This window comes from Micromonospora nigra (assembly GCF_900091585.1).
Taxonomy (GTDB): Bacteria; Actinomycetota; Actinomycetes; order Mycobacteriales; family Micromonosporaceae; genus Micromonospora; species Micromonospora nigra.
The window spans coordinates 3511537-3569207 of the sequence record NZ_FMHT01000003.1; the positions used below are offsets into that span (position 1 = coordinate 3511537).

The window sequence follows — 57671 nt, forward strand, 5'->3', positions numbered from 1 at the left end:
ATGATCCGGACCTGACGGTGACGAACTATTGCGTCCGGGTTTCCGGCGCGCGCAGGGTGGGATAGCGAAGCGATGGGATAGGCGCATAGTTCCATTCAGGAATCTGGATGTCCAGTCGTCTGATTGGTGGATGTTCCACGCTCGACACCTCGCCTAGCGTGAGGATTCGGCCACGTTGGGTCAGTGCTGGGTGTGGGGGTGAGTGTTGCTGGGCTCGTCTGAAGGTCCTGGTCCGGCCGGCGGTGTCGAGCCCGTTCTGATCGCCACCCGAGAAGACGTCGCGCTGCGCCTGTTCGCCTTCCCGCACGCCGGTGGTGGCGGTGGCAGTTTCGAGGACTGGCCGGCCGGGTTGGCCGACGACGTCGAGATCGTCTCCTACTCGCTGCCGGGTCGGGGCCGCCAACGCAAGACCCCGCCCTACTCGAACTGGTCGGCCCTCGTGGCGGACCTGGTGCGCCTCATCGACCGGTACGACGACGGGGCACCCTTCGTCTTCTTCGGCCACAGCTTCGGGGCGCTGGTGGCGTTCGAGGTGTGCCGGACACTCATCGAGGAGAACCGCCGCCCGCCGGCCGCTCTCTTCCTCTCGGCGCACCGGGCACCGCACATCGCGCCGAGCCAGACCGGGCACCTGCTGCCGGACGAGCAGTTCGTGGGCCTGGTCGAGGAGTGGGGACTGGTGCCGGCGGAACTCCTGCGCGACGAGGAGGTGCTGTCCCTCGTCCTTCCTCCGCTGCGGGCCGACCTCGCCCTCGACGAGAGTCACCGCTGCTCCACCGGCGACCGCGCCGGCCGCCGGCTGCCCGTGCCGTGCGTCGTCTACGGCGGCGACGGCGACCGGACGGTGCGTCCCGAGCAGTTGTGGGCGTGGCGCGAACACCTCGGCGAGGAGACCGACTTCCGGGTGGAACTGCTCGACGGCGGGCACTTCTACACCATCGGCTCCCGCGACGATCTGTTGCGCCGCCTCGACGCGGAGTTGGACCGGGTACGGGCGACCGTCGCCCCCTCCGTCGTGATCGCCGGTGACCCCTACCCGGAGCCGGCGCACAGTCTCTGGACGCGGTTCCAGGCCCAGGTGGCCGCGACCCCGGACGCCCTGGCGTTGGTCGACCCACCACGGCGGTGGTCCTACCGCGAACTCGCCGACAGCACCGTGGCGCTCGCCGCGGACCTGGCCGCCCACGGTGTCACCCGGGGCGACGTCGTGGGCGTCCTGCTGCCCCGTTCCGCCGAGTACTGCGTCACCCTGTTGGCCTGCTTCGGGCTCGGCACCCCGGCATGCCTGCTGGAGAAGAACTGGCCCGAGTCGTTGCTCGGCCGGTTCCTCGACAACGCCGAAGTCAGACTCGTCGTCACCCGGCAGGAGTTCGTCGAACGGCTACCCCCCGCCTACCGGGTTCCCGGCCGGGTGCTCGTGCTCGACGACCATCCGCCGGCCCCCGCCGGCGGCGGCCCCACCAGCCCGGTGGTCTTTCCCGAGGTCGAGCCGGACGACATCGCCCTGATCTCGATGACCAGCGGGACCTCGGGAACCCCCAAGGCGGTCCGCAACACCCATCGGGGCTGTCTCTACTGCTTCGACGCGCGCTACCGGCTCTACCCGTACGGGGAGTCGTCGCGGGACGGCCTGAACGTCTTCTTCGGCTGGGAGTGTCTCCGGCCGCTCCTGCGGGGCAGAGCAGCGGTGGTCGTCCCGGACGACCACATCGTCGACCCCGTACGGCTGGTGGAGACGATCGCGGAACTCGGGATCACCCGGATCGTCGTCACCCCGTCCCTGCTGGAGAGCGTTCTCGACCATCCCGTGATCGCGTCCTCGCTGGCGCATCGGCTGGCCCACATGGAGATCGTGTTCCTGATGGGCGAGGTCGTGCCGAACCGGGTGGTCGAGAAGGCCGCCGCCCTGTTCCCCGCCGACCTGCGGCTGGTCAACGCCTACAGCACCTGGGAAAGCCTGGACGTCTCCTTCGCCGACCTTCTCCCGCCGCCGGCCGCCGGAACCGGGCCCACCCGTCTCGTGGCGCCGGTCGGCCGGATCCTGGACGGCAGCGCCGCGGTGCTGCTCGACGACCGGGGTGAGCCGGTTCCCTACGGGGGTGTGGGGGAGCTGTACTTCTCCGGGCCGGGAGTCGCCGACGGCTACCTCAACGACCCGGCGAAGACGGCGGAACGCTTCGTGCCGTGTCCACCCGCGTTGGCCGGCTCGCCCTTCGCCGACCAGACCTTCTACCGCACCGGCGACCGGGCCCGGTTCCTGCCCGGTGGGGGAATCGAGATCCTCGGACGCAGTGGTGACGTCGTCAAGGTCCGTGGGTTCAAGGTGTCGCTGCGCGCGGTCGAGGCCGTCCTGTCCGATCAGGAGGGGGTGTCGCGGGCCATCGTCCGGCCGGTTCTCGACGACCGGACCGGGCAGCCGACGGCACTGCTGGCGTACCTTCTCGGCGACGGGGGGCGCCCCTCCGAGACGGTGCTGGCCCGGTCCCGCCTCAGGGCACGCCGTGAGCTTCCGGAGTACGCCCGCCCGCGCCACGTCATCGGCCTGGACGCGCTGCCGATCAGCCGCAACGACGCCCGCAAACTCGACCTGTCCGCCCTGCCCCCGCCACCCGAGCAGCCGGACGGGACGGCAGCACCCACGCTCACCACCATGGAGCAGCGGCTCGCCGCGGCGTGGCGGGAGGTGCTGGGTGCGCGTGCGGTGGAGCCGGACGACAACTTCTTCGACGTGGGTGGCGACTCGCTCAGCGCGGCCCGCCTCTCCGGGCTCCTGGCCGAGCGGTTCGGCATCACCCTCCCGGTCATCGATGTCTTCCAGTTCAGCACCCTGCGGGCCATGGCCGAGCACTGCTCGACCGGCCGGGCCGGTGGTGAACCGCACCGCGCCGCGCCCCGCCGGGTGCGCCCGTCCGACCGGACGAGGTTGGCGATCGTCGGCATGGCGGGACGCTTTCCCGGGGCCGACACCGTCGAGGAGTTCTGGGAGAACCTGAAGAACGGGGTCGACTCGCTGACCACGTTCCCGGCGGACCGGCTTCGGGCCAAGGGGGTCCCGGAGGCGGCCCTGGCCCACCCGAAGTGGGTCTCCGCCGGTCAACTCGTCGCCGACGCGGACATGTTCGACGCCCAGTTCTGGGGTATCGGTCGGCGTGAGGCGCTCCTGATGGACCCGCAGCACCGGGTCTTCATCGAGACCGCCTGGTCGGCGTTGGAGCAGGCGGGGTACGCCCGGCGGAACAACCCGTACCGGAGCCGGACGGGTGTCTTCGCGGCGTGCGGGATCGACGGCTACCTCATCCACCATCTCCGGGGCGGCGGGCTGACCGACCCGCTGGATCCGGCGGGCCTGTTCCTCACCGAGATCGGCAACGAGAAGGACTACATCGCCACCCGGGTCGCGTACCTGATGGATCTCGGCGGTCCGGCCGTCACCGTCACCTCGGCCTGTAGCAGCGCCCTGGTGGCGGTCGCCCAGGCCGCGCAGTCCATCGTCTCCGGCCAGTGCGACATGGCGATCGCGGGCGCCGCCGCCATCAACTTCCCGAACCTCGGCTACCGCTACGAGGAGGGCCTGGTCGGCAGCGTCGACGGCCGGGTCCGACCCTTCGACGCCGGGGCGAGCGGCACCCTCTTCGGCGACTCGATCGGCGCGGTCGTCCTGAAACGCCTCGACGACGCCATCGCCGACGGCGATCCCGTCTGGGCGGTCCTCACCGGGTTCGGCATCTCCAACGACGGGCAGATGAAGGCCGGCTACACCGCGCCGAGCGCGCGGGCGCAGGCGCAGGCCATCTCCGACGCCATCGCCATGGCCGGCATCGACTCCGAGCAGATCTCGTACGTCGAGTGCCATGCCACCGCCACGCACGTCGGCGACGCCATCGAGATCGCCGGACTGCACGACGCCTTCCGTCGCCACCGGGGCAGCGGCCCCTCACCCGACGCCAGTTGCGCCATCGGCAGCGTCAAGGGAAACATCGGCCACGCGAACTGCGCCGCCGGCATCACCGGCCTCATCAAGACCGTGTTGTGTCTGCACCACCGGGCCCTGGTGCCGACGGTGAACTACCAGACCCTCAACCCGAAGCTGGTCGACCTCGTCGACACCGAGGGTTCCCCGTTCACCGTCCAGGCGACCCACCGCGACTGGCTGGTCGCCGATCCGTCCACCCAACTACCCCGACGGGCCGGGGTGTCGAGCTTCGGCATCGGCGGCACCAACGCCCACGTGATCCTGGAGGAGGCACCGGAGGTCACGCGGGCCGACGTCGGCCGACGCGGCACGCGCTCGGTGCATCTGGTGACGGTCTCGGCGGCGGGCGAGGGGGCCTTCCAGCGCAACGCCGGGGCGGTGGCCCGCTTCCTGGCAGCGCTGCCCGCCGAGGAGGTCGGCTCGGCGTGCCGGGCCCTGCACCTGTCCCGGCAGGCACACGCGCTGCGGGCCAGCACGGTCGTGACCGGGGACCCTGTCACCCGACGGGACGACCTCCGCCGGCTCGGGGCGCGACCGCCCCGGGCAGTGGTGCGTCGCGGTCACGCCGCGACCGTGGCCTTCTGCTTCTCCGGGCAGGGTTCCCAGACCGCCGGCATGGCCCGCGGGCTGTACCAGGGACGGGCGGACGGGGGCCGGTTCCGGCGACACTTCGAGGCCGCCTGCGCCCGGTTGGCGCCCCACCTGGACAGCGACCCGGCCGCGCAGATCCTCACCGCCGACGAGACGAGCCTGCGGCGGCCGACGGTGACCCAGTGTGGCCTGTTCGCCGTGGAGTACGCGCTCGCCCGCGCCCTGATGGAGATCGGCGTGACACCGGTCGCCGTCGCCGGTCACAGCATCGGAGAGTACGCCGCAGCCGCCGTGGCCGGTGTGTTGAGCCTCGACGAGGCAGCCGCGCTCGTGGCCGTCCGGGCACGGGCGACCGAGGAACTGCTTCGCGGGCCGGATCCCGGCGGCATGGTCAGCGTCGTCGGGGACGAGGAGCGGCTCGCCGACTGGCTCGCCGACCGCGACGGCCTCTGGCTCGCCGTCGAGAACGCCCCGGGCCGGGTGGTGCTGTCCGGGACGACCGCCGGTCTGTCCGCGGCCCGGACGGAGTTGCCGGACCTGGGCTTCACCTGCCGGCCGGTTCCGGTCAGTCACCCGTTCCACTCTCCGCTGATGCTGCCGGTCGCGCACCGGCTGGACGCGGTGGCGACCGACCTGGCGGCCCGCACCCCGACGGTGCCGCTGGCCAGCAACCTGACGGGATCGTGGCTCGACCCGCACTACCAGCCGGGCAGCTACTGGGGCCGGCACGTGCACTCCCCGGTGCGGTGGCGGCAGTGCGTCGACACGTTGCTGCGGTGGGAACCCGAGATCGTCCTGGAGATCGGCCCGGACAGCGTCCTGACCGCGCTGACGACGAAGTGCACCGCCCACCGGATCTCGGGCGGCCCCCTCGCCCTGGCCACCATGCCCGAGGCCCGGAACCCGGCCGGGGACGACGAGGTCGCCCTGCTGCGGACGATCGGGGAGTTGTGGTGCCACGGCGTGGAGGTGGACTTCGCCGCGTTCCACGAGGGCGAACCGGCGACGCCCCGACCCGCCGCCACGCACCACCTGCCACCGACCTACAGCTTCGAGCGGACCAGCTACTGGGTCCGGCCGGAGGCGTCCGCGTACGTCGACGGGGACGGCGCAGCCGACCGTACCGACAGCGCGCAGCAGGCGGTCGAGCCGCAGCAGCGTCCGCTCGTACGCTTCGTCGAGAAGCCGGACGCGACGGTGCGCCTCTACTGCCTTCCCTTCGCGGGCGGAGGCACCACGGCGTTCCGTGGCTGGGCACACTCCGCCCCGCCGTGGCTGGACGTGGTGGCGGTGAACCCGCCGGGACGCACCAGCCCGGACGGGAGGGTGACGCCGGCGACCGCTGACGACGCGAGCGTCCTGGCCGACCTGGCTGCCGCCGTGCGAGCGGATGCCGGCACCGCCGCCGTGGCCTTCTGTGGCCTGAGCTTCGGCGCGTCTCTGCTGCTGGACCTGCTGATCGGCCCGCTGGCCGACTGGGCCGGCGGAGGACGGATCAAGGCCGTCTGCGTCGCCGGCCGAGCCGCGGTCCTGCCCGGATCCGCCGCGCCGGAGCTGGCCCTGGACTCGTACCTGATGGCTCCGGACGAGTTGCGCCAGGACGAGCGGTGGCGGCGGGAGACCCTTCCCCTGCTCGATGCCGACCTCGCCTTCGACGCCCGGGCCGAGGAACGCGTCGTCCGGTGGCAGGAACAGCGGGGCACCGAGGTTCTCGACAGCCCGGTGCAGGTGCACTGCGGTGCCACCGACGCCTCGGCGCCGCCCGGTTCGGCAGGCAGATGGGCCGCCCTGACCACGAGTCCGATCGTGGACACCGTCGTCCATCCGGGAGCGCACGACTTCCTGGTGCGTCAGCGGGAGGGCGTCCTCGACCGGATCGTGGCCTTTCTGGAGCGCCTCGATCCTCGGGTGACGTCCCGCGCGGCCGGTCGGTCCCGCCTGACGTACGAGCTGCGCTGGGTGCCGGCGGGATCCGTCGCCGGACATCCGGGTGGCGAGGCGGTGCCCTGGCTCGACGTCGACGCCGTGCAACCGGCGGCGTGCCTGCGGTTCCTGCGGGAGAAGCTGACCGGCCCGGAGGCCACGGCCGCCCTGCTCTGCCGACTGGGTCCGGACCGGACGCCGAGCCAACACTGCGAACTTCTGTTCGACCTGCTCAGGTCCGTCGCGGCGGCTGAGGTGCGGGGACGTCTCATCGTCGTCCTGCCGGCCCGTGACGACGCCGGCCTCGTCGCGGGCATGACCCGCTCGCTCGCGCACGAGGAGCCGGGACTGCGCCTGCACCGGGTCCACCTCGCGGAGCTGCCCCCGGCGTACGACGACGACCTGTCCGACCGGGTCGACCAACTGCTCCGGGGTGTCGTCGCGTACCCGTGGGAGGTCGACCTGCTCTGCCGGGGCGGCATGCTGCTCGCCCAGCGGCTTCTCCCGGTCGCCCTGCCGGACCTTCCGCCCGGGATCCTCGGCGGTGGCGCGGGAAGCTACCTGGTGACCGGCGGCACCGGCGGCATCGGCCGGGTCGTGACGGACTGGTTGATCCACGACCAGGGGGTGGCCCCTGCCCGCCTCGTCGTGGCCGGCCGGCGCGACCCCGGCGATCTGCGTCGGGGCGTGCGGTTCCTGGAGCTGGACCTGGCGTACCCGCCGAACGTGGAACGCCTCGCCGCCGACACCGGTGCCCTCGCCGGCATCATCCACCTCGCCGGCGCGCTGGACGACGGCATGCTGCGCAACCTCGACGCCTCCCGGTTCCCGGCGGTCCTGGCCCCCAAGTTGGCACTGGCGCACCTGGCCGAGTGGGGTCGTCTGGCCGGGGCGCCGTGGATCGTCGCCTTCTCCTCCACGAGTTCCCTGTTCGGTGCCGCCGGCCAGGCGAACTACGCCGCCGCCAACGGGTGGGTCGACGCCCGCGCGATGTGGCCGGCGGGGGGTGGAGGTCCGGACGTCGTCTCGATCAACTGGGGAACCTGGGGCGACGCGGGGATGGCTGCGCGCAGCAGCAGGGCGCTGGCGACGGCGCGGAGCAACGGGGAGACGCCGCTGGGGTCCGGGGCGGCGCTGCGCGCGTTCGGCGGCGTGGTCGCGGCGCTGATGCCGGGGACCACCGGAGGTCGGAACTTCGCCGTCTGCGACGTGGACTGGGGCCGGTTCCCGTGGACCGAGCTGCCGCTGGTGTCCGACCTGCCGGCCGTGGCGTCGGCACCGGGGACGCCGGCCGGCAGGGGTGTCGATCCGCTGGGGCGACCGGACCCGGCCGATCCGCTGGCGCGACCGGGTGGGCCCGACCCGGCCGGGACGGACGGCGACGAGATCCGTTCCTTCCTCAGCTCCTACGTCCATCGCTGGGACACCTCCCAGCGGCTGGCGGACCTCGGACTCGACTCGCTGGATTTCGCCCGGATAAGGAGTGACTTCGCCCGATCGTTCGGCCGGGACGTCGCGCTGGCCGCCATCGCGCGACCGGACCAGTCCCTCGGCGACCTGCACTCGCTGCTGTCGGAGCACTAGATGCGAACAACCCCTGCGCCCGGAGGTGCGACCTTGCCCCGGAACGACCTGATATCACCCCGGGTGGACCCCATCAGCGACGCCGCGACGGTCGCCGACGTCCGGCGACACCTGGTCCCGATCCTGTCGAAGATCGTCGACAGTCGACCGGTCAGTCGGGCCGAGTTGCGTACGCTCGCGGCGGCGACCCGGGACGACCCCCTGCCGGCGGCGTTCGACCACACCGACGACTCCGCGGACTCGATCCTGCGGGACCGGATCGGCCTGCTCCGGACCGTCGGGCGACCGTTCGCCCGGTGGTGGGCGTCGTACTTTCCCGACGGCAGCGCCACCGTGCCGGTGGACGAGCTGTGGCGGCTGTACCTTCCGTTCAGCCAGTGGATCCTCGCGGAGAAGCGGAGGCGGCGGCCGGACGGACTCTTCCTGGTCGGCTTCAACGGAAGCCCGGGGGCGGGCAAGACGGTGCTGACCAACGCGCTCGCCGTCGTGCTGAACCACCTGCTCGACCCGGTCGGGGACGGGCAGGCGGTGGCCCGCAGCGGGGACGACTGGTATCTCGGCCGGGGCGAGCGGGAACGCCTGATCCCGCAGGGGTACGACCCGGGCGTGCCCGGGGTGTCGAACCGCTCGGCTCCCGGGACCCACGACCTCGACTGGCTCAAGCGCAACCTCCGGGAGATGGAGAACAGCACTCCGGGCAGCGTCATCAGGATGGGCAACTTCGACAAGCTGACGGACGACCATCCCGCCGGGGAGAACCGGCACTTCGTGGTGCGGGGGAAGGTCGGCGTCTTCCTGTTCGACCTGTGGTTCGCCGGTGCCCGGACGGACGTGGACCCGGGGCGGGTGCCGGACGGACTGCGGCGCCGGGTCGCGGAGCACCTCCGGAGCTGGGGCGACGTCTTCGACCGGATGGACGCGCTGTGGAGTTTCGCCTGGCCACCCTTCGAACAGATGGTGGCCGACCGCGAGGCGCAACAGCGTCTGATGGAGATGCGCCGGGGCCCCGGCGGCATGGGCCGGAACCAGATCCGCGCCTTCATGACCTACATGATCGAGCGGAGCTGGGACTGGCGGACCACCTCGCCCGTCCCCCGGACGACTCGATCACCTTCCGCGCGTGGCGGGATTCGAACCACTCCGTGACGACCGTACGACGAGGAGGTCGAGCAGCATGACGCAGACCGGCAGTTCAGCGGACCCCCAGCCGGTCACCCGGACGTTCGCCATGTCCGACGTGGGCCGTCAGTTCCGCGAGGTCGCCGAGGAAGCCGAATCCGGCGACACGTTCTACGACACCCTGATCATCGGGGGAGGTGCGGCCGGCGCGGGGGTGCTGCGGGACCTGGCCTCGCGCGGGAACGCCAGCGCGATCCTGGTCGACCGTGGCCCGTTCGGCGGCGAGACGTCGAGCAAGACCGGCAAGGCCATCCACCCGGGGATCCGGTACCTGCGCATGGCGTTCCACCGGCTGCTCCTGGCGTTCCGGCTGCGCAGCGACCCGAAGATCAAGCAGACGTTCGCGCAGAACCTGCGGGGCGCGTGGCTGGATCTGAAGCTGGTCTGGTGCGGGACCCGGGAGCGGAAGATCCTGATCGAGACGACGAGGGACACGGTGGAGGAGATCCCCAACATCGTCTTCGTCCTGCCGGACAGCCCCGAGAAGAAGTGGGCCGTCTTCTTCGGCATCTCGTTGTACGACCTGTTCACCACCGTGTGGGCCTGGGGCAGCCTCGCCCCCCGGTTCAGCCGGGTCAAGCTCTTCTTCAACCGCAGGGCACTGGACAGGGAACTGCCGCATCTCGCGGAGGGCGACCTGCTGGGCGGTATCCGCTACTGGGACGGCAAGGCGAACAACGACAAGATCCTCGTCGTCAAGGCGATCCGCGACGCCTACCACCGGGGGACCCGTGCGCATCCGATCCGGGCGATGAGCCACGTCGAGGTCGAAGGGTACGAGTGGCGGCCCGACCAGGGCGGCTACTTCCTGGTGACGCTGGTGCGGCGCTTCCCCGACGACACGCTGCCGGAGCGGGTGTCGGTGCGGGCCCGCACCATCACCAACGCCGCCGGTCCGTGGGTCGACCAGGCGAGGAACCGGACCGCGCAGCCGGACGGCAAACAGTCGGTGGTGTACTCCCGGGGCTCGCACCTGGAGGCGACGAACCAGTTCATCCACCAGAGCCTGTCCGAGAACCCGAGCCTCCAGGTGGGCCTGGTGCCGCTCAACGCCGAACGCCAGCACTACCTGCGGCCCTTCCAGCAGCACGGCATGTGGTACATCCAGTGCACCACCACCGACCGCGCCCACACGGATCCCGATCGAGTCGTTCCGACGGAAGACGAGATCGAGGAGTTGCTGCACTCGTACAACCACCTGGTCGACAGCCGGTGGCGGATCGATCGGCGGGACATCTTCAACGTCTTCTGCGGCATCCGACCACTCGCCTCCACCGACGGTGGCCAGATCGCGGTCCAGGACATCTCCCGGATGTTCCGGATCAACACCCGGCCCTGCGGCGGCGTCGTCTACGACCTGATCAACGTCAAGCTCACCGAGTTCAGGTGGGCCGGACGGGAGGTGGGCAACCTGATCGCCGGCGAGTTGCGCCGGCGGGGCCTCGCCCGGCTCAACCGGTCGACCACCCACCGACTGCCGTTCCTGGCGGTCACCGGGGAGGAGCGCTTCGCGGTCGGCCGGGCCGATCACCAGCGGGGCGACCGGGACTTCGTCCGCGCCAAGGTGGCGCACCACGTGGCCCACCAGGCGGCCAGCGACTACCAGGACTACCTGTTGAACACGGGGGCCGTCCGGGACGCCGTGGTGTTCGACATGGACGGCCTGTGCCAACTCGATCTCGACGTCCTGGACCTGATCCTGGACGAGATGGCCCGCCTGCTGCGGTGGACCGATCACGAACGCCGGCGGCAGTGGGAGGCGTTCCGGGAGGTCTACACCCGCAACATGACGTACACGGTGCTCGGGCAGCGGGTTCGGGAGCACGAACCGGCGACCCTCCGGCTACGCCCGGCGGCTGCGGCCGGAATGGAGTGACAAGCCGCCGCTGACAGGTACCTCCGCCGGGCCACGGCGGGCGTGCCGCTCGGTACCTGCGCCACCCGACTGGAAGAGGTCATCCATGTACTTCGACAGGGACGCCAACCCGCAGGACATCGAGGGCGAGCGCGTCGCGGTGATCGGCTACGGGATCCAGGGCAAGGCGTTCGCCGTCAACCTGCGCGACAGCGGGGTTGCGGTGCTCGTGGGCAACCGCGACGACGAGTACCGCAAGGCCGCGATCGAGGACGGGTTCGACACCAGGACGATCGCGGACGCCGTCGCGGACGCCTCGATCATCCTGCTCCTCGTTCCCGACGAGGCCCACCAGGAGGTCTACCACTCGCAGATCTCGCCGCATCTCGACGACGGTGACCTGCTCGTCTTCGCGCACGGCTTCTCCGTACGGTTCGCGCGGATCGCCCTTCCCCCGAACGTCGACGTGGCGCTGCTCGCCCCGAAGATGTTCGGCAAGCCGATCCGGCAGCGGTATCTCGACGGCAGCGGGGTGCTCGCCTTCCTCGACGTCATCGCGGACCCGTCGGGGCGTACGTTGCGCCGATCACTCGCGATCGCGCAGGCGGTCGGCTTCACCCGGTACGGCGTGCTCCCCGTGTCGCACGCCGTGGAGACGGAACTCGACCTCTTCCAGGAGCAGTTCCTGACCCCGATGCTGATCGACGCGATCAGGATCTCCTTCGAGGTGCTCACCGAGTCCGGTTACGACCCGATCCCCGTGCTGCTCGACATGCACGCCTCCGGGGAGATGGCGGAGATGCTCATCGAGGCCGCGTCGACCGGGCTGTTCGAGGTGATCGAGCAGCAGGGCTCACCCACCTGCCGGTTCGGCGTGCAGCGGTACCTGGGGACGCTGCTCGGCGAGGAGGTGCGGGACAAGGGACGCCGGATCCTCGCCGACATCCGCGACGGCGGTTTCGTCGAGGCCCTCTCGGCGGAGGCCGCCGCCGGTTACCCGAGCCTCGCGGAATACCAGCGGGAGTACCGGGCGAGCGGGATCACGAAGGCACACGACCGCTACCGGTCGATGCTCGACGAGCGCGGTGCGGCGACCGGTGTCGCCGACGCCGGAGAGAAGGGTGCGAAGAATGCTGCCTGACGTCACCGGGAACCGGAGCGACGGACGGAAGGGCGATCTCGTCGCAACCGACGCTCGTCACGTCCTGCACCCCTGGGCGGATCTGTCGGCGCTTGGCAGGCCGGAATCGCTCATCGTGTGCGAGGCCGACGGCGTCGAGGTGGTCGACAGCAGCGGCCGGAGGTATCTCGACGCGATCGGCGGCATGTGGTGCGTCACGGTGGGGTACGGGCGACGCGAACTCGTGGACGCGATGCGAGCCCAGGCCCAGAAGATGCCCTACTTCACGCCGTTCGGTGACATCTCGAACGCACCGGCCACGGAACTGGCCGCGACGCTCGCCGCCCTGGCACCCGGTGACCTGAACCGCGTCCACTTCACCACGTGCGGCTCGACGGCGGTGGAGTCGGCCGTGCGGATCGCGCATCTCTACTTCGCCAGTCGCGGGATGCCGGAGAAACGCCATGTCCTGTCCCGCGTGGACGCCTACCACGGGAGCACGTTCCTGGCGGCTTCGCTCTCCGGCAAGGAGGCGGACCGGACCCGGTTCCAGTACGAGAGCCGCTGGGTGCACCACCTGGCGAGCCCCGGGTACGACCCGGACACCTCGTCGGTGTCAGCGGACCAGCGGCTGCGGGAACTCGTCGAGGGGATGAAGCGCACCATCACCGAGATCGGCCCGGAGAAGGTCGCCTGCTTCATCGCCGAGCCGATTCTCGCCTCCGGAGGGGTGCTGGTCCCGCCGCCGGGCTACCACGAGGCGACGCGGGAACTGTGCCGGCGGTACGACATCCTGTACATCTCCGACGAGGTGGTCTCGGGTTTCGGCCGGCTGGGTCACTTCTTCGCGTCCGAGGTCCGGTTCGGCATCGTGCCGGACCTGCTGGTGACGGCGAAGGGACTGACCTCGGGGTACCAGCCGCTCGGCGCGGTGCTGATCTCCGATCGGATCGCCGACTCGCTGGTGGCGGGCGCCGACCCGGCGAAGCCGGTCTTCTCCAACGGTTTCACCTACTCGGGTCACCCGGTCGCGTGCGCGACCGCCCTCGCCAACATCGACGTGATGGAGCGCGACGACATCTGCGGGCACGTACGCGACGTCGGCCCGTACTTCATCGACCGGCTGCGGGAACTGCGCACGTCTCCGATCGTGTACGCGGTGCGGGGCGATCACCTGATGGCCTGTGTCGAGTGCCAGGTGCCCGGGGAGGTGGGCCCGACCCCTCGCAACCAGGCACTCGCCCAGCGGGTGGATGCCTACTGCGAGGAGGCGGGGCTGCTCGTCCGGCCCTACGAGAACCTCTGCATCCTGTCGCCTCCGCTGGTCATCACGAGAGCGGACATCGATCGGATCGTCAACATCCTCGCCGACGCGCTCGCGCGAGCGGAACAGGACCTGCGGGCGGGCCGAGGATGCTGACGGTGACCGCCCGGCAGCGGTGCGACCGGCACCGGGGCACGTCGAACCCCCTCGACCTGACTCGCCCGACCGGGCGGAGGTGAACCCCGTGGAGACGGCCGTTCCCGCAACCACGACCGCGCTCGACTGCCACGGGCTGACGCCGGCACTGACGATCCTGCGGATCAAGCAGGCCGTCAGCTCGCAACTGACGGACGACGGTCCGGTACGCGTGATCCTCGGTGCGGAGTGCACCCGCGACCAGGTCACGGCCTCGCTCGGGGCGCTGGCCGACCGGGTCCGGTACGTGGCCCCGGACACCCCCGCGACACCCCCGGCTCCGCTCTGGTGGCAGCGCGGCGACCTGCGGTACCACGACGGCCGGCTCCATCTCGGTGGGGTCGAACTGGAGGAACTGGCCGCGCAGGTGGGCACGCCGACCTACGTCTGTCGGGCCGGGCGGGTGGAGGACAACATCGACCGGCTGTCGGGCGCGTTGGCAGCCGCGGGCGTCGACCACCGGATCTACTACGCGATCAAGGCCAACCGGTCACCGGCGCTCCTGTCCTACCTGCGCACCCGGGGCCGGTGCGGCGTCGACGTCTGCTCCTCGGGGGAGCTGATGCACGCACTCGGGTGCGGGTACGCGCCGGAGGAGATCTCCTTCACCGGCACCTCGCTGTCCGCCCGGGAGATCGACATCCTCGCGCGCTTCCGGCGGCTACGGATCAACGTCGACTCGGTCTCGGCACTGGAGAGCCTCGGCCGAGCCTGCCCGGGGCGGGAGATCGGCCTGCGGATCAACCCGGCGGTGGGGGTCGGCTACCGCAACGACGAGCGGTTGTCGTACAGCGGTGTGCCGACGACCAAGTTCGGCATCTACCTCGACCACCTGGCGGAGGCGAAGGCCGTAGCCGATCGGTGGGGGATGCGCGTGGTCCGACTGCACCTGCACGTCGGCTGCGGCTACCTGGATTCGCAACTGGACCAGTTCGCCGAGGCACTCGACGTCGCCGACAGGTTCACCAGACACATCCCCGACCTGGTCGAGGTCAATCTGGGCGGTGGGCTGGGCGTACCGCACACCCCCGCCGACCGGCCGCTCGACCTGGACCGCTGGGCGCGGCTGGTGGGACAACGGTTCGCGGGCAGGTTCCTCGTCGCGGTGGAGCCCGGGGACTACCTCGTCAAGGACGCCGGGCTGCTGCTGACCACCGTGACGTACGTCGAGCGGCGCCGGGACGTCCTCTTCGCCGGTCTCGATGCCGGGTTCAACCTGGCGATGGAGCCGGCGTTCTACGGCCTGCCCTGTGAACCCGTGGCGGTCGCGCCGCGCTGGAACGAGGGTACCGAGCGCTACACCGTCGTCGGGAACGTCAACGAGGCCCTCGACGTGTGGGCGGTGGACCACCACCTTCACCGGCTGCATCCCGGCGACCGGGTGGCACTGCTCAACTCCGGCGGCTACGCGGCCTCCATGCGCTCCGACCACTGCCTTCGGGGACAGGCGGGGACGTACTACTCATCGACTAGGGGCCGGGGGCCGCACCCGGAAGGGGCGGCCCCGGCCTGATCTGGAGGTTGGTCACTGTGTCGGACAGCATGCTGTCAACGCGGCCACCCGCTCGGGCGGGCTTTCGGGAATCGCTTCCCAGCTTCGCCTTCGACCCGACCGATCCGTGGACGCTGACGTTCCAGGCCGGACTCGAGCGGGCGGACCTACAGGGCAAGCGCGTCTACGAGGTGGGGGTGGGCACCGGCACGAACGTCGCCTTCATGTTGCGGCACTGCGCCGCCGCGCTGGTTCTCGGCAGCGACCTGGATCCCCGCCTGCCAGCGCTGGCGCAGAGGTTCGTCGCCGAGGTGGAGCCCGATCTGGCGGACCGGTTCAGGCCGATTCCCGGTTCGGTCAGTCTCCTCGACCTGCCCGCCGCGGTGGCCGGGGTGGCCACCGCCGATGTCGTCGTCGGTTGCCTGCCCCAGGTGCCGAACCCGCAGGATGCGCGGTACGCCCGGTTCCGCCTCGCCCAGCTGCGGGTTCAGGCCGGCAATGAGCAGCCGGCCGCCGACCACCTGGCCCACTACTATCCGTGGGAGGCCTTCGACGACTATCCGTTCAACTGCCTCGGGCTGGGGTTGATCGAGGCGCTGCTCCGCCGGGTCCGGGGTCACGCGCCGCAGGCGCAGGTCGTCCTCAACCTCGGCTGCCGTGTCGGCAGGGAATCCCTGCTCAGACTGTTTCGGGTGAACGGGTACCGGCCCGAGGTGCTCGCCTCGTGCATCGTGCGGCAGAGCGACCGGACCGAGATCTCGTTCTTCGTGGCGCTGGAGGCCGCGATGCGGGGCACCGGTTTCGAGGACGTCGTCCCGTGCGAGTTCTACGCCGACCCGGAGGGTCATCGGCCGATCTCGGCGACGACCGCGCAGGAACTGCTGACCGCCGACCCGGCCACACCGGTGTTCCACGAGATCTGCGTCCTGCGCGGGCACCCCGAACAGTAGGACCGCCAGCGGCCCGTGGTGATTCCCCCCGTTCACCGGACATTTCGACGACGCGAGGTATGACAGTGAACCCTAGGCCAGGCACGGTCGCTCCGACCTTCACCCGGACGGAGCCCGAAGCATCCTTCAGTGTCCCGGTCCGCAACCGCCCCTACCTGGCCGGGTCGGACCACGACAGTTTCCCGGAGAGCGTGCCCGACGCCGGCGAGATGATCCCGGTGCTCGCGGTGCGGGACGGTGGCGGTGCGCAGCGGGTCCTCGCCGCCGCGGTCCGAGAGGTGGTGGACGAGCTGTTGCCCCGGTACGGCGGGGTGCGCCTCACCGGCCTGCCGCTCGCCGACCGGGCCGCCTTCGAGCAGTTGGTGACGGGGATGGGGTACGACCGCCTCGCCTACCACGGTGGAATAGCGGTCCGCAGGGTCGATTCGGAGGTGGCGCTCGCCGCCAGCGAGGAGGACCACCGGATAACGCTGTCTCCCCACAACGAGATGGCCTACCTCGCCACCTATCCCCGGCGGGCGATCTTCTTCTGCGAGAGCCCGGCGACGGTGGGGGGAGAGGTGCCGGTCAACGACATCCGGGAAACGTTGACGCTCATCCCCGAGCAGGTGCGGGAGCTGTTCCAGGAGAAGGGCATCAGGTATCACCGCAACCTGCCGCGCCAGTCGTCCGCCGGGGAGATGGGCTGGGTCGACACGTTCGGCACCGACGACAGGCAGGCGGTGGAGGGCCACCTGGCCGCGTCGAACTACGACTTCTGGTGGGGCGAGGGCGACCGGTTGCACTACAACTACCGGCGGGCCGCCTTCGCCACCCATCCCGAGACGGGCGAGACGTTGTGGTTCAACCAGGTGACGGAGCTGCACAGCTCCTACTGGCGATCGCATCCGGGCTTCCCGAGTGACCTGTCGGACGACGACTACCCGGCGACGACCACCTTCGGTGACGGCACCCCGCTGACCGGGGAGCAGGTGGCGTTCCTGCGGGGAACGCTGTGGCGGACCACCCGAGCGGTGCGCATGCGGGCCGGTGACGTCCTGGTCCTCGACAACCAGGTCGTGCAGCACGGCCGGTTCGCCTACGAGGGGCCCCGGCGGCACTTCGTCAGCCTCACCCGGTAGCCCTGGTGATGACACCTGACAAGCCCGAGCGCCGGCCCGCCCGGCCGTGGTTCTCGTCCGGACCCTGCGCCAAGAAGCCGGGATGGCACCCGGACGAACTCGGCGACGCCTTCGTCGGTCGCTCCTTCCGGCACCCCGGCGGCCGGGAGAAGCTCCGCGAGGTCATCGAGGAGTCGACCCGGATCCTCGGTCTGCCGGCGGGCTACCGGGTCGCCGTCGTTCCCGGCTCGGACACCGGGGCGATCGAGTCGGCGCTGTGGAACCTGGTGGGCCACCGCGGGGTGGCGGTCTGCTGTTGGGAGAACTTCGGCTTCACCTGGTTGCACGACATCGTGGCGCAGCTGCGGATCCCGGACGTGACCGTCCACCGGGCCGACCGGTACGGTCTCCTGCCCGACCTGAGCACCGTCGACTTCGACCGTGACGTCGTCTTCACCTGGAACGGCACGACCTCGGGGGTCTGCGTCCCGGGAGGAGACTGGATCCCGGCGGACCGGCGGGGCCTGACCATCTGTGATGCGACGTCGGCGGTCTTCGGTATGGAGGTCGACTACACCAAGCTGGACGTCATCACCTGGTCGTGGCAGAAGGCGCTGGGCGGGGAGGGCGGGCACGGGATGATCGCTCTTTCCCCCGCCGCAGTCGAACGCCTCGCGGTGTACCGGCCGGACCGGCCCCTACCGAAGATCTTCCGGCTCAGTCGGGACGGCCAACTCCTGGACGAGGTCTTCGACGGCTTCACCATCAACTCGCCGTCCATGCTGGCGGTGGAGGACGCGCTCGTCGCACTGCGGTGGTGCCGCCAGAACGGCGGGCTCCCCGGGATGATCGCCCGGTCCCGGCGGAACCTCGACGTGGTCGCTGGCTGGGTCCGGTCCGGTTCACACGTGGCCTTCCTCGCCGAGGACCCGGAAACGATCTCGTCGACCAGCATCTGCGTGAAGTTCTGCCATCCCGCCTTCGACGAACTGACCGGTGCCCAGCGGGCGGACTTCGTCAACCGGGTGTGCGCGAAGGTCGAGCAGGAGGGTGCCGGGTACGACATCGGTTCGTACCGGGAAGCACCCCCCGGAATCCGGATCTGGGGAGGCCCGACCGTGGACACGGCCGACATCGAACTCCTGCTGCCCTGGATCGACTGGGCCTTCTGGTCGACCCTGGCGGAGGTGGGGTGACGCCGCCCGACGCGCGTCTGGTCGCGAGGTGGTCCGCTGGGAGGAATCGGGCGAAGGGTCACTCCGCCCAGGGCAGCGGCACCCTGGTGTCGCTGTTCGGCAGTACGGCCCTACCGCCCACCCGCATGGCGACGAGAGCCTGGGCCGGGCCGCCGACGGTCTTGAGCTGACGGGTGACGCCGCCCGGCAGGACGAGCGCCTGACCAGCCTCCACGAGCTTCGACTCGTCGCCCACGGTGACCTCGAAGGTGCCGGCGAGGGGCAGCCACACCTGTTCGAAGTCGATGCTGTGGACCGGAGTGGCGGCGTCTTCGCCCAGTTCCACCCGCCAGGTGCTCACCTCTGTGCTGCCCTGGCTCGGCCCGGCGAGACCGAACATCCGGCCGGCGGGGGTGACCGTGGTACGAGCTTCGGTCTCGCTGATGACGAACATCGAGAACCTCCGAGTAAAGTGGCTTTACTTCCAGCCGGGTCAGTAAAGGTCCTGCTTGCTCGCTGTGTCAAGCTGCTTTGCATGACCGGCCCCGACCCGCTCGAGCGAACGCCGTTGACCTTCCTGCTGGGCATGGCGTTCCAACTGGTCCTCACCGAGTTCGTCGCCGAACTCGACGCGATCGGCTACCACGACCTGCGCCCCATCCACGGGCTCGTCTTTCAGCTGTTGCAGGGTTCGGGCGCCACCAGCACCGAGCTGGCCAGACAACTCGGCGTGACCAAGCAGGCGGCCGGCCAGATCGTCGACCACCTCGAACGGGCAGGCTACGTCGAGCGGCGGCCGTACCCGCTGGGTGGGCGCCGCAAGCTCGTCGTCCTCACGGACAAAGGCCGGGAGCACATGCGGACGGCGGGTCGCGTCCTGTCCGAGATCGAGTCCCGGTTGGCCGCCGGTTCGGAGGACGAGGGACTGGGCGTACTGCGTGAGGAACTCGCACGGATGATCCGCAGCCTCGCGGGCGACGACGTGCCCCCGCTGCGGCCCTTCTGGTAGGGGCACGGGCGAACCGGACCGGACCGGTCGCGGTCGCGGTCGGCGACGGATCAGGCGAGTTCCTCGCTGACGACGTCGGTGGCCCGCCCGCGCGAGTTGGTGGCGATCACCGCGATCGCGTCGAAGCCGGCCGCCGCCGCGTCGGCGTAGGGCATGCGGCGACCGCCGGACAGTGCCGCCAGCTCCGGGTCGTCGGGGTCGACGAGGTGCCGCCGCTCGTCCTCGTCGCCGTAGTCGACCTGATAGCCGACCCAGACGACCAGTTCGAAGGTGTCCTCTTCGTCGGCGTCGACGTACCACTCGTCGGCGTCGCGGCCGGCGAGCTCCGCAGGGTCCCAGGTGTCGCAGAACAGCGCGTTGTAGCCGTGTGCCGCTGCGTCGAACAGCAGGATCGGCCCACCCTGCTCGGGCACCGCGTACACCATTGCCGGTCGCCCCTGGTCGTCTTCGGTGACCGTCTCCCCGACCCGGTCGCCGTGGTAGCGCAGCCGGAAGCGGGTCTGCCCGTCCGGGGTGCGCAGTCGACCCGCCCAGCCGCACTCCAGCAGTCCGTTCCAGTGTCGTTCGGAGATGTTGGCCGGCCGGGGGGCCGGCTCGGTGAGGCCGGCCAGGTGCGGCGGACCCGAACGGGCCAACTCGTCCGTCACGGTCAACGCTCCGTCTCTCGGGTCGTCCACGATGTGGTGGTGGGCCACGACGGTAGCCGACACCGGTCGTCCGGCAGGGCTGGCTTCGACACCGTCGACCCCGAAACCTACGTGGACCGGTCAAGCATGCGTCGTCCCCGCTCGGAGAGCGCGAGACAGGCGGCGGACGGCATCGTCCATCAGGTCGGGTGGGGCTGCGGCGTAGGTCAGGCGCAGGTGCGGTGCCGGGGGCTCGGCCGCATACCACGGGCGGCCGGGGAAGACGATGACGCCTTCGGTGGCGGCTGCGGCAGCCAGCGCGACGTCGTCGGTGCTGTCGGGCAGGCGGGCCCACAGGTGCAGGCCGCCCCGGGGGATCGCCGGTGGGGCGAGTTCCGGCAGGTGCCGGCGCAGTGCGGTCAGCAGCGCCTCGCGCCGTGCCCGCAGCGCGGCGCGCAGGCCACGGCGGTGTCGGCTCCAGGCCGGGGCGGTGACGAACTCCAGAGTGGCCTGCTGTAGCGGGCCGGCGACGAAGAAGTCGTCGAGCAGCCTGCCGGCGCGCAGTCGGGCACCCGCTGGACCGCGGGCACCGATCGCGGCGATACGTAGGCCGGGAGCGGCGGACTTGGTCAGCGAGCGCAGGTAGATCACGTGCCCGTCGCGGTCGTCGGCGGCCAGCGGGGGCGGGGCCTCCCCGTCGATGGTGAGGTCGCGGGCGTAGTCGTCCTCGATCAGGAACGCTCTGGCGTCGCGTACGGCCTCGGTGACCTCGGCTCGGCGGTGACCTGCCAGTGTCGCGCCGGTCGGGTTGGCGTAGAGCGGTTGGCAGTAGAACAGACGCGCACCGGTGCGGGCGAACGCGGCGGCGAGTTGGTCGGGGAGCACGCCCTCGGCATCGGCGGGCACCGGTACCACCCGCAGCCCCGCCGCCCGGGCCGCCGCCAGCGCACCCAGGTAGGTCGGGGACTCGACGAGGAGGGTGTCGCCGGGTGCGGCGAGCGCGCGTAACGCGGACGACAGCGCTGCCTGCCCACCAGGGCAGATCACCATGTCGTCGGCGCGCAGCCGCGCCCCGGCCTCCCGGGCGAACCAGGCACGCAGATCCGCACGCCCCTCGGCCGGCCCGCGCAGCCAGGCCGCCGGCTGCCGGGCGGCGCGGGCCAGCGCGGCACCGAGCGCCGCGACCGGTTGCAACTCCGGGTCCAGGTAGCCGCCGGAGAGCGGAATCGCTCCTGGTGGCGGTAGTGCCAGTAACGCCTGCATCTCGTCCTCGCCCGCTCTGCGGGCACCGAGCGCCACCGTCTGCCACGACAGGTCGGGTGCGCGCGGCTCGGCCCGTGGAGCGGCCACGAAGGTGCCCTTCCCGGGCCGGGTCTCGATGAGCCCCTGTGCCACCAACTGCCGGACCGCTTCGGCGACGGTCACCGGAGAGGCCCGGTGCCGGGCGGTCAACTCGCGCACCGGGGGCAGTCGGGTTCCGGGGTCCGCGGCGGCCACGAGGCCGCGTAGGTGGTCGATAACGCGGGACGTTGCGCTATCGTTCTCCATGAGAGACAAGAGTAGCGCTACTGTCGCCGCGCCGGTAACGGCGGATCGGATCGTCGGCCTCTGCCTCGGCGCGCTGGGCGTGCTCGCCTTCAGCATGTCGTTGCCGGCCACCCGCGTCGCGGTGCAGCAACTCGACCCGTGGTTCGTGGCCTTCGGCCGGGCCGTCGGTGCGGCGCTACTGGCCTGGGCCTATCTGCGTGTCACCGGCGCGCCGCGACCCACCCGGCGGCAGTGGTGGCGGCTGTCGATCGTCGCCCTCGGCGTCGTCGTCGGCTTCCCGTTGTTCACCTCGCTGGCACTGACCACCCAGACCTCCGCGCACGGCGCGGTCGTCATCACCGTGCTGCCCGCCATGACCGCCGTGTTCGCGGTGCTGCGGGCCGGCGAACGCCCGCCGCCGCTGTTCTGGGTCGCCAGCGGCGGCGGGCTGGTGGCGGTTCTCGCCTTCCTGGCCACCAGTGGCACACTGCGCGGCGCACTGTCGGCCGCCGATCTGTTCCTCCTTGCCGCGGTGGTCCTGTGTGGACTCGGCTACGCCGAGGGCGGCGCGCTCGCCCGGGAACTGGGCGGGGCCCGGACGATCTGCTGGGCGCTGCTGCTCGCCCTGCCCGTCACCCTGCCCGTCACCATCGTCACCGCCTCGGCGCACCCGCCGCGCGCCGACGTCCCCGCCTGGTCGGCGTTCGGCTACCTCACCGCGATCTCCATGTTCCTGGGCTTCTTCGCCTGGTACGCAGGTCTGGCCCGAGGTGGCGTCGCCCGGGTCGGCCAGATCCAGCTCACCCAGCCGGTCCTCACCCTGCTCTGGTCCGCGCTGCTGCTCGCGGAGACCGTCACCCCTGCCTCGATCGGGGCGGCGCTGGTCGTGCTGGCCTGCGTCGTGCTGATCCAACGCACCCGGACCGCACCGGCGCAGGCTCAGGACCTGACCGACGGTGACCTGACCCGCGAGGTCGGACGTGCCGCCGACGCGACGGGTCGTACCCCTCCACCCCGGCGCGGGCGCATCCCTCCGGTGTCCGGCAGGCCCGTGGAGGGCCGTCCGCCCGCCGGTGGGTCAGGGCGATGACGGGGGCGCGGGCCGGCCTCCGGGCGCGTTGGTCCGTGCCGGCGATCGACGGTGTTCAACTCCGAAGAGTCGGCTGGCGGGCCCGGTCGGGAGGCGCGCGGGCACGCCTGGGGCTGCAACAAACCTGCACAACTCAGCTCTTGCATCCTGGGCAAGCGCTTTCCTAGTCTGATGTTTCATCGATGTTTCGATCCTTGACCGACTAGGGACGCAGACACGAAGCCATGTGCGGTTCTGGGCTGTAGGGCAGCACCCGCGCCGCGCCCACTCCTGAGGAGTCGAGAGTGAAGACCAAAGTGAGACCCAAGCTGCTTGCCGGTGGTGCCGCCGTGGTCGCGGTGGCCGCGGCCGTCGCGGCCCTGCCGATGACGCAGGCGTCGGCGGCGACCGGCGGGGTCACCGGCTATGCGACGCAGAACGGTGGGACGACCGGTGGTGCGGGTGGGCAGACGGTGCGCGCCACCTCGGGGACCGCCATCCACGCGGCGTTGTGCAACCGGGCCAGCAGCAGCACCCCGATCATCATCCAGGTGGAGGGGACGATCAACCACGGCAACACCAGCAAGGTGTCGGGTGGCAGTTGTAACACCGCCGATGGTGTGATCGAGCTGAAGCAGATCAGCAACGTGACGATCGTCGGGGTCGGTAGCGGAGCGGTGTTCGACCAGGTGGGCATCCACATCCGCGAGGCCAGCAACATCGTCATCCAGAACGTGACGGTCCGGAACGTCAAGAAGTCCGGCTCGCCGACGTCAAACGGTGGTGACGCCATCGGCATGGAAAGCGACGTGCGCAACGTCTGGGTCGACCACGTCACCCTGGAAGCCTCGGGTGGGGAGTCGGAAGGCTTCGACGGCCTGTTCGACATGAAGAACAACGTCCAGTACGTGACCCTGTCCTACAGCATCCTGCGCAACTCCGGCCGGGGTGGGCTCGTCGGGTCCAGTGAGAGCGACCGGTCGAACGGGTTCATCACCTACCACCACAACCTGTACGAGAACATCGACTCCCGTACTCCGCTACTGCGCGGCGGCATCGCCCACATCTACAACAACCACTACGTCAACCTGCGGGAGTCCGGCATCAACTCCCGCGCCGGGGCCCGGGCGAAGGTGGAGCACAACTACTTCAAGGACTCCAAGGACGTCCTGGGCACCTTCTACACCAGTGAGGCCGGCTACTGGCAGGTCGCCGGGAACACCTTCGACAACGTGACCTGGTCGAGCCGCAGCAGCGAACACAACCCGGCCGGCCCGAACCCGCAGTCCAACACCACCGTCGGCATCCCGTACTCCTACGACCCCGACGGTGCCAACTGCGTGCCGGACATCGTCCGCCAGACCGCCGGGGCCAACAAGGGACTCCGCGTCTCCGACGGCAACTGCACCCCGCAGACCCCGAACCCCACCACGGCCCCGCCGACCACGGCCCCGCCGACCACCGCTCCGCCGACCACGGCTCCGCCGACCACCCCACCGCCCACCGGGAACCCGCCGGGCGGCACCAACCTCAGCATCGGAGCCGGCTCCGACGGTTCCAGCAAGGCCAGCGGCACCAGCTACGGCAACGTCCGTGACGGTGACATGAGCACCTACTGGTCACCGAGTGGGTCGACCGGCCGTATCTCGATCAAGTGGGGCTCCGCCACCACCGTCGCCACGATCAACATCCGTGAGGCAGCCGGGGCTGTCGGCAACATCCGGGCCTGGCGCGTGGTCAACAACGACAACGGAGCCGTCCTGGCCACCGGCAGTGGAGCCGGAGTCATCACCTTCACCCCCACCTCGCTCGACAAGATCAACTTCGAGATCACCAGCTCAACCGGTACACCGCGAGTCGCCGAGTTCGAGACCTACAGCTCGACGACCACCACCCCGCCGACGACCACCCCACCGACCACGCCGCCGCCGACCACGACCCCGCCGACGACCCCCCCGCCGTCGGGCAACGCCCTGTACGTGGCGCCGAACGGCACCGACAACGCGGCCGGAACTGTGTCGAGCCCGACGACGCTCACCTCCGCGATCACCCGGATCCCTGCCGGCGGCACGATCTACCTGCGTGGCGGCACCTACCGCTACTCGCAGACCATCACCATCGGCCAGGGCAACAACGGCACGTCGAGCGCGCGTAAGAACATCTTCGCCTACCCGGGCGAGACCCCGGTGTTGAACTTCTCGGCCCAGAGTGAGGATCCGGCGAACCGCGGGCTCGAGATCGGCGGCTCGTTCTGGCACATCCGCGGCATCATCGTCGAGCGTGCCGGGGACAACGGGATCCTCCTCGCCGGCAACAGCAACGTCATCGAGCGTACGGTGACCCGCCACAACCGCGACTCGGGTCTTCAGCTGTCGCGCCTGGTCGCCGGTGCGCCCAGCAGCCAGTGGCCGTCGAACAACCTAGTGGTGAGCACGGTGTCCCACGACAACGTCGACTCCGACGGTGAGGACGCGGACGGCTTCGCCCCGAAGCTGACCGTCGGCCCCGGCAACGTCTTCCGCTACACCGTGGCTCACAACAACATCGACGACGGGTACGACCTCTACACCAAGAGCGACACCGGCCCGATCGGCGCGCTGACCATCGAGTCGTCCCTCGCCTACGACAACGGCACCCTCAGCAACGGTGGCCAGGCCGGCAACGGCGACCGCAACGGCTTCAAGCTCGGCGGCGAGGACATCCCGGTGAACCACGTCATCCGGGGCAACATCGCCTACGAGAACGGCAAGCACGGGTTCACCTACAACCGCAACACCGGCTCGATGACGGTGTCGAACAACGCCAACATCGGCAACGCCGAACGGAACTTCAACTTCGACGGCGGCTCCTCGGTGTTCCGGAACAACACCTCGTGCGACAGCGGATCGAACGACCGGATCGTCGGCAACTCCGACAGCTCCAACCAGTTCTGGTCGGGCTCCAACGGATCCCGGTGCTCCCAGTACTCCGGCGCTCTGGGCTGGTCCTTCGCGTCGGATGGCCGGCTCGTCGTGACCTTCGGTGGTCGGCCGGTCACCCCGTAGCCAGCAACTGCTCGGCAGCGGGCGGGACGGTGCGGGCATCACTGGTCACGTGATGCCCGCACCGTTCTGCTCGGTTCCTCGAAGGGTTCTGCTCAGTGCCCCGAGGGTGGTGGGTCGGGATGGTGTTCGCCCCGGTAGTCGGTCGGGCGGTCCCGGCCAGCGATGCCGGGACGTGTCCCGCACGCCCTCGACCGGGTGCGAGTGCGACTCCCGCACCCGGGCCGTGCTGACCCCGGCGGCCGGTCACCGGCCGCCGGGGTCAGTCCGGGTCAGGAGCGTGACGTCCTGCGGCGGTGGTGGAGCAGCAGTGCCGCGCCGACGGCGACGGCCATGCTGCCGAGGCCCGTCAGGAGGGGAACCGGGTTACTGCCGCCGCTGCCCCCGGTCACTGGCAGTTCCGTAGGGGTGGAGGTGGGCCCGGTGGGTGTTCCGGTGGGCTGACCGGTCGGCGTCCCGGTCGGAGTGGTGGTGGGGGTGATCGTCGGGGTCACCGTGGGCGTCACGGTCGGCGTGGCGGTCGGAGTTGCCGTGGGGGTGGCGGTGGGCGTCGCCGTGGGGGTGCCGGTTGGTTGGATGCAGAGGGGGGTGGTGATGGTGTTGGTGTCGAGGGTGACGGCGCCGGTTCGGGCCAGGGCGCGGCCTTGCAGGGTGGCGCCGGTGTTCATGGTGATCGAGGTCTGCGCCAGGATGTTGCCGACGAACTGGGTGCCGGTGCCGATCGTGGCCGAGCTGCCGATCTGCCAGTAGACGTTGCAGGCGGAGACGCCGTTGATGAACACCACGCTGCTGTTCGAGGCGGTGGTGAGCGTGGAGTCGATCTGGAAGATGAACACCGCCGCCGGGTTGTTCTGGCTGTCGAGGGTCAGCGTGCCGGTCAGTTGCGCGGCACCGATCCGGTAGACGCCGGGTGTCAGCGTCAGACCACCGAGTTCCGCGGGAAGGTTGGTGAAGGGGGTACGCCCGGCGGCGTCGTTGTAGGCGGTGGTGAGGTCGTTCTGGGCCTGCAGGGCGACGGCGTCGCCGAGGTGGATCTCGCCGGCGACGATGCCGGGTGGGAAGCCGGTCGCGGTGTTGCCCGGGTGGACGCCGAGGTCCTGGGCCAGGAAGCTCGGGCCGGTGTTGGTGACCGTGGAGCCGGCGAGCACGGAGAAGTTCGCGGCTGTTCCCAGGCCGACCGGCGCCGGCTGGGCGCTCGCGCCAGTGCCGCTGATGACCAGCAGGACGATGGCAGCGACGGCCGCGGTGGCGGCGGCGAGGGCCGACAGCGCGGCGCGCCGACGATGACGGATGGAAGTGGCTGTCACGATCGTGGCCCTCTCATGGTGTGTCTCCGGTAGGCGCTGCCGCGACAGCAGCCGAAACACTCGGCTGCAACGCGACCAATCGGACTTTTACACACTTAGACCCATGATCATGACAAAACCGTTCAAAGCGCCTGGTGCTGCACCTGCCCGGAAGGTCAGGCGGCTGATTCCGGCTTGTACGCGGTGACCAGTTCCCAGCCCCCCGGCAGGATCGCGATCCGTTCGAAGCCGACCTCGGCGAGCAGCCCCGTGTAGTAGGTCACTTCCCGCAGTCGACTGACGCAGTTGTCCACACCGATCAGGAAGTAGCTCCAGAAGAACTGCATGGCCAGGCGGTCCGGAGTGCGGAACTCCTCGCAGATCACCACCAGCCCGCCCGGCTCCAGCGCCGTGTAGGCCTGTTCCACCAGGTGGCGGGCAACCTCGTCGGGCCAGTCGTGCAGCACCCGGACGAAGGACAGCGCGTCGTACCCTCGCGGTAGCGGCTCTTCGAGGAAGTTGCCGCCGACGAACCCCAGCCGGTCCGGGTGGCCCCGGGCGGCCTGAGTCGCCGCCACGAGCGGCGCCACCGCCGGCAGGTTGTACACGTCGGCTCTCAGGTCCGGTGCGGAGTCCAGGATGTGCGCGGCGAGGGTCGCGTCGCCGCCGCCGACGTCCAGCAGGCGACGCCGGTCCGGCCAGAGCAGATGGGCGTGCTGCCGCATCGTCTCGATCACCGGCCCCAGCCCGACCGCCATGCTGCGTTCGAAGTCGGCGGTCTGCGCGTCCGTCTTCGGCGGCCACGCGAAGTCGTCAGCAGAGATGCTGATCTCGCCCTGCAGGGCCTCGACCATTCGGCCGTGCAGCTGCCGCCACGGGTATCGGTCCCGGTCCCGTTCCACCGCGCCGGGCCCGACCACCGCGGCGACGGCGTCACGCAGCCCCGGTACGGCCCGATAGGTGGTCGAGCCGATGTCGTCGGCCGGATCGTCGCGGATCAGGAAGCCGAGACTCTCCAGGCAGTCGAGGAACTTGTACAGCCGCAGCGGCAGCACGCCGAACCGCACTGCGAGCAGGTCGAGTCGCACCGGCCCGGGCTCCAGGGCGTCGAGCAGACCCATCCGGAAGGCCGTGTCCATCACGTCCATGGCCTTGGGACCGTTGGCGAGCAGGCTCATCAGCGCCCGCGGCGACAGGGTGATGGTCACCGGGGCAGTACCTCCACCAACGCGTCCATGAACGCATCGACCTCGTCGATGGTGTTGTAGACGTGCGGGCCGACCCGCAGGTAGCCGCGCCAGCTGCAGATCACCCCGCGGGCGGCCAGCCGCCGCTTCACCGCTTCGCCGTCGGGGACGTCCAGGCACACCACACCGCCGCGGCGGTGGGGGGCGGTGGGGCTGACCACCTTGACCCCGGCCTCGTCAGCGCGCTCCAGCACCCGCTGGGTGAGGGCCAGCGAGTGGTGCCGGATGGCCTCGATACCGATCCCGGCCAGCAGGTCCAGGCCGACCTGTGAGATCAACGAGGTCACGGGGTAGGGCGTGCCGCCGGCGAACCGCCGGGCGGCGGGTGCCCAGTCGGTGGACGGCTGGAAGGTCAGCGCCCGGTCGCCGGCCTGCCAGCCGGTGGCCGCCGGTTCCAGCTTCGGCACCAGGTCCGGGCGGACGTAGAGGAAGGCGGTGCTGACGCCGCAGAGCCACTTGTGTGCGCCGCCGAGAACGACATCGACGCCGAGGGCGGTGACGTCCAGAGGCATCACCCCCACGGTCTGGAAGGCGTCCAGCACCACCAACGCGCCGACGTCGTGGGCGCGGGCGACCAGCCGGGGAAGGTCGACGGTGGCCCCGGAGATGAAGCTGGAATGCGAGACGCACACCAGCAGCGTCCGCTCGTCGAGTCGAGCCTCCAGGGCATCCTGGTCGAGGTGGGGGCCTCCGTCACCGACCACGTCGAGGCGGGCACCGTACCGGCCGAACGCCCGGAACACGAACGGCACGGTCGGGTACTCCAGGTCGGTGGTGACGACGCGGTCACGCGGCGGGCGGTAGTCGAAGCAGGACGCCACCCGGGCGAGCAGGGTACTGAGATTCGCATCGGTGACCACGCTGCCCGCCGGGGCGCCGAGCAGGGCGGCGATCGAGTCCGCGTAGCGGTCGAGGCCGTCGTGCCAACCCATCCACACGTCGTCGCGCCACGTGCGCAGCGTCTCCCAGTACTCGTGCAGCACCCGCTCGACACCCCTGGGCGCCGCGCCGGTGGAGTTGTTGTTCAGGTAGACGCAGGTCGCCAGCAGGGGGAACTCGGCGCGCAGCGCGGCGTGCGCGGCGGCGTCGAGAGGCCCCGGGGCGACGGTCTGCGGGCTGGGGCAGGTCTGGCTCACGCGGGACAGCCTTCCGTCGAGTCGGTCGGTGGCGGGACGGGGGCGACAGCGGTGAAGACCGGCAGCTCGCGGACGGCCGCCAGGTAAGGGGTGCCCTCGGTGTATCCGGTGCCGGGACGAGAGCCGAGCATCCGGACCGCGAGCCGGAGGTGGGTGCGTCGCCACTGGAGCAGGGCCTCGGCGAACGCGTCCATCGCCCGCGCCACCAGGTCGCGGTCCGGGCCGCGGAGCCGGCCGGTACGGACGGCCGACCGGTAGGCCTCGTCGACGGTCGGTTGGCCGGACCGCACAAGGGCCCGCACCTCCGGAACGGACCGGTAGGCCGCCGAGTCGAGCCGGTCCTCCCCGGGCGCGCGGCACAGCGATTCCACCAGCTTGTAGGAGCGGGACTGGATGGCGCTGGCTCCCTCGGTGTACTGCCGGAACGTTCGGAACGACTCCGGTTGCATGGTGGCCAGCAACGAGAAGATCGGGCTGGCACCGCCGAGGAGCTCCCGGGCGTGTCCGAGTCGTTCCGCTGCCGAACAGGGCGCGTCACCGGTCAGCGCCAGGGCGGCCGCCCGCAGTTCGTCGGCCAACCCGGCGAAGAGACACTCGTACGCCTGGAGCACCCGGATGAACAGGTACTCGTCGTGGGTCACGTGGACCGGCAACATGCTCAACCGCAGGCGCAGGTCCCCGGCGGCGTCGAGGTCGGTGGCGACGGTGCGCAGCGCGGTGGCGCTCACCGGTTCGCCGTCGCCGGCCACTGCGGCGATGCCGAGGCGATTCAGCGCGGGGGTGACGGCCCGGATGCCGAGGCGGCACCGCTTGGCCACCACCGCCGGCGGTGGGCGGCCCTGTGGGAGCAGGTCGGTGGCGCGTTCGGCGGCGGACATCTCGAAGGCCAAAGCGTCCGCGATCAGACGGACCAGGAGCCGATCGCGGCTTCGGCGCCCGGTCGCGTCGTCCACGGCCGGTCGTTGTTCATCCGTTCCGCAGGGCATTCGGAGCAGCCGCAGAGCCAGGTAGCTGCGATAGTCGTAACGGCCGTCCCACTTGTCGAGCGCGACGTCGAGAAAGTCGCTCAGAAGCGAGCGACGGTCGTCGTCCGCGGTCGGCCGTGGGCCGGGCAGCCGCCGCCGGGCCTCGTCGAGCAGGGCGAGCATCTCTCCTGCCACGAAGTGCTTTCCAGTGCGGTGAAATGTATCCAGCACCGCCGTAAAGGGAAAGGTGTGGGGAGTGGCTGCACCAGCCAACCAGCTCGTCAGTTCGTGCACGAGACGTCCCTCAACATTGCGGGTGTCATCCATGGTCGGAGTCGCCGTTCTTGTCGGAACCTGCGGATCCTCAGGACTGGACGGCGTCGGAACCGTCACCGGCGAGGCCGGTTCGGGCCTGCCACAGTTCCGGGAAGAAGCGGTGCCCGGCGAGTTTGGCGAGCATGTTCGTCGGACTGTCGGCCGTACCGGCCGGGGCGTGACCGCCGACCCGCAAGGCCACCTGGTAGTGCCGCACCCGCCACAGCGACACCCGTTCGTCCCACTCCACCATGGCCTCGGCCAGCCGGTGCACCGGGTTCGCCGGGTCTGCCGGACATAGTTGCGCCGGTGTGGTCGCCTGACCGGCGAGCAGGTCGGCGAACGCTCGCCCGAGTTGTCGGCTGGCGGTCTGCAACCGCCGCCAACCTGGTGACTCCGCCCCGGAACCGCTGCCCAGCGCGGGTTGCATCGCCTGAAAGTCCACGGGGGACAGGTGGCGGAACATCTCCAACTGGTCGGTGATCAGCCGCACCGCGAGCGTCGCCCGAGCCAGGAGCGCCTCAGCCACCGGCAGGTCCCCGGCTGCCACCCGGGCGACCGCCTCGGTCAACTCTGTCGCCGCCAGTTTCAACCACAGCTCCGCCGACTGATGCACAACCTGAAAGAGCAATTCGTCACGGTGGATGACCTCGTCCGGCGACCGTTGCAGGTCGAGCAGGATGTCCGTACGCATGTAACGCGCGTAATCCGTAGCTCCCGGACCCGGCAACACAGGCGAATGGTCACGCTTCACGGAGTGGCCCTTCGGTCGGCGTCGGCACGGCGTCGACCGCGCGTCGGCGGCAATCATCCAACGACCTACAACGATGCGCTACCCCTTGGCGCAATCCTTTTTCGGATTGCACCCGGGAAGGGTGGAACCCGGAGCTCCGCGGGGGGCCGCGATAGCACTGAACCTGCGCTATGCGAGGGTCGGGGAGATTCGGACGGCAATCGTCACCTCTGGCTGAGTTGACCGTGAACGCGAGGCGGCAGCGTAGCCGCCCGCCGGAGTTGAAGTCAGGCTTTCTGGTCGCCAAAGAATTCCTTGATGACGATGTGTTTCGCGGGCTGGTGGGGCTCGACCTGGGTCGCGGGGTGGTCAGGCGGCAGGCGATGGGTGGGACGGTGGACGGAGAGTCGGCGGGCGTAGCCGGGCGGCCCGCCGCACGGGTGCCGGATCCGTGTGCCGGACCGACCTGAGTGCCTGCCGGCTGCCGTGCCATGACATTCCGTGGATCGCGCAACTGCCGGAGCGGACGGCCGCGTCGAGCAGGAGGGACCGCTTTCGCAGGGTGGCGATGACGGCGCGTACCCGCCTGTCTCCGCTGCCGCAGGGTAGCCGGCAGGCGTCGTGGCCGAGGACGACCACCAGGGGTAGGTGCAGGTGCGCGACCGCGTACTCGAGGCTGCCGAGTACGGCGGGGCCGACGGCGAGGCCGGCCGTGCGCACCGTGAACACATCACTGCCACCGAACAGGATCGCGGGCTCGGGTTGCGGGTCGGTGCAGGCGAAGACCGCCGCGAGCGGTCCCGGCCGCGTCGGCGCGGCAGCGGCGCCGGTACGGAAGCGGTCGTGGCCCGCCCGTAGTGCGGCGAGGGCGGCGACCGGCCCCGGTCGCTGCGCCCGGTGGGTGGGATCGGGAGTGTCCATCGCCGCTCCTCCACTTCGGACCACCTGTTGTGCGTCTCACGATACACGAATCGTGAATCGTGCTCTAGAGTGCGTATGTCTGAGGAGGTGGCGATGTCCGTCGCACTGGTCACAGGAGTCCTTGCCGCGACCGCGTCCGCAGCGATGTGCGCGCTGGTCGTGCCAGATCCACGGCGCGCTGCCCGCGCCGCCGGGGTGCTGCTCGCGCTCGCCGCCGCGGCGGCCACCGGGCTGCTCGCGAGCGTCGCCACCGGAGCGCCCGCGGTCGGTGTGCTGGCTCGCCCGGAGGTCGCCGGGATACCGTTCGACCTCGGGGTACGGGTCGACCGCTTCGGTGCGGTCTTCGTACTGCTGGTCAGCGGGATCGCCGCCGTGGTCGCCGGCTACGCGCGGCGCTACCTCGACGGTGAGCCGGGAATGGCCGGCTTCCAGTCTCGGGTCGCGGGTGCCGCTGTGGCGACGCTGGTGATGGCCACCGCTCCCAGCCTGGTGCAGTTCGCCGCCGGTTGGGTCGGTGCGGGCTGGATCCTCGTCGGTCTGATCGGTTACCACCATGACCAGCAACGCGTGCGGACCGCGGTCCGGCGCATCCGGCGGCTGTTCCTCCTCGCTGACGTCGCGCTGGTGGCCGGATTCGCCCTGCTGGCGACCGCTACCGGCAGCGCCGACCTGGTCGCCGTGCGGGTCGCCGCCGCCGATGCTCCCGCCTGGATGCTGGCCACCGCCGGCGGACTGCTGCTGGTGGCCGGTATGGTGCGCTCCGCCCAGGTGCCGGTGCACGGCTGGCTGCCGAGCACCCTGGACGCCCCCACGCCGGTCTCGGCCTTCCTGCACGCCGGGATGGTCAACGTGGCGGGTTTCCTGATGATCACGTTCGCGCCGGTGGTCGTGGCCGCGCCGGTGGTGATGACGGCCATGCTGGTGGTGGGGCTGACCACCGCCGCCGCAGGTGCCCTGTTCGCCGCGGTGCGTACCGACGTCAAGGGCATCCTGGCCCGGTCCACCGTGGCCCAGATGGGATTCATGCTCGCCCAGTGCGGGCTGGGCGCCTTCGGGCTGGCCGCCGTGCACCTGGTCGGGCACGGTGTCTACAAGGCCTACGCGTTCCTGTCCGCCGGTGGCGCCGTGCAGGCTCAGGCGCGGGCCGCCGAGGCACCCCGGCCGGTCGGGCCCGCCCCGGTCCAGCGCCTCGTCGTGGCGACCGCCGTCCTGATCTCCGTCGTCGTACTGACCGAGCTGCTGCTCGGCGTCACCGCGCCCGGACTGCTCAGCGCCGCCCTCGCCGGCGTCGCCGGGTTCGCCGCGCTGCGGGCCGCCCTGACCGACCGGCGGCTGCCGGCGGCGACCGCGACGGCGATCACCGGCGCGGTGCTCGCCCTGGTCGCCGGTTACCTGGTCGCGGGCCGGGCAGCCACCGACTGGATGGGCCTGCCCTCGGCGGTGCCGCCGGTGGCGGTCGCCGCCGCGGCGGCGGTCCTGGCGGTCGTCGTGCTGCTGTCCGCGCCCGCCCTGCGCCGCCGGACCGTCGGGCTGTGGTGGTGGGCCTGGCGGGACGGCCGGCTGCCGCACCGCCGGACCGCTGTCGGCAGGGTGAAGCGCCCGGTGCTGAGGGTCGCCGCCCGACCCGCGAGCGGCCGTCCGGTCCTGGTCCGAGGTGACAGCACCGCGGCGGCCCGCGCCGCCGCCGCGGTGACCATCGCCGCCGACCAGGTGGCCGCGACCTGGCCGCTGGACAGCTTCGTGGCGGTCAACCCGTTGGCTGGCCTGGAACGGACGCCGTTCCGGCGGGCCACCGCCCGGCTGCGCGACCTCGGTGGGGTGCGGACCCACCTACCCGCGGCGCGGTGGCGGCAACGACTCCGTGCAGGCGGGATCAGCGAGACGGACCTGGTCGCCGCCCTGGCCCCGGCGGTCGCGGGAATCGAACCCGTGTCCCTCGGCAACCGGTCGATCGACGCCATCGACCTGCGGATACTGGTGCTACGCCACTCGGTGCACGACGGGCCGCAGCCGTCGTCCGACCTTCTCGCAGCGGTGCAGCGTCGCCTCGCCGCCCGGCCCGTCTCCCGGTCCCCGGAAGCCCGGACCACCGCAGGGGAGCGCACGCTGACCGACGTCCTCGACGACACTCTGGGCACCCGCCTCGGCGAGACCGTCGACGACCTGGTGACCGCCTGGTGCGCCGCACACTGCGGTCGCCCGGCCGCCCACTGGCCGGTGCCGGGAACCGAGGAGCAGGGCTGCTGGTCGCGGTGGCGGCAGGTCGCCGCCGCAGACCCGGCCCCGGCGCTGCTCGGCGCCGTCGGCTTCGCCGAACTCGTCGAGGCCCTGCCGGTTGCGCCCGAGCAGGCCCTCGCCGCCCTGCTGCGTACCCTCGGCGTGCCACCCGACCGGTGGGCGGCGTACCTGTCCCGGTCGCTGCTGCGTCTGCCCGGCTGGGCCGGCTATGCCCGCTGGTCACAGGACCACCCGGGACAGCGGCCGGCACTGGCGGTGGCCGATCTGCTCGCGGTGCGCCTCACCTACGAACTCGCCCTCGGCGCGTCCACCGCCCAGCGCCACCTTCAGGTCGGTCCGGCCGTCGCCCTGATCTCGGCGATGCTCACCACATCGGCGTCCGAACCGGTCGGCGAGGACGCCGCCGCCCTCGCCCGGCTGGCGACGGTCCTCGGTGTCGATGCCGCCACCGTGGACGCCCTCCCGGCGGATGCCCTGACGGCACTCCACGACGCGGTGACCGACCTGTCCCCGCAGCGGCAGGCGGAGGTGTGGTTGACGGCTGCGGAGCACGCCTACCGGCGGCGGCTGCGGGACCGCCTCGACCACGCCCGACCGCGCCCGGTCCCGCAGGGGGCTCCGCTGGCTCAGGCGGTCTTCTGCATCGACGTGCGCAGCGAGGGTCTACGCCGCCAGTTGGAGGCGACCGGGCCGGTGGCTACCTACGGCTTCGCCGGCTTCTTCGGCCTGCCGGTACGCACCATGGCCGCCGGTGCGCGCCGGGGTCGGGACCGCTGCCCGGTCCTGATGCGACCCGTCGCCACCGTCGATGAGCCACCGGCCCGTACGGAACCCCGACGCGTGCAGCAGGCCTGGCGAAGGGCGTTCGCCGGGGCGAAGGCGAGTCCGGTCGGTGCGTTCGCCTTCGTGGAGGTCGCCGGCCTGCTCGCCACGACCGCCCTGCTGCTGCGCGCGGCGATGCCCCGCCGGCTCACCCCCCGCGCCGAGCAGGCGGTGACCACGGTGACCGGTCTCGACGCCGCGCTGACCCTCGACGAGCAGGTCTACTACGCCGAGGCGACCCTGCGTACGATCGGTCTCACCACGGACTTCGCACCGCTGGTGCTGCTCTGCGGCCACGGCGCGACCAGCACCAACAACCCGTACGCCGCCGCACTCGACTGCGGCGCGTGCGGCGGCAACCGGGGCGGCGTGAGCGCCCAGCTCGCCGCCACCATGCTCAACAACCCACGGGTACGCGTCGCACTCGCCGCGCGCGGCATCGAGATTCCCGACCACACCCTGGTTCTGGCCGCCGAGCACGACACCGTCACCGACGAGGTGCGCCTGCTCGACACCGCCGGGATCCCGGCCACGCACCAACCGGTTGTCGACGCTCTGGCCGACCACCTCTCGGAGGCGGGCGCCCGGCTGCGCGCCGAGCGTGCCGCCCGGCTGCCCGGCCGCCCCGCCGCCGCCCGGCTGTCCGCCCGCGCTGTCGACTGGGCGCAGGTCCGACCGGAATGGGCGCTCGTCGGCAACGCCGCGTTCATCGCTGCGCCCCGCGAGCTCACCGCCGGCCACGATCTCGGCTGCCGTACGTTCCTGCACTCGTACGACTGGTCGACCGACCCGGACGCCGCCGCTCTGGAGGCGATCATGACCGGGCCGCTGGTGGTCGCCGTATGGATCAACCTGCAGTACTACTTCTCCACGGTCGACCCGCGACGCCTCGGTGCCGGCACCAAGACGGTGCACTCCGTACTCGGCGACGGGCTCGGCGTCCTGCCCGGCACCGGGGGGGACCTGTGCACCGGCCTGCCCTGGCAGTCCGTCGGCGTCGGCGGCGAGCTGACCCACGAGCCACTGCGACTGCTCGCGGTGGTGCAGGCCCCACGGTCCCTGGTGGTCACCGTGTTGGACCGCAACCCCGCCCTGCGTCAACTGGCCGGTGGTGGCTGGTTCTCCCTGGCCGTCCGCGACCCGCGCAGCGGAGAGTGGTCGGAACTGGACCAGGACGACACCTGGCGGGTCACCTCAGCACCGACCCGCTCCGTCCACAGCCACCCGAACCAGCCCCAGCGTCCGCAGACCGGCGGGCCGGCGCACGCCCGATCCACCCCCACCATCGCAGCGAAGGAGCCGACGGCATGAAAGAGCTGGGACTGACCCGGATGGTCAAGGTCGAGGTCGTGACCCGCGGTGCCGACTCGGATGCCGTCCGCACCCTGCTGCACGCCTCCGGGGTGAGCGGCTGGACCAGTTTGACCGGCGTCTCCGGCTTCGGTCACCACGGCACCCACGCGGGCCGGCTGCTCTTCAACGACCGGGCCGGACTCGTCATGGTCATCGTCGTCCTGCCGTACGACCGGGCTGCCGCGGTGGTCACCGGCCTGCGCGACATCCTCGCCGACCGGCCGGGGGTCATGTTCGTCAGCGACGCGTGGGTCAGCCGACCCGACTACTTCGACACCGACACCGACGGGCAACCCGGTACGACGAACTGAACACCTCCGGCTCAACGCCTGGACTGCCGTCGACGCAGGCCGGCCCGTGGCGACGCAGGCCGGCCCGTGGCGACGCAGGCCGGCCCCGGCCCGTGGCGACCTGCGCCGCCGCTGGCGGCACCGGTTCCTCGATCCCGGTGCCGTCAGCGAACGGTCACCGGCACCCCGGACTCCGGCCGCACACCTGGGGACCGGGCCACGGGGCGTCGCCGGTAGGGGCTGACGACGCGCCGCCCAGCGGTTAGCGTCAGGCGGGAGTGACGGACGGTATCAGGCGAGCGCTGGGCAATTCGACCACATTTGTTGACATTGGTCTGATCGGGTAGGAGACTCGCACGATCGTTCGCTTTGCCGGGAAGAATCCAGGGGGGACCATGTCCAGCACCAGATTCCGGGTAGCCGGCGCCGCGCTCGTCCTGACGCTTGGTGTGCTGACCGGATGCACCGCGGGTGAGAGTGTCGACGTCGATGACAGCGGGCAGTCCGGCGCTTCGACCGGAGGTGTCCTCACCGCCGCCATCAGCGGGGAACCGGACCAGCTCGACCCGCACCGGACCTCCGCCTACCACAGCTTCCAGGTGCTCGAGAACGTCTACGACACCCTCGTCGAGCCGGACGCGAACCTGGAGATGAAGCCGTCGCTGGCGACGAAGTGGACCACCAGCGACGACCAGCTGACGTGGACATTCACCCTCCGCGAGGGGGTCACCTTCTCCGACGGGTCGCCGCTCACCGCCGAGGACGTGGTGTATTCGTACAACCGGATCATCACGGAGAAGCTGAACGCGTCGTACCGGTTCGCCACCGTCAAGTCGGTGACCGCCCCCGACCCCACCACCGTCGTCGTCACGTTGACCGCGCCCACCCCGAACCTGCTCGCCAACCTCGGCGGCTTCAAGGGGGTCGCGATCGTCGAGAAGTCCAACGTGGAGTCGGGCGCGGCGAAGACCCAGCCGGTCGGCAGCGGCCCGTTCACGGTGGCCTCCTACACCTCCGGTGACAGCATCAAACTGGTGCGCAACGACAGCTACTGGGGCACCAGGGCCAAGCTGGACGGGGTGACCTTCAGGTTCGTCAAGGACCCGACGGTGGCGTTGCAGAACCTGCGCGCGGACGAGGCGCAGTGGACCGACAACCTGCCGCCGCAGCAGGTGTCGGCGCTACGGGAGGACGACGGTCTCACCGTCCGCTCGGTGCCGTCGAGCGACTACTGGTATCTCGCACTGAACCAGGCCCGGAAGCCGTACGACGACGTGAACGTGCGCCGGGCGATCGCGTTCGCGCTCGACCGCGAGGCGATCACCAAGGCCGCCAAGTTCGGGCTGGCCACCGTCAACCAGACGGCCATTCCGGAGGACAGCGCCTACCACTACGACTACGCGCCGTACCGTCGGGACCCGGCCCAGGCCACGCAACTGCTCAACCGGGCCGGGGTGAGTGACCTGACCATGGACCTGATGGTCACCAGCGAGTACCCGGAGACGGTCACCGCCGCGCAGGTCATCGCGGCGCAGCTCAAGGACGTCGGCATCACCGTCAAGATCCGTACCCTCGACTTCGCGCAGTGGCTCGACGAGCAGGGCAAGGGGAACTTCGACTCGTTCATGCTCGGCTGGCTGGGCAACATCGACCCCGACGAGTTCTACTACGCCCAGCACCACAGCTCGGGCACGTTCAACTTCCACGGGTACGACAACCCCGCCGTGGACACGCTGCTCGACCGGGCCCGCACCGAGACCGACCAGGCCGCGCGCAAGCAGCAGTACGAGCAGGTGGCCAAGCAGATCGTTGACGACGCCAGCTACATCTACCTGTACAACCCGGACGTGGTCCAGGGCTGGTCGAAGCAGGTCACCGGCTACGAGGTACGCACCGATCGCGCGATCCGCTTCCGCGACGTCGCCCTCGACCGGTGAGCCGGCGCGGGATCTCTGGTGACACGCTTCGTCCTGCGGCGGCTGCTCCAGTCCGGCGTCGTGCTGCTCGGCGTGACGCTGGTGGTGTTCCTGCTCCTGCAACTGGTGCCCGGCGACCCGGTACGGGTGGCGCTTGGCACCCGCTTCGACCCGGAGACGTACGAGGCACTGCGGAGCCGGGCCGGGCTGGACCGGCCGCTGCCGGTGCAGTACGTCAGCTACGTCGGGCACGCCCTGACCGGTGACCTCGGGGTGAGCTTCCGCAGCGGCCAGCCGGTCACCGCGATCGTGCTGCAACGGCTGCCCGCGACGCTGTCCCTGGCCGTCACCGCGGTCGTCTTCGCGCTGCTGGTCGCCTTCCCGCTCGGGGTGTTGTCGGCCCTGCGCAGCGGCTCGTTGTTCGACCATGCGGCCCGGCTGTTCAGTCAGTTCGGGGTCTCGGTGCCGGACTTCTGGATGGGCATCATGGGCATCCTGCTCTTCGCGGGGGTGCTCGGCTGGCTGCCGCCGTCGGGCTACGTCGCCCTCACCGAGGATCCCGCCGGCTGGGCCTCCCACGTGGTGCTGCCGGCGGTGACGGTCGGCCTGGTGACCGCCTCGATTCTCACCCGGTTCATCCGTTCCTCCGTGCTGGAGGTGCTCTCCGAGGACTACGTCCGCACCGCCGAGGCGAAGGGCCTGCGGGCCCGGGTGGTGGTGCTGCGGCACGTCCTGCGCAACGCGCTGATCCCGGTGGTCACCGTCGTGGCGGTGCAACTGGCCAGCCTGCTCGGCGGCGTGATCGTGATCGAGGTGCTGTTCGCCTGGCCCGGCGTGGGCCGGCTCACCTACGACGCGGTGCAGGCCCGGGACTATCCGGTGCTGCAGGGCGCGATCCTGTTCGTGGCCGCCCTGTTCCTGCTGGTCAATCTCCTGGTGGACGTCCTCTACGCCCGCCTCGACCCGAGGATCCGGGTTCGATGAGCGGGTCCGGCGGAGCCACCTCGCGGCGGGCGCTGGCGGCGCTGGGCCGCGACCCGCTGGCCGTGACCGGCAGCGCTGTCCTCGCGTTGCTGGTCGTGGTCGGGGTGGCGGGGGCCTGGCTGGCGCCGTCGGGCGTCAACGAGGTGAACGTCGACCAGATGCTCCAGCCGCCCGGCTGGTCCCATCCCTTCGGCACCGACGAACTCGGCCGGGACGTGCTCAGCAGGGTGCTGGTCGCCGCTCGCGTCTCGCTCCAGGTCGGCGCGGTCAGTGTGGGGATCGCCCTGGCCGTGGGGGTGCCCCTGGGCCTGTTCGCCGGCTACTACCGGGGATGGCTCGACAGCGTGCTCATGCGCTGCATGGACGTGCTGTTCGCATTCCCGGTCCTGCTGCTCGCCGTGGCCATCGTCGCGGTCCTGGGGCCGGGCCTGACCACCGCCATGATCGCGATCGGCGTGGTCTACACCCCGATCTTCGCCCGCGTCACGCGAGCCGGTGTGCTCTCCGTCCGCGAGCAGGTCTTCGTCCGTGCGGCGGTCGCCACGGGCGCGTCCGACCTGCGCATCATGCGCCGGCACGTGCTGCCCAACATCGCGGCGCCGCTGATCGTGCAGACGTCGCTGTCGCTGGCGTTCGCGATCCTGTCCGAGGCCGCGCTGTCGTTCCTCGGCCTCGGGGTCCAGCCTCCGGCGCCGGCGTGGGGCCGGATGCTCTACGACGGGCGTGGATTCGTCACCGAGGCCTGGTGGCTGGGCTTCTTCCCCGGCCTCGCGATCTTCCTCACCGTCCTCGCGTTCAACCTGGTCGGGGACGCGTTGCGGGACGTGCTCGACCCCCGCCAGCTCACCGTCAGCGAGGCGAGGAGGAACGCCGGATGAGCGACGAACCCGTCCTGTCCGTCGAGGACCTGACCGTGACGATCGGCACCCGGCGCGGACCGGCCCGTGCGGTCGCCGGCGTCGACTGGTCGGTCCGGGCGGGACAGACCCTCGCCCTGGTCGGCGAGTCGGGCAGCGGCAAGAGCATGAGTGTGCTCGCCGCGACCGGCCTCGCGCCCCGATCCGCCCGGGTCACCGGGCAGGTCCGGCTGCTCGGCACGGACCTCGTCGCGCTGCCGCGCCAGCGGCGTCGGCGGATGCGCGGACGGCACGTCGGGTTCGTCTTCCAGGACCCGATGACCTCGCTGAACCCGGTGCTGACCGTGGGCCGCCAGATCGGCGAGGCCGGCGAGGAGCACCTCGGGCTGACCCGCCGGGCCGCCCGGTCCCGCGCCGTCGAACTGCTCGAACTCGTCGGCATCCCGTCCGCCGCCGAGCGGGTGGACTCCTACCCGCACGAGCTCTCCGGTGGCATGCGCCAGCGGGTGGTGATCGCGATGGCCCTGGTGTGCGAGCCGGACCTGCTGATCGCCGACGAGCCGACGACCGCCCTCGACGTGACCACGCAGGCCCAGATCGTCGAGCTGGTCGCCGACCTGCAACGGCGGCTGGGAACGGCCGTCGTCTGGATCACCCACGATCTCGGCGTCGTCGCCGGCACCGCCGACACGGTGGCGGTCATGTACGGCGGTCGCATCGTCGAACAGGGGCCGGTCGACGCCGTCTTCGCCGCCCCGTCGCACCCGTACACCGCCGCGCTGCTGGCGGCGCGGCCCGACCCGGACGCCGGGGTCTCCGAACTGGTCACGATTCCGGGGGCGCCACCCAGCCCGCTGGACCTGCCCGCCGGCTGCGCCTTCTGGCCCCGCTGTCCCGTTCGCGGCGACGCCCGGTGCGAACACGAGCTGCCGCCGCTGGTCGCGGTCTCCACGGACCACCACGTCCGGACCTTCTACCCACACGGATCCGCCCGGGAGGACGGATGACCACGGACAGCGCCGCCACCGAGCCGGTGGCAGAACTGGACGACCTGGCGGTGTGGTTCCCGACGCCGGCCGGCGTGGTACGGGCCGTGGACGGCGTGTCCCTCCAGGTGCGCCGCGGCGAGACCCTGGGTCTGGTCGGCGAGTCCGGCAGCGGTAAGTCCACCACCGGCCTGGCGCTGCTGCGGCTGGTCGACCCCACCTCCGGCCGGGTCCGGGTGGCCGGGCAGGACGTGACCGGCTGGTCCCGCCGACGGCTGCGCCGGCTCCGCCGCCGCGTCGCCATGGTGTTCCAGGATCCCCAGGCGTCCCTCGACCCGCGGCACACCGTCGCAGCCAGCATCGCCGAGCCGCTCGTCGTGCACCGGCTCGTCGGGGGGCGGGCCGCCCGCCGCGACCGGGTGGCCGAACTGCTCGAGTTGGTGGGTCTGCGCCGGGATCTCGCCGACCGGCACCCGCACGAACTGTCCGGCGGCCAGCGGCAGCGGGTGGGCATCGCCCGGGCCCTGGCCGGGGAGCCGGACCTGATCGTCCTCGACGAACCGATCGCCTCCCTGGACCTGAGCGTGCAGGCGCAGATCATGAACCTGCTCCGGAGCCTGCAGCGGGACCTCGGGCTCACCTACCTGTTCATCGCCCACGACCTGGCCGCGGTCGAGCACATGAGTGACCAGGTGGCCGTGATGTATCTGGGCCGGATCGTGGAGAGCGGCACACCGGCGCAGATCTGGCGAGAGCCCGCCCACCCCTACACCGCCGCTCTCCTGTCGGCCGTGCCGGTGGCCGATCCGCGGGTCGAGCGGAGCCGCCGGAGGATCATTCTCGCCGGCGACATCCCCAGCCCGATCGATCCGCCTGCTGGCTGCCGGTTCCGGACCCGGTGCCCCCAGGCCCGGCCCGACTGCGCCCGGACCGACCCGGTGCTCGCCGAGGTCGACCCCGGACACCGGGCGGCCTGCCTGTTCGCCGGGGAGGCCGTACGCGCGATGCGGGCAGAGGCCGCCGGATAGCGGACGAGCCGGTTCGAAGGCCCTGCTCGGCGGGTTATTCCACCATTTTCTGATGCCCGCCCGCCTGTCGCCCGAGCCGGCGTTCGGGCGCATGCTTATTGCTGCCAGGTGATCCTTGTCACACCGAATCGAGGTTCACATCGACCCCGTTGTGTTGAGAGTCTGCGAATAGACCGCAGCCACTCGCGAAAGGACAAGGCGCGTGCACGTGACGACACGGTTGGCAGCCATTTTCACGGTGACGGTAATGGTCTTGACGGGGACAGCCAACGCGGCGCAGGCTGCGGAACAGGACGAGTCGGCTCCCATCGCCGCGCGAGGTGACGCCTCGTACCGACCGGAGCCCTCGCTCATGGCCAGCGGCAGTTGCGGGGTGCGAGTCGACCTTCCGCACCCGTCCTACACGACCGCGAACCAGATCCACACCCGGGTCGAATCCTTCTGTCAGGGCAGCACAATCGTCAACAACACCATCACCGGGAAAAGCTACCGATCGCGGTGGTACGGGTGGGAGCACATGAAGACGAAGACCACCGGCCCGAAAACCGCGTGGCGCGTCCGGGTGACGGTCGACGTGAACTGTGACAACGGTTCCTGGCACCGTTGGCGCACCGAGGGCTACGGCAGCGGAATCCTCGACGGCCAGCCGGTGAGCGCCGCCGCCTACGAAGAGAACGACGACGAGATTCAATGCGGTGCGAATAACTGATTCGTGCTCTAACCCGCACCTGTGGCGGCCGGCCGCCACCGCGTGGACCCGCGCGGTGGCGGCCGCCGTCATGGCGCTCGCCGTGACGGCAGGATGCGGCTCGACGCCGGAGGGCAGGGACCAGCCGACAACCGGTGAAGCCCGACAGGACCTCGCTCCGTACCTGCCCGACGCGCTGCTCACCGCGCCGCTGACGCCGCCCCGACTGACCATGGTCGCTCCCACACACCGGACGCCTCTGCGTCGGATCGCAGTTGACTGGTCCGCGCGTGGAGGGCCGGTGGCAGGGCCCGCCGACCACGTCGACTGGCCGACGGTCCGGCTGACCGGACCGGACCGTCGGGCTACTCTGGAGTTCGACACGAACCAGTTGCCGTCCCGGGTCGTCGTCTATCGCTATCCGCGGGTGGGCGTCGACGGCGTTCCTGACGAGACCACCGGCACCGAGACGATCTGCGGCTTCTCCCGCCCCACCGCAACGTGCTCGCGCACCGGTGACGGCACCGCGCCGGCACGGGTCAGCGTGGCGATCGAGGCGGACGACCTCCCCTACTTGGTTGTCCACGCTGCGTGGCCGCTGCTCACGGGGCGGCGCCCCGGCGCCGACGTGTCCGTCGTGTCGGCATCATGGGTGATCAGAGTCGACAAGGTGAGGGAATGACGTGCAACTGGACATGCCCGGGTGGCTCTCACTCGTGACCCGCGCGGCGGTGACCTCGGCGGTCGCCACCGTCGAGACGGCCGACCCCTCCGGTGTCGTGCGGGTGGTCTCCGAGCACCACCTGCGCGCCGAGAGTCTGCTGCGTTGGTCGTACGCCGTGAAGGACGACCACGGTGAATCCCACAGCTCGTGCGACGGTCGGGAGTTGGTGCAGGTGAGTGGCACCCGTAAGCCCGTCCGCTCCCGGGTGCCGGACGAGTCGGCGGTCGACGACCCGTGGTACTTCTACTCGTGGCCGGCCGCCGTGGACGCCTGGTTCGTGGAGATGCTGCGGCCGGTGGACCTCCTCGCCCGGGTCGTGGTGTCCACGGTCGAACAGGATGCTGCCGGTGCCGTCCACATCGGGGCCGGTCCGATGGGTAACGAGCCAGCACCGTACAACGGGTTCTCCCTGCCCGACGGGCGCGCTCTGCGGATCACCCTCGACACCGCGCGGGGCTGCCTGTCCGAGGTGCTCGTGTCGACCGCAGGTCGACCAGCCCGGACGTACCGCCTGACGCACCTGCGCTGAGGGGCAGCCAGCCGCCGGTTCCCCACCAGTCGGTACCGCCCGCCGACCAGGTGCCGCCCGCGCGGCTGCGGCAGGCCCCGAGCGACCGCCGTCGCAGACGCGTTCCACACCGGGTTGCCGATTGACTACGCTGCATCCGCGCGGTGTGGCAAGGCCCGCCGAGGGTGCTCCGAGGGGAACGGCTGGTGCGTTGGTCATCCGGTATCTGACCATTTCGACAATGGCCGCGGTTCTGGTGATGGTGCTGCTCGGCGTGGCCGAACTGGCCCGATGGCTCGCCCGGCTCCCCGTTCTGGTGCGCCTGGAGCGTCGGTGGCACGGGATTCCGCAGGACCGTTGGGTGTCGGCAGCGGCGATTCCCCTGGCCACTGTCGTCGCTCAGATTCCCGTCTCGTACGGGATCAACCTGGTCAGCGACGCCGGCGGAGAGCGTGGCGCGCAGGGCGTGTTCTGGATACTGGTGGGAGTGGGGCTGGCCGGCTGGTACCTCTCGCGATACGCCGCTGGCAGCTACCACCGGCTGACCCCGAAGGCCCGCTATCGGACGGTGGTGGCTCGGGCCGAGGCCATCCTCACCGACTCGAAGCAGCCTGACCTGCGTTCCCGTGCGGCGGTGCGTACCGAGCTGTTGCGGGTGAACCGCGTCGGCTGTCGGCTCGCCACCTTCGACGACGGCGGCTGGCGGGCCGCACTCGGCCGGGAGCGGCGGTGGCTGGTCATGGTCACCGCCCTGGCCCTTGTGCCGCCGGTGTCGCTGGTGGCGTTCTGCTTCCACCAGATGGCGACGGGTGTTCCGGCCGGACGGCTGGCTCCGGGCCTCGTGATCGGGGGCGGCACGGCCGCTTGCCTGCTGCTCGCCACGGCAAGCCGCCGGTACCGGATCCGCACCGAACGTCAGGAGCTCGGTCGGGAACTCACGAGAGGCACGGGCGACCTGCTCCGTGTCCTCGTCGACCCGGCGACGAGGACGCCGGTACCGGCAGAGGTGCTCGACGAGATCGGTGCCGCACTGCGCCGTACCTTCGGCTGGCATCCTCGTCCGGTCGCCCGCAGGCCGCGGGTGGAAGGAACGGCGATGCAGATCCGTGACCACCGAGGACACCAGCGCCCGCAAGCTGCGCGTTGTGGCAGGCGACATTTGGTTTGAATGGGATGAAAAGGCATCGGTCGTCGTACGGTGTTACGGCGGGACTTCCCCCGCAGCGTTCCGGGTGGTGGTCGTGAGGGGGTCTCGCGGATGGATGCGGTCGAGCTGGCTCGGTTCCAGTTCGCGTCCACCAACATCTTCCACTTCTTCTTCGTCTCCCTGACGGTCGGTCTGGCGTTCTTCATCGCCGTGCTGGAGACGATCGCCTACCGCCGCCACGGGGCCCGGGAGACGTACGCCCGGATGACGAACTTCTTCGGTCACCTGTTTCTGATCAACTTCGCGGTCGGGGTGGTCACCGGCATCGTGCAGGAGTTCCAGTTCGGCATGAACTGGAGCGAGTACGCCCGTTTCGTCGGCAACATCTTCGGGGTTCCGCTGGCCCTGGAGGTGCTGATGGCGTTCTTCATCGAAAGCACCTTCATCGGCCTGTGGTGGTTCGGCAAGGACAAGCTGTCTCCGCTGTTGCGGCTGGGCTGCATCTGGCTGGTGGCGATCGCCACCCAGATCAGTGCCTTCTGGGTGGTGCTGGCCAACGCCTGGATGCAGCGCCCGGTGGGCTACCGCATCGACGATGAACGGGCCGTCCTCACCAGCTTCAGCGAGGTCGTCTTCAACTACAAGGCATGGCTGTACTTCGCCCACGTGCAGGGCAGCGCGTGGACGGTCGCCGGGTTCTTCGCGCTGGCCATCAGCGCGTTCCACCTGCTCCGCCGGCGGGATGTCGAGGTGTTCTCCCGGGCGTTGCGGGTGGCGTTGGTGTTCGCCGCGGTGGGGACGACGTTCTCGGCGACCAGCGGGCACTTCGAGGCGCAGGTCGCCCGCGCCGACCAGCCGATGAAGTTCGCCGCGATGGAGGCACAGTGGGAGACCTCCGACTCGCCCGCGCCCTGGTCGGTGATCGCCGGGATCGACCAGGACGCGCGAAGCAACAGCTTCAACGTCGAGATCCCGTACGTGGGCTCGGTGCTTGCCTTCAACCGGCTGGAGGGCCGGTACGAGGGGATGCGCGAACTGAACGAGGAGTACCAGCGGCTGTACGGGCCGGGGGAGTACATCCCGCCGGTCGCCCCGGTGTACTGGTCGTTCCGGCTGATGGTCGCCATCGGGGTCCTGCTGCTGCTGACCGCCTTCACCGGGCTGTTCCTGTGGTGGCGAAGACGCGCCGGCCTGGACCAGACCCGCTGGTACCTGCGGCTGCTCGTCCTGCTGGTGCCACTGCCGTGGGTGGCGAACTTCCTCGGGTGGATCGTCACCGAACTGGGCCGGCAACCGTTCCTCGTCTACGGCCTGCTCACCGTTCCCGAGGGGGTCAGCGCCAACACCTTCCGGGAGGTGCTCGTCGGCCTGGTCGGTCTGTGGGTGGTCTACCTCGGCCTCATCGGCTTGGACATCTTCCTGCTGACCAGCACCGCCCGCGCCGGAATCAGCCACAAGCCCGAGGCCCAGATCGCCTCCGCGCCACCGCCGAGCTACTTCGGTGAAGGCCTCCAGGACTACGACCGAAGGGCCTGAGCGTGGACCTGGTGACCCTGTGGTTCTGGCTGGTGGCCCTCACCTTCACCCTCTACTTCTTCCTGGAGGGCTTCGACTTCGGCGTCGACATCCTGCGACCGCTGCTGGCCCGCAACGAAGCCGAGGAGCGCGCGCTGACCGGCACCATCGGGCCGTTCTGGGACGGCAACGAGGTGTGGGTGATCGCCGCCGCCGGCCTGATGTTCTCCACGTTCCCCGGCTGGTACGGGGCGGTGTTCAGCGGCCTGTACCCGGTGTTCATCCTGATCCTGCTCGCCCTCCTGCTGCGGGGGGTCTCCTTCGAGTACCGCAACCAGGTCAGCCACCAGCGGTGGCGCGACGTCTGGGACTGGATGTCCTTCGGCGGCAGCCTCCTTCCGGCGTTCCTCTGGGGCGTGGTGATGGCGAAGATGATCGAAGGGCTGCCGGTGAACCAGGACGAGCGGGTCGTCGGTGGCCTGGAGACGGTGTTCACGCCCTTCTCCCTGGTCGGCGGATCGGCCACCCTGCTGCTGTTCATGCTGCACGGCGCGAACTTCCTGCTGCTGCGGCTACCCGTCGACTCGACCCTGCACCAGCGGGCCCGCACCGCCGCGCTGCGCTGGGGTTCCCTCGCCACCGTCGCCACCGTCGGCTTCGTCGTCATGGGGTACGTCACCGAGGGCCTGTTCGCGAACTTCGGCATCCTGCCGTGGCTGTTCCCCATCGCCGCGTTCGCCACCCTCGCCACCATCTGGCTGGCTCTGTCCCTGCGCCGCGACGTGCTTGCCTTCACCATGAGCGGCCTGACGATCGTCTTCGCCACCGTCACGGTGTTCCTGGCCCTCTACACGCGGGGCAACGTGCTGCCCTCCACCCTCGACCCCGCATGGAGCCTGACCCTGGGTGACACCGCTGCGGAGAACTACACCCTCGTGCTGATGACCTGGGTCGGCGCGGTCTTCCTGCCCCTGATCATCGGCTACCAGGTGTGGAACTACCACGTCTTCCGCGAACGGGTGCGCCCCCACGAAGGCGGCCTCGACCAGGGGTACTGACTCCACGCCGGCCAGGAAGACGTTCGGGGCTTCAGCCTGGTCACGCCACGCGCAGGCCAGCCGGCCCGGGAGGCGCTCACGCCACGACGGACCGGCGGCTCCGAACGGCTGGGCACACGGTCTCCGACCGGCCAGCGTCCGCTGCGCTCGCGGTGACCGGCGCGTACATCTCGATCTTCCGGTCGACGACCGCGAGATCCGCCTGCAACTGATCAAGGCGGCTGAGCACCTGCTCGCGGTGCTCGAGCAGCAGCGCCCGGCGGTCGGCCTCGTTGCCGGGGCCCTGCCGGCAGAGCGCCGAGTAGCGGCGCATTCCCTCGATCGGCATCCCTGTCGCCCGCAGCTTCGTCAAGATGGTGATCATCCCCAGGTCGGCCGCGGTGTAGCGGCGGTGCCCGTTCCGCTCCCGCGGTGGCGGTTCGATCAATCCGGCCCGCTCGTAGTAGCGCAGCGTGTGAGCGGTGAGGCCGGTTCGGGCCACCATCTCGGCGATGGAGTAGCTCTCGGTCATGGCCGAATCCTAGGGTTGACTTAGAGCGCGCTCGAAGATGAAGGCTCATCGGCATGGAACAACGGAACCTCGGACAGGGACTGACCACCTCCGCACTCGGCCTCGGCTGCATGGGCATGAGCGACTTCTACGGGCCGCGCGACGACACCGAGTCCATCGCCACCATCCACCGTGCCCTCGACCTCGGCGTCACCATGCTCGACACCGCCGACATGTACGGACCGTTCCACAACGAACAGCTCGTCGGCACCGCGATCGCCGGGCGCCGCGACGACGTCATCGTCGCCACCAAGTTCGGCAACGAACGCAGACCCGACGGCAGCTTCGTCGGTGTCAACGGTCGCCCCGAGTACGTCCGCGCCGCCTGCGACGCGTCCCTCCGCCGGCTCGGCGTCGACCACATCGACCTCTACTACCAGCACCGTGTCGACCCGGCCGTGCCCGTCGAGGAGACCTGGGGCGCGATGGCCGAGCTGGTGGCAGCCGGGAAGGTCCGCCACCTCGGCATCTCCGAGGCCGCGCCGTCGACCGTACGGCGGGCGCACGCCGTACACCCCGTCACCGCCGGCCAGTACGAGTACTCGCTGTGGACCCGCGAGCTCGAGGGGGAGTTGTTCGGGACGCTGCGCGAGCTGGGCATCGGGTTCGTGGCGTACAGCCCGCTCGGGCGCGGCTTCCTCACCGGCGCGATCACCAACCCGGACGAGCTCGCCGACGACGACTGGCGCCGCCAGAACCCGCGTTTCCAGGGCGACAACCTCAAGACCAACCTCCGGCTCGTCGAGACGGTGCGCAGGCTGGCCGCCGAGAAGAGCGTCACGCCCGCGCAGCTCGCCCTCGCCTGGGTGCTCAGCCAGGGCGACGACGTCGTGCCGATTCCCGGCACCAGGCGGATCGGCTACCTCGAGCAGAACCTCGCTGCCCTCCAGGTGCAGCTCACCCCGGACGACCGGACGGCCCTCGACCACATCGGTGCCGACGTGGCGGGCACGCGCTACTCGGCGGACTCCATGAGAGGGCTCAACCGCTGACGCCGGCCGGACCAGCGGCCCGGCACCCGGGCCCGGCCGCGATGAGCGCCTGGCAATGTCCGTGAGCCGAACCTCATCGGACACCTCTGAGCACCGGTCGACAACCACGGCACTGCTCGTCCGGTGACCCTGCGGCCCCCACTTCGCGTTCCACGCCAGGTGGGGGCCGCGCCGTGCCCCCGTATGTTCGCCGGAACCTGGATCACTGTCGGCGTCCTCATGCTCTGGTGGGGCACCAGCGGCGTGGTGACCTGGCTGCTCGGCTGGCCGTGGACCCGGCTACTCATCGCCACCGACCGTTTCGGAACCCAGCCTGCCATGTGCAGCCGCCCCTGGGTCCCGTCGAATCCCACGGTCGACTGCTTCACTCAGTATCGCGGGCATCTGTACGCCGTACCGGAAGGAGGGGACCGGGAGGCGTACCCGTGGGTGGCGGTGGTCGGTCTGCTTCTGCTGGCGGCGTGGCTGCTCCTCCGGCGCTTCACCGTTCTCGGCACGACGGCATGGACGCCGTCACCGGTCACGCTCGGGCTCGGGCTCGCGGCCCCGTTCGGTCTCGCCGCGCCGGTACTGATGATCTACGGCATCACCGGACTCTACTGGCAGGCCCAGAACTGGGCCCCGAGCTACCTCATCGCCGGACTCCTCGCGGCAGGTATCAGCGTCGCGGCGGTCCGTCGCGTCCGGGCATCCTCAACCGCCGCGCCAGCAGCGGCTCCCGGCATGCCCGCGACGGACAAGTCCTGGGACTGATGTGCGCGGTCGGTGCTCCGGCCCATGCGGAGGGGTGGACCCGAACGCGGGGCGGCGGCCGGAAACGCGGTTGCCGGGCGGCTCCCCGCCCAGCCTGGACTGGAGACGACGTCGGGTCGGCGAATGGAGGAAGGGTCGATCGCACCTGGCAGTAGGGCGTGGTGGACCCCGCACCGGCAGTAGCGGGACGTGCGGCGGATCCGGTCGATCTGGCGTCAGCCGAGGGCGCGGAGGCGGTCGGCGAGGGTGTCGCGGTAGAAGTCGAGGAAGCCGTCGGGGTCGGGGCCGGCGTTCTGCAGGACCAGGTGGTCGAAGCCCGCGTCGGCGTACTTGCGTACCGCCGCGACGTGGACGTCGGGGTCGGGGCCGACGGCGAACTGTTGCCGGATGTCGTCCTGGGTGACCGTGCGGGAGGCGGCGTCGAAGTTGACCGGGTTGGGTAGCTCGCTCATCACCTTCCAACCGGTGACCGCCCACCGGCTGGTCTGCCAGGCCGCCTCCACCGCCTGCTGCTCGTCGGGCGCCCAGGCCATCGGCACCTCCGCGTAGCGGGGGCCACTGCCCCCGCCACGTTGGTAGGTCTGCACCAGGTCGGGTTCCGGCTCGGTGGCGAACAGTCCGTCGCCGAGTTCGGTGGCGATCGCCACCGACGCCGGCCCGCTCGCCGCCACCGCGATCACCGGTGGTTGGTCGGGGAGGTCGAACACCTGGGCGTCCTCAAGATGGAGATGCTTGCCCTCGTACGACTGGTAGCCGCCCTGCCAGAGCAGCCGGATGATCTCCAGTGCCTCCCGGAGCCGTTCGTGCCGGCCCCGCACGCTCGGGAAGCCCTGACCGACGACGTGCTCGTTGAGCCTTTCCCCGGCACCTACGCCGAGGGTGAACCGACCGTCGGAGATGATCGCGAGGGTGGCGGCGGCCTGCGCGATGATCGCCGGGTGGTAGCGCACCGTCGGGCAGGTCACCCCGGTGACCAGGCCGACCCGGTCGGTCCGGGCGGCGATGGCGCCGAAGACCGTCCAGGTGAACGACGAGTGGCCCTGCACGTCGAGCCAGGGATGGAAGTGGTCGCTCATCTCGACGAAGTCGAAGCCCACCTCCTCGGCCCGGACGGCCTGTCGAATGATCTCCTTTGGCCCGAACCCCTCGCTGGCCAGCTTGTATCCGATCCGCATCAGCTGTCCCGACTCTCGTAGCACATCTCCCTCGTCACCCTTCCACGCGCGGCCGGCCCGGACTTTCGAATGGGCAAAGCGACTCCGGTAAGGCCGAAGCGGGTTGTTGGGGCGGCAGCCGCGCGGGCACGTCAGCGAAAACGAGCTGGTGAGAGGGGCGACGATGCCGGCACGGAAGGACATGCCCAGCACCCTGAAGCGGTCGCCGAAGAAGGCGCAGGACACCTACGCGGAGGCGCACGATTCCGCAGTCGACTCGTACGGTGAGGGCAAGCGCGCCCATCGGACGGCGTTCGCGGCCGTCAAGCACTCCTTCGAGAAGGCGGATGCCCTTGGTCAACGATCCGGCGGGGTCACTTGGTCAACGATCCGGCGGGTGCCCTTGGTCGAGCAGTTGGGCAAGGGCACCCGCGTCTGACCGTTCGCCTCCGCAGCGGTCGCGGGGCGCGTCGAGAAACTCATCGGGTCGTCGTCCCTGCGGTCACGGCTCGTGCTCTGCCGCTGGCGGGACCTGGTGATCGGTCCGGCGCCTCAGGGGGTGCTGGCGTCGGCGTAGCGCAGGACGGCGCCGATGCCGTGCTCCAGCGGTGCGTCGTCGGGTCCGACGAGGACGAGGTCGGCGTCGGTGCCGGCGATGGCGCGCAGCAGGCCGGCGTCGGCGCGTACCTGTTGGGGTTGGGGTACGCCGAGGGCGCGCAGGGTCTGTGCGTCGGCGGCGACCTGGGTGGGGTCGTCGGGGCCGATCCAGAGGGTGTCGGTGGAGGAGGCGTCGTTGACCAGCAGCACGGTGTCGACCTGGCCGCGCTGGAGTGCGGCCACGACCTCGGTCAGGCCGGTCGGCGTCGTGCCGTCGCCGGATTGGGCCCCGTAGCGGTCGATGACGTCGCGGGTGTGGCGGTCGGCCACCTCGGCGATGGCCTGCACGGTCACGTCATCGAGGGCGGCGTTGTCGGCCCCGGCGTGTCGGGAGCCGGCGTCGGTGCGGACCGTGCGGTCGCGCCAGCGCACCGGCAGCCGCTCCACGAACAGCTGCGCCGCCCGGACATCCCCACCGACGACGATCACCTCGGCACCGATGGACTCGGCGAGATCCACGGTGGCGGCGGCCACGTCGCCGGCGTTGCGGTCCCAGGACACCTCGGCCGTCTGCTGGTAACGCCGGTGTGACCAGCCGCCGGCCTGCACCTTGCGCAGCGGGAAGGTCTCACCGCCCTCGACGGTGCGCTGCCGGGTCATGCCGCCGGCGGTGATCGCGTCGAGGTCGCCGCCGGTACGGTCGGCGAGCACCCGGACGTGCGGAATCTCCTCGCCGCGCTGGACGAGCAGCGGCATGACGTGGGGCAGCGGACCATGGTGGGCCTCGTCGCCCGGTGGGGGATCGGGCAGCGGCTCGACCAGGGTGACCTGTCCGGCGCGGGCGAACAACGCCAACCCGTACCGGCCGGGCTGGGCGGGCTGGTCACGGACAGCCTGGTCGAGCGCGTCCAGGGTCGCCGCCTCGGCGCCCTGACCGATCAGGTGTTCCCGCAGTGTCCGCCAACGCAGCTGCACCTCGTGGTCGGCGTTCTCGCCGGTCCGGCTGGCGTCCAGGTAGACCGAGGTCCACGGGCCGGGCTGGGCGAACAGTGGGCGGAGAAAGCCCAGGTTCATGACAACTCCTCTCTCGTGGCTTCCGGACCTCCTACCCCCACATCTCCCGGCATCACGTCCCGTTCGTGGGCGCTGCGCCGTGCTGGCGAGACCGGAGGGGCGGCGGGGTGGCGTGCCGGTACGGCCCGGCACGCCACCACCGTTCCCGCTAGAAGCGGTAGTACGGGTAGGGCGGGTAGACGTAGCCGGCGCTCCAGTACGGCGCGACTCCGTAGTAGCCGTAGAGGGACTCGTAGTACTCGGACTCGTCGACGAGGTCGGGGTCGTAACGGGGCGCCTCGGACACCCGGTCACGGGGCTCGCCCACGCACACCAGGTCGTCGGAGACGCTGGTGACGGCGTCGACCGGGATGAACGACGGGGTGGCGCCGAAGCCGAGGATGCCGCCGTGCTCCACCCGCAGCATCCGTACCTTGTGCTGTTCGCTGTCGATCAGCAGGTCATCGACCTTGCCCAGGTCGTTGCCGTCGCGGTCACGGACCCGGTGGCCACGGATGTCCTCGGTCGGGTCGACGAGGACCTGGTCGCTGTCACCGAGCTTGATGAGCGACACGGAACTCTGGCGGGTCATCGTGGTCTCCCTTCTCATCGTCGTGTTCGGGTGCTGCCGCCACTACCGTGCCGGGGCGGCGGGCAAACGGCACCGGATCAGCTCAGGTGGACCGGTGCGCGTCGGGCGACACCGGGCCAGTGGGTGACGTAACCGGACTCGTCGAAGGCGATGGTGGCGTTGCCGGTGTCGGACTCCATGCGCATGCCCCCGTCGGGCAGGAGCCACCGCCGGCTGTCGACGACGACCACGGCCAGCGACGGCGGCACGACCAGACCGACCCGGACGTTCGTCGGTTCGGCCTCGGCACGGTCGCATCGGGGCAGGGTGGCGAACAGCGGTGCGCGGGCCACGGCGATCTCGCCGACGCCGTCGAGGCGATCGGTGTCGTCGATGCCGGCGAGCGGCGCCGCTGCACGTCCGACGCGGCGCAGGGCAGCGTCCAGGTCACCGCTGTCGTGGGTGTCGACCCGCCACTGGTCCGCGTCGCGCCGAAGGTTCACCTGGCGGTGCCAGCCCGCACCCTCGGCGGTCGCCGACAGCATCGTGCAGCGCCCGTCCGGCTCCCGGCGCAGGCGGTAGTGCAGGCAGTACGGCAGGACTCCACCGACGAGCGCGACGCCGTCGGCGGCGGTGAGCTGCTGGTCGACGACGGCGAAATCGGTTCCGACGACATCGAGGCGTTGCCACAGCAGCGCCCGGTCCAGGGCCGGATCGAGCAGGGCAGCGGATTCCACGCCGGCTTCCCTGGTGGTGAGGCCTGACATGCTCATCTCCCTTCCTTGGTCGTAGCGGCCGGCTCTACCCCAGTCGGCACACCCCGACACACGGATCGCCCGCGGCCCCCGGCCGTTGAGCGGTTGCGGTGCGCGCGCCGGTGGTGGTGCCGGGGCAGATCCGATTCCGACAGAAGGGACCCGACGATGTACCCCGGTCACACCCGGCGGGTGGACGTCGTACGCCGGTGACGGCTCCATGACAAGTCGTTGACAGTTTGCCGAGGGCGGTTTTCGCGTCGGCGTGGCGGACATTGCTGACGGTGAGGCCCGGGACGGGAGGTCCGGTATCCGGGGCCGAGGTGAGCTGGTGCCGTCCCCTGAGCACCACCTCCCCGTCCGGGCAGGGCAGAGGCCCCCGCCAGTCACGAGCATTGGGAGCGTCATGTCTTCGATCGGTGCTGTCCGGGACACGCCCACCCGCGTCGCCGGGGCCGAGCGCCGGGAACAGGCGACCGTCGCGGCGATCCGCCGGCTGCGGGACCCCCGCTGCCCCGGCGGCGAGCGCGACCGCCTGCGGCACACCGTGGTGCGCTGGAACCTGCCACTGGCCCGGCAGTTGGCCCGGCGCTACCAGCACCGCGGCGAGGCCCTGGACGACCTGCAGCAGGTCGCCGCACTCGCGCTCGTCAAGGCTGTCGACGGGTACGACCCCGACCGGGGTCACACCTTCACCGGTTACGCCGTCCCGACCCTCCTCGGCGAGCTGAAACGGCACTTCCGGGACCGGGTGTGGAGCGTGCACGTGCCGCGCCGGCTGCAGGAGCGGTGCCTGGAGGTCACCCGAGCCCGCGACGACCTGACGCAACGGCTGCACCGACGGCCCTCGACCACCGAACTCGCCGCCGCCCTCGGCATCAGCGCGGCGGAGGTCCGCGCCACCGAGGGCACCAGGTCGGCGTACCGGGCGGACTCGCTCAACCGGCCGGCCGGAACCGACGACGACAGCTGCGAACGGCAGGACCTGCTAGGCGCGCGGGACGAGGCGCTGGAGGCGGTGTGCGACCGGGAGACGCTGCGCGCCGCCGTCGCGCGGCTGACGCCCCGCGCCCGCCACGTGGTGAGCCGGTACTTCTACGGCCACCGAACCCAGGGGCAGATCGCCGTCGAGCTGGGAACGTCGCAGATGACCGTGTCGCGGGTGCTCACCCGCGCCCTCGCCACGTTGCGGACGATGCTGTCCGAACGTGCCGCGGAGCCACTGCCCACCGGGAGCGGCCACGGGAACCTGCGCGTGCGGGTGTACGGGGCCGGCCGGGGCCATCTGATCGGGGCCGTCGGGGCCGTCGGGGCCGTCGGGGACGTCGGGGATGCGGCTGCGGCGGCCCGCCTCCGGCAGCTGCTCGTGGACCTGGCCCGCACCCGACGGCCCCGCACGCTCACCGTCGACCTGCGGCACACCGGGCGACTGCCGATGGCAGCCGTCCGGGCCCTGCTCGACGCCCGCCGCGTCTGCGCGGACGTGGAAGCTCGCTTCTGCCTGGTCAACGTCACCCCCGAGGTGTACGACCCGCTGTGCCGCATCGGGCTCGACCGGCTGCTCGACATCCGGCCGGCAACGCTTCCTCCTGCCGCCGGTGGCACAGCCGCTCCGGCGGCTACCGCGGACGGCCGTCCCACCGGCGGCCGCCCCAAGGGCTCGGTCGAGGCCGTCCGGCACCTGGACGTCGCAGCGGCGCGGCGGCAACGGCTCGCCGCTCCGACCCGAGCACCTGGCGTGGCCCGACAGGCGTTCGACGTCTGCCGGGGCCGGCCGAGCCAGTACCGCCCACGGGACCGGAGCCGGGCGTGGCGGCCGGCGAACCGGTCGCCACGCGTCGTCACGACTCGTCACCGGATGCCTGGCGGACGGTCACCTCCTGGGTTGCCGAGGCGATGGTGATGCCGGCCTTCTCCAGCCGGTGCAGGACCGTGCGGGTCACCGTGTCCTTGACGGCACGCGCTTCCCGGACCGGTACGACGAATCGCGCGGACAGCTCGATCCAGTTGTCGGTGGCCCGGACGAACACCCGAGGGTCGACCTCGGTGCGGCCGACCGGGTAGCGGCGGCGCATCTGCTCGATGGCCTGCCGTGCGCCCAGCGACGACGATGCCCGCTGCGCCTCCTCGCGGAGGATCCGCTCCGCCTGCTGCCAGTCGTCGCGGTAGGAGATCGTCAGCGTCAGCTCCTCCCACAGGTACTGCATCGTGGCGGTGCTGTTGTAGACGGGTTCGCTGAACACCGCCTTGTTGGAGATCGAGACGGTGCGGCCGGTGTACTGCCGGCCCCGTACCCACGAGCTGTCGTCGCTACCGGAGCCGATCTCCAGCACGGTGGTGCGCAGCGGCGTGATGTCGAGGACGTCGCCCCGGACGCCGCCCATCTGGATCCGGTCGCCCACCCGGAACTGCCGACTGGTCATGATGCTGACCCAGCCCGCCAGGGCACCGATCACCTCCTGCATGGCGAAGGCGAGGCCGGCGGCGACGAACCCGAGCACGACGCCGATCCTGCCGGCGAACGGACGCCACAACACGGCCAGTGCCACCAGCAGGATCAGGACGGTGGCGTAGTGGGTCGCCTTGCGTACGTAGTAGCGGGCGTACGCGTCGGTCACCCGCCAGCCGGCCAGCCGAGCTGCCGCCGAACCGACGAGTATCGCAACCACGACCAGCATCGCCGTGGTGACGAGCCGGCCGCCGACACTGCTGTTGTCCCGCACCAGATCGAGAAACGCGTCCATCCGGTGGTGCTTCCCCACCGCGGGCCGGCCGAAGCGCGCCCACTCCATCCGATGGCACCGCTCGTCCTGCCACGAGTCGTAGCGGGCGGACCTGTCAGGTCGAACCGCACTT

Annotated in this window: 43 protein-coding genes and 1 pseudogene; 29 read left to right on the forward strand and 15 right to left on the reverse strand. The window is 70.9% G+C overall.

Annotation, left to right across the window (positions count from 1 at the left end; translation table 11 throughout):
• Positions 1-205: 205 nt before the first annotated feature.
• The 9 genes from GA0070616_RS15140 (at position 206) to GA0070616_RS15180 (ending at position 18422) form a co-directional block, all read left to right on the forward strand.
• Entirely contained in the window at positions 206-8071 is a 7866-nt protein-coding gene (locus tag GA0070616_RS15140) for a type I polyketide synthase (protein WP_217628199.1), read from the forward strand.
• Positions 8072-8104: 33 nt separating this feature from the next.
• Positions 8105-9217: a kinase-like protein gene (locus GA0070616_RS15145; protein ID WP_139128901.1), complete on the forward strand. Its 1113-nt coding sequence runs from the start codon at positions 8105-8107 to the stop codon at positions 9215-9217.
• A gap of 28 nt (positions 9218-9245) precedes the next feature.
• The gene (locus GA0070616_RS29160) at positions 9246-11126 is read left to right on the forward strand and encodes an FAD-dependent oxidoreductase (RefSeq protein ID WP_217628200.1); all 1881 of its coding nucleotides are present in this window, start codon (positions 9246-9248) and stop codon (positions 11124-11126) included.
• Between the two features lie 10 nt (positions 11127-11136).
• Entirely contained in the window at positions 11137-12246 is a 1110-nt protein-coding gene (locus tag GA0070616_RS15155) for an NAD(P)-binding domain-containing protein (protein ID WP_342672303.1), read from the forward strand.
• Positions 12236-13645 carry an aminotransferase gene (locus tag GA0070616_RS15160; RefSeq protein ID WP_091082406.1) on the forward strand — a complete coding sequence of 470 codons (1410 nt, stop codon included), beginning with the start codon at positions 12236-12238 and terminating at the stop codon, positions 13643-13645. Before GA0070616_RS15155 ends, GA0070616_RS15160 begins: the two co-directional genes overlap by 11 nt.
• A gap of 88 nt (positions 13646-13733) precedes the next feature.
• A complete protein-coding gene (locus tag GA0070616_RS15165) occupies positions 13734-15197 on the forward strand; it encodes a diaminopimelate decarboxylase (protein WP_091082408.1) in 1464 nt (487 codons plus the stop codon).
• A 17-nt stretch (positions 15198-15214) separates the two neighbouring features.
• Entirely contained in the window at positions 15215-16126 is a 912-nt protein-coding gene (locus GA0070616_RS15170; RefSeq protein ID WP_217628201.1) for a hypothetical protein, read from the forward strand.
• Between the two features lie 65 nt (positions 16127-16191).
• Positions 16192-17247 (forward strand): TauD/TfdA family dioxygenase, encoded by a 1056-nt coding sequence (locus GA0070616_RS15175; RefSeq protein ID WP_217628202.1) that lies wholly within the window; start codon positions 16192-16194, stop codon positions 17245-17247.
• A gap of 8 nt (positions 17248-17255) precedes the next feature.
• A complete protein-coding gene (locus tag GA0070616_RS15180) occupies positions 17256-18422 on the forward strand; it encodes a phosphoserine transaminase (protein WP_091082413.1) in 1167 nt (388 codons plus the stop codon).
• Between the two features lie 58 nt (positions 18423-18480).
• Here GA0070616_RS15180 and GA0070616_RS15185 read toward each other — a convergent pair whose 3' ends face one another.
• Positions 18481-18855, reverse strand: a complete 375-nt coding sequence (locus GA0070616_RS15185; protein ID WP_091082416.1) for a cupin domain-containing protein — start codon at positions 18853-18855, stop codon at positions 18481-18483.
• Between the two features lie 81 nt (positions 18856-18936).
• On the opposite strand from GA0070616_RS15185, the gene GA0070616_RS15190 reads away from it, so the two are divergent.
• Positions 18937-19410, forward strand: a complete 474-nt coding sequence (locus tag GA0070616_RS15190) for a MarR family winged helix-turn-helix transcriptional regulator (RefSeq protein ID WP_091082419.1) — start codon at positions 18937-18939, stop codon at positions 19408-19410.
• Positions 19411-19460: 50 nt separating this feature from the next.
• On the opposite strand, the gene GA0070616_RS15195 is transcribed toward GA0070616_RS15190, so the two are convergent.
• Positions 19461-20087: a hypothetical protein gene (locus tag GA0070616_RS15195; protein ID WP_139128902.1), complete on the reverse strand. Its 627-nt coding sequence runs from the start codon at positions 20085-20087 to the stop codon at positions 19461-19463.
• Between the two features lie 90 nt (positions 20088-20177).
• Positions 20178-21584: an aminotransferase-like domain-containing protein gene (locus tag GA0070616_RS15200; protein ID WP_091082425.1), complete on the reverse strand. Its 1407-nt coding sequence runs from the start codon at positions 21582-21584 to the stop codon at positions 20178-20180.
• On the opposite strand from GA0070616_RS15200, the gene GA0070616_RS15205 reads away from it, so the two are divergent.
• On the forward strand, positions 21583-22653 hold the full coding sequence (locus tag GA0070616_RS15205) for a DMT family transporter (RefSeq protein ID WP_091082427.1): 1071 nt from the start codon (positions 21583-21585) through the stop codon (positions 22651-22653). The genes GA0070616_RS15200 and GA0070616_RS15205 overlap by 2 nt on opposite strands.
• A 365-nt stretch (positions 22654-23018) precedes the next feature.
• Complete coding sequence (locus GA0070616_RS29320) at positions 23019-25676, forward strand: pectate lyase family protein (protein ID WP_091090853.1); 2658 nt, start codon at positions 23019-23021, stop codon at positions 25674-25676.
• 269 nt (positions 25677-25945) lie between these two features.
• On the opposite strand, the gene GA0070616_RS15215 is transcribed toward GA0070616_RS29320, so the two are convergent.
• The 6 genes from GA0070616_RS15215 to GA0070616_RS15240 form a co-directional block, all read right to left on the reverse strand.
• Positions 25946-26980, reverse strand: a complete 1035-nt coding sequence (locus tag GA0070616_RS15215) for an ice-binding family protein (protein ID WP_245712778.1) — start codon at positions 26978-26980, stop codon at positions 25946-25948.
• 155 nt (positions 26981-27135) lie between these two features.
• Positions 27136-28167 (reverse strand): methyltransferase, encoded by a 1032-nt coding sequence (locus tag GA0070616_RS15220; RefSeq protein WP_091082430.1) that lies wholly within the window; start codon positions 28165-28167, stop codon positions 27136-27138.
• A complete protein-coding gene (locus GA0070616_RS15225) occupies positions 28164-29342 on the reverse strand; it encodes an aminotransferase class V-fold PLP-dependent enzyme (RefSeq protein ID WP_091082433.1) in 1179 nt (392 codons plus the stop codon). The genes GA0070616_RS15220 and GA0070616_RS15225 overlap by 4 nt, the downstream gene beginning before the upstream one ends.
• Positions 29339-30634, reverse strand: a complete 1296-nt coding sequence (locus GA0070616_RS15230) for a tryptophan 2,3-dioxygenase (RefSeq protein ID WP_091082435.1) — start codon at positions 30632-30634, stop codon at positions 29339-29341. Before GA0070616_RS15230 ends, GA0070616_RS15225 begins: the two co-directional genes overlap by 4 nt.
• 37 nt (positions 30635-30671) lie before the next feature.
• On the reverse strand, positions 30672-31376 hold the full coding sequence (locus GA0070616_RS15235) for a tryptophan 2,3-dioxygenase family protein (protein WP_091082437.1): 705 nt from the start codon (positions 31374-31376) through the stop codon (positions 30672-30674).
• Between the two features lie 348 nt (positions 31377-31724).
• Entirely contained in the window at positions 31725-32276 is a 552-nt protein-coding gene (locus GA0070616_RS15240; RefSeq protein ID WP_091082439.1) for a carbonic anhydrase, read from the reverse strand.
• 93 nt (positions 32277-32369) lie between these two features.
• Here GA0070616_RS15240 and GA0070616_RS15245 point away from each other — a divergent pair, with 93 nt between their 5' ends.
• The 13 genes from GA0070616_RS15245 (at position 32370) to cydB (ending at position 48390) form a co-directional block, all read left to right on the forward strand.
• Entirely contained in the window at positions 32370-36647 is a 4278-nt protein-coding gene (locus tag GA0070616_RS15245; RefSeq protein ID WP_091082441.1) for a putative inorganic carbon transporter subunit DabA, read from the forward strand.
• The gene (locus GA0070616_RS15250; RefSeq protein WP_091082444.1) at positions 36644-37000 is read left to right on the forward strand and encodes a DUF190 domain-containing protein; all 357 of its coding nucleotides are present in this window, start codon (positions 36644-36646) and stop codon (positions 36998-37000) included. Before GA0070616_RS15245 ends, GA0070616_RS15250 begins: the two co-directional genes overlap by 4 nt.
• Before the next feature lie 374 nt (positions 37001-37374).
• A complete protein-coding gene (locus tag GA0070616_RS15255) occupies positions 37375-38916 on the forward strand; it encodes an ABC transporter substrate-binding protein (RefSeq protein WP_091082447.1) in 1542 nt (513 codons plus the stop codon).
• Between the two features lie 18 nt (positions 38917-38934).
• Positions 38935-39879: an ABC transporter permease gene (locus GA0070616_RS15260; RefSeq protein WP_091082450.1), complete on the forward strand. Its 945-nt coding sequence runs from the start codon at positions 38935-38937 to the stop codon at positions 39877-39879.
• Positions 39876-40757, forward strand: coding sequence for an ABC transporter permease (locus GA0070616_RS15265; RefSeq protein ID WP_091082453.1), 882 nt, complete (start codon positions 39876-39878; stop codon positions 40755-40757). The genes GA0070616_RS15260 and GA0070616_RS15265 overlap by 4 nt, the downstream gene beginning before the upstream one ends.
• Positions 40754-41743 (forward strand): ABC transporter ATP-binding protein, encoded by a 990-nt coding sequence (locus GA0070616_RS15270; RefSeq protein WP_091082456.1) that lies wholly within the window; start codon positions 40754-40756, stop codon positions 41741-41743. Before GA0070616_RS15265 ends, GA0070616_RS15270 begins: the two co-directional genes overlap by 4 nt.
• Positions 41740-42750, forward strand: coding sequence for an ABC transporter ATP-binding protein (locus GA0070616_RS15275; RefSeq protein ID WP_091082459.1), 1011 nt, complete (start codon positions 41740-41742; stop codon positions 42748-42750). Before GA0070616_RS15270 ends, GA0070616_RS15275 begins: the two co-directional genes overlap by 4 nt.
• Before the next feature lie 208 nt (positions 42751-42958).
• Positions 42959-43459, forward strand: coding sequence for a hypothetical protein (locus GA0070616_RS15280; protein WP_175440086.1), 501 nt, complete (start codon positions 42959-42961; stop codon positions 43457-43459).
• A 280-nt stretch (positions 43460-43739) separates the two neighbouring features.
• Positions 43740-44120 carry a hypothetical protein gene (locus GA0070616_RS15285; protein WP_091082464.1) on the forward strand — a complete coding sequence of 127 codons (381 nt, stop codon included), beginning with the start codon at positions 43740-43742 and terminating at the stop codon, positions 44118-44120.
• Position 44121: 1 nt separating this feature from the next.
• Entirely contained in the window at positions 44122-44691 is a 570-nt protein-coding gene (locus tag GA0070616_RS15290; RefSeq protein WP_091082467.1) for a hypothetical protein, read from the forward strand.
• Between the two features lie 220 nt (positions 44692-44911).
• Positions 44912-45838 carry a hypothetical protein gene (locus GA0070616_RS15295; protein WP_091082469.1) on the forward strand — a complete coding sequence of 309 codons (927 nt, stop codon included), beginning with the start codon at positions 44912-44914 and terminating at the stop codon, positions 45836-45838.
• A gap of 90 nt (positions 45839-45928) precedes the next feature.
• A complete protein-coding gene (locus GA0070616_RS15300) occupies positions 45929-47353 on the forward strand; it encodes a cytochrome ubiquinol oxidase subunit I (RefSeq protein WP_091082471.1) in 1425 nt (474 codons plus the stop codon).
• A gap of 11 nt (positions 47354-47364) precedes the next feature.
• The gene (cydB, locus tag GA0070616_RS15305; protein ID WP_217628203.1) at positions 47365-48390 is read left to right on the forward strand and encodes a cytochrome d ubiquinol oxidase subunit II; all 1026 of its coding nucleotides are present in this window, start codon (positions 47365-47367) and stop codon (positions 48388-48390) included.
• A gap of 76 nt (positions 48391-48466) precedes the next feature.
• Here cydB and GA0070616_RS15310 read toward each other — a convergent pair whose 3' ends face one another.
• Entirely contained in the window at positions 48467-48901 is a 435-nt protein-coding gene (locus tag GA0070616_RS15310) for a MerR family transcriptional regulator (protein WP_091082476.1), read from the reverse strand.
• A gap of 53 nt (positions 48902-48954) precedes the next feature.
• Here GA0070616_RS15310 and GA0070616_RS15315 point away from each other — a divergent pair, with 53 nt between their 5' ends.
• Positions 48955-49932, forward strand: a complete 978-nt coding sequence (locus GA0070616_RS15315; RefSeq protein ID WP_091082478.1) for an aldo/keto reductase — start codon at positions 48955-48957, stop codon at positions 49930-49932.
• A 183-nt stretch (positions 49933-50115) separates the two neighbouring features.
• Positions 50116-50685 (forward strand): hypothetical protein, encoded by a 570-nt coding sequence (locus GA0070616_RS15320; protein WP_091082481.1) that lies wholly within the window; start codon positions 50116-50118, stop codon positions 50683-50685.
• Between the two features lie 215 nt (positions 50686-50900).
• Here the strand turns inward: GA0070616_RS15320 and GA0070616_RS15325 are convergent, their stop codons facing one another.
• Entirely contained in the window at positions 50901-51860 is a 960-nt protein-coding gene (locus GA0070616_RS15325) for a TIGR03557 family F420-dependent LLM class oxidoreductase (protein ID WP_091082484.1), read from the reverse strand.
• Between the two features lie 163 nt (positions 51861-52023).
• On the opposite strand from GA0070616_RS15325, the pseudogene GA0070616_RS15330 reads away from it, so the two are divergent.
• A pseudogene (locus GA0070616_RS15330) lies at positions 52024-52182 on the forward strand (ChaB family protein); the annotation flags it as partial.
• A gap of 209 nt (positions 52183-52391) precedes the next feature.
• Here the strand turns inward: GA0070616_RS15330 and GA0070616_RS15335 are convergent.
• From GA0070616_RS15335 to GA0070616_RS28155, 3 genes are all read right to left on the reverse strand, one after another.
• Positions 52392-53510: a baeRF2 domain-containing protein gene (locus GA0070616_RS15335; protein WP_091082487.1), complete on the reverse strand. Its 1119-nt coding sequence runs from the start codon at positions 53508-53510 to the stop codon at positions 52392-52394.
• A gap of 148 nt (positions 53511-53658) precedes the next feature.
• Positions 53659-54081 (reverse strand): PRC-barrel domain-containing protein, encoded by a 423-nt coding sequence (locus GA0070616_RS15340; protein ID WP_091082490.1) that lies wholly within the window; start codon positions 54079-54081, stop codon positions 53659-53661.
• Positions 54082-54158: 77 nt separating this feature from the next.
• Entirely contained in the window at positions 54159-54833 is a 675-nt protein-coding gene (locus tag GA0070616_RS28155; RefSeq protein WP_175440087.1) for a putative glycolipid-binding domain-containing protein, read from the reverse strand.
• 388 nt (positions 54834-55221) lie between these two features.
• Between GA0070616_RS28155 and GA0070616_RS15350 the strand changes: the two genes are divergently transcribed.
• Positions 55222-56718, forward strand: a complete 1497-nt coding sequence (locus tag GA0070616_RS15350) for a SigB/SigF/SigG family RNA polymerase sigma factor (RefSeq protein WP_091082493.1) — start codon at positions 55222-55224, stop codon at positions 56716-56718.
• Here the strand turns inward: GA0070616_RS15350 and GA0070616_RS15355 are convergent.
• Complete coding sequence (locus tag GA0070616_RS15355; RefSeq protein ID WP_175440088.1) at positions 56657-57559, reverse strand: mechanosensitive ion channel family protein; 903 nt, start codon at positions 57557-57559, stop codon at positions 56657-56659. The two genes, GA0070616_RS15350 and GA0070616_RS15355, sit on opposite strands and share 62 nt — an antisense overlap.
• Positions 57560-57671 lie beyond the last annotated feature (112 nt).

What these genes read in the sequence shown, in the direction of transcription:
- GA0070616_RS29160 (WP_217628200.1), top strand. Translation starts at nt 9,246, where the DNA reads ATGACGCAGACCGGCAGTTCAGCGGACCCCCAGCCGGTCACCCGGACG.
- GA0070616_RS15160 (WP_091082406.1), top strand. Translation starts at nt 12,236, where the DNA reads ATGCTGCCTGACGTCACCGGGAACCGGAGCGACGGACGGAAGGGCGAT.
- GA0070616_RS15180 (WP_091082413.1), top strand. Translation starts at nt 17,256, where the DNA reads ATGACACCTGACAAGCCCGAGCGCCGGCCCGCCCGGCCGTGGTTCTCG.
- GA0070616_RS15185 (WP_091082416.1), bottom strand. Translation starts at nt 18,855, where the DNA reads ATGTTCGTCATCAGCGAGACCGAAGCTCGTACCACGGTCACCCCCGCC.
- GA0070616_RS15190 (WP_091082419.1), top strand. Translation starts at nt 18,937, where the DNA reads ATGACCGGCCCCGACCCGCTCGAGCGAACGCCGTTGACCTTCCTGCTG.
- GA0070616_RS15205 (WP_091082427.1), top strand. Translation starts at nt 21,583, where the DNA reads ATGAGAGACAAGAGTAGCGCTACTGTCGCCGCGCCGGTAACGGCGGAT.
- GA0070616_RS15200 (WP_091082425.1), bottom strand. Translation starts at nt 21,584, where the DNA reads ATGGAGAACGATAGCGCAACGTCCCGCGTTATCGACCACCTACGCGGC.
- GA0070616_RS29320 (WP_091090853.1), top strand. Translation starts at nt 23,019, where the DNA reads ATGACGCAGGCGTCGGCGGCGACCGGCGGGGTCACCGGCTATGCGACG.
- GA0070616_RS15230 (WP_091082435.1), bottom strand. Translation starts at nt 30,634, where the DNA reads ATGGATGACACCCGCAATGTTGAGGGACGTCTCGTGCACGAACTGACG.
- GA0070616_RS15240 (WP_091082439.1), bottom strand. Translation starts at nt 32,276, where the DNA reads ATGGACACTCCCGATCCCACCCACCGGGCGCAGCGACCGGGGCCGGTC.
- GA0070616_RS15245 (WP_091082441.1), top strand. Translation starts at nt 32,370, where the DNA reads ATGTCCGTCGCACTGGTCACAGGAGTCCTTGCCGCGACCGCGTCCGCA.
- GA0070616_RS15250 (WP_091082444.1), top strand. Translation starts at nt 36,644, where the DNA reads ATGAAAGAGCTGGGACTGACCCGGATGGTCAAGGTCGAGGTCGTGACC.
- GA0070616_RS15255 (WP_091082447.1), top strand. Translation starts at nt 37,375, where the DNA reads ATGTCCAGCACCAGATTCCGGGTAGCCGGCGCCGCGCTCGTCCTGACG.
- GA0070616_RS15265 (WP_091082453.1), top strand. Translation starts at nt 39,876, where the DNA reads ATGAGCGGGTCCGGCGGAGCCACCTCGCGGCGGGCGCTGGCGGCGCTG.
- GA0070616_RS15270 (WP_091082456.1), top strand. Translation starts at nt 40,754, where the DNA reads ATGAGCGACGAACCCGTCCTGTCCGTCGAGGACCTGACCGTGACGATC.
- GA0070616_RS15275 (WP_091082459.1), top strand. Translation starts at nt 41,740, where the DNA reads ATGACCACGGACAGCGCCGCCACCGAGCCGGTGGCAGAACTGGACGAC.
- GA0070616_RS15295 (WP_091082469.1), top strand. Translation starts at nt 44,912, where the DNA reads ATGGCCGCGGTTCTGGTGATGGTGCTGCTCGGCGTGGCCGAACTGGCC.
- GA0070616_RS15300 (WP_091082471.1), top strand. Translation starts at nt 45,929, where the DNA reads ATGGATGCGGTCGAGCTGGCTCGGTTCCAGTTCGCGTCCACCAACATC.
- GA0070616_RS15310 (WP_091082476.1), bottom strand. Translation starts at nt 48,901, where the DNA reads ATGACCGAGAGCTACTCCATCGCCGAGATGGTGGCCCGAACCGGCCTC.
- GA0070616_RS15315 (WP_091082478.1), top strand. Translation starts at nt 48,955, where the DNA reads ATGGAACAACGGAACCTCGGACAGGGACTGACCACCTCCGCACTCGGC.
- GA0070616_RS15320 (WP_091082481.1), top strand. Translation starts at nt 50,116, where the DNA reads ATGTTCGCCGGAACCTGGATCACTGTCGGCGTCCTCATGCTCTGGTGG.
- GA0070616_RS15325 (WP_091082484.1), bottom strand. Translation starts at nt 51,860, where the DNA reads ATGCGGATCGGATACAAGCTGGCCAGCGAGGGGTTCGGGCCAAAGGAG.
- GA0070616_RS15335 (WP_091082487.1), bottom strand. Translation starts at nt 53,510, where the DNA reads ATGAACCTGGGCTTTCTCCGCCCACTGTTCGCCCAGCCCGGCCCGTGG.
- GA0070616_RS15340 (WP_091082490.1), bottom strand. Translation starts at nt 54,081, where the DNA reads ATGACCCGCCAGAGTTCCGTGTCGCTCATCAAGCTCGGTGACAGCGAC.
- GA0070616_RS28155 (WP_175440087.1), bottom strand. Translation starts at nt 54,833, where the DNA reads ATGAGCATGTCAGGCCTCACCACCAGGGAAGCCGGCGTGGAATCCGCT.
- GA0070616_RS15350 (WP_091082493.1), top strand. Translation starts at nt 55,222, where the DNA reads ATGTCTTCGATCGGTGCTGTCCGGGACACGCCCACCCGCGTCGCCGGG.
- GA0070616_RS15355 (WP_175440088.1), bottom strand. Translation starts at nt 57,559, where the DNA reads ATGGACGCGTTTCTCGATCTGGTGCGGGACAACAGCAGTGTCGGCGGC.